The organism is Streptomyces sp. NPDC058464 (assembly GCF_042721035.1).
Lineage (GTDB): Bacteria > Actinomycetota > Actinomycetes > Streptomycetales > Streptomycetaceae > Streptomyces.
In genome coordinates this window covers 55618-113288 of the sequence record NZ_JBHXMA010000034.1, presented here as the reverse complement: position 1 = coordinate 113288, position 57671 = coordinate 55618, and the positions used below count along the sequence as shown (strand labels likewise).

Below are 57671 nucleotides of genomic sequence, written 5' to 3'. Positions count from 1 at the left end.
GGACGAAGGGGCTGTAGTTGCCGCTGTGGATGAAGAAGGCGCCGGCGATGATGACGACCAGGACGACGGCGACCTTGATGGCGACGACGACCGAGGTGACCCGGGCGGAGAGCTTCATGCCGACGACGAGGATCGCGGTGAGGACGAGGACCAGGGCGGCGGCGAGGATGTCGAAGCCGAAGCCGTGGGCGCCGTCGCGGCCGCTGAGGTACGCGGGGAGGTGCCAGCCGGCATTGTCGAGCAGTGAGTGGATGTACCCCGACCAGCCGACGGCGACCACCGCGGTGCCCAGCGCCAGCTCCAGCACCAGGTCCCAGCCGATGATCCAGGCGGGGAACTCGCCCAACGAGGCGTACGAGAAGGTGTACGCCGAACCGGCGACCGGGACGGTGGAGGCGAACTCGGCGTAGCAGAGCGCGGCGAGGCCGCAGACGACGCCGGCGACCACGAAGGAGAGGGCGACGGCGGGTCCCGCGGTGTTCTTGGCGGCCGTGCCGGTCAGGACGAAGATGCCGGTGCCGATGATGACGCCGACGCCGAAGACCGTGAGGTCCAGGGCCGACAGCGACTTCCTGAGCGCGTGTTCCGGTTCCTCGGTGTCCTTGATGGACTGCTCGACGTTCTTGGTCCTGAAGAGCGTACTGCTCACGTGCCTACCTCCCACGTTTGTCGTCCTCGACATGATCGAGAGGGCCGGGGGTGCGTATGCCCCGGCAAAGGCAGGTTCACGCAAATGGGTCGGTCTCGCCACTTGGAGGAGTGGGGGACCGACCCATTGAGGTGGCTTGGGTTTCGGCGGGGAGTGCGGGCCGGTGGGGGCTGGTCGCGCCCACGCGGCGGAGCCGCATATCGATACAGCCCCGCGCCCCTGACGGGGCGCTTCAGCCAGGGAGCTTTAATCCCTCGCCGGTTCCACCGAGCTGACGTCCGTCGGCTGGCCGTCCAGCTTTGCGACCAAACCGGTGACCTGGCGGGCGATGTCGGGGGCCGTCAGGCCGATCTCCGCCATGACCTCGGCCCTGGACGCGTGGTCCAGGAAGCGCGGCGGGATCCCGAAGTCGCGCAGCGGTACGTCCACGCCCGCGTCGCGCAGGGCCTGGGCGACCGCGGAGCCCACGCCGCCGACGCGGATGTTGTCCTCCACCGTGACGACGACCCGGTGGCGCTCGGCCAGCGGGGCCATGGCCTCGTCCACCGGCTTGACCCAGCGCGGGTCGACCACGGTCGTCGAGATGCCCTGCTTGTCGAGGAGTCCGGCGATCTCCAGGCACATGGGGGCGAGGGCGCCCACGGAGACCAGGAGCACGTCCGGGGTGTCGGTGCCGGGCTCGCGCAGCACGTCCATGCCGCCGACCTTGCCGACGGCGGCCACGGCGGGGCCGACCGCGCCCTTGGAGAAGCGGACGACCGTCGGGGCGTCGTCGACCTCGACGGCCTCGCGGAGCTGGGCGCGGACCTGGTCGGCGTCGCGCGGGGCGGCGAGCCTGAGGCCGGGGACGACCTGGAGGATCGACATGTCCCACATGCCGTTGTGGGAGGCGCCGTCGGTGCCGGTGACGCCGGCCCGGTCCAGGACGAAGGTCACCCCGCACCTGTGCAGGGCCACGTCCATCAGCACCTGGTCGAAGGCGCGGTTGAGGAAGGTGGCGTACACGGCGAACACGGGGTGCAGGCCGGCCGTGGCGAGGCCCGCCGCGGAGACGGCGCCGTGCTGCTCGGCGATGCCGACGTCGTAGATGCGGTCCGGGAAGGTGTCCGCGAACTTCTTCAGGCCGACCGGCTGGAGCATGGCCGCCGTGATGGCGACGATGTCCTCGCGCTCCCTGCCGAGCTTCACCATCTCGTCGCCGAAGACGGAGGTCCAGTCGGCGCCGGAGGCCTTGACCGGCAGGCCGGTGTCGGGGTGGATGGGGCCGATGCCGTGGAAGCGGTCGGCCTCGTCCTGGAGGGCGGGCTGGTAGCCGCGGCCCTTCTCGGTGAGGCAGTGCACGATCACCGGCCCGCCGAACCGTTTGGCCCGGGCGAGGGCCGACTCCAGAGCCTCCATGTCGTGGCCGTCGATCGGGCCGACGTACTTGAGGCCCAGGTCCTCGAACATGCCCTGCGGGGCGATGAAGTCCTTCAGCCCCTTCTTGGCGCCGTGCAGGGTGTCGTAGAGCGGCCTGCCGACGACCGGCGTGCGCTCCAGCAGGTCCTTGCCCCGGGCCAGGAAGCGCTCGTACCCGTCCGTCGTGCGCAGGGTGGCCAGGTGGTTGGCGAGGCCGCCGATGGTCGGGGCGTACGACCGCTCGTTGTCGTTGACGACGATGACCAGCGGGCGGTCCTTGGCGTCGGCGATGTTGTTCAGCGCCTCCCAGGCCATGCCGCCGGTGAGGGCGCCGTCACCGATCACGGCGACGACGTGGCTGTCGCGGTTGCGGAGCTGGTTGCCCTTGGCGATGCCGTCGGCCCAGCCGAGGACCGTGGAGGCGTGGCTGTTCTCGATGACGTCGTGCTCGGACTCGGCCTGCGAGGGGTAGCCGGACAGGCCGCCCTTCTGCTTCAGCCTCGAGAAGTCCTGCCGGCCGGTGAGCAGCTTGTGCACGTAGGACTGGTGGCCGGTGTCCCACAGCACCTTGTCCTTCGGGGAGTCGAAGACGCGGTGCAGGGCGATGGTGAGCTCGACCACGCCCAGGTTGGGACCGAGGTGTCCGCCGGTCTTGGAGACCGCTTCCACGAGGAAGGTCCGGATCTCCTCTGCCAGCTGGACCAGCTCCTCGGGGCTGAGCCGGTCCAGATCGCGCGGTCCCCTGATACGGGTCAGCAGCGGCACCCGTGCCTCCTTGCAGTAGAGCTGATCGAGCTGTTGCCGGGCCTGTCGAGTCTAATGTTCCGCCCGCGCGGCCGACGCGCGGGCTGTGCGTCATACGTCACGCGAACGGCCGTACCCATCGAGAGCCCTTCCTATGACACGACTGTGCCCGGCACTGTTCAGTGCCGGGCACAGTCGGAAACCCAGGGGCGCGGGGAACTGCGCGATCAACCACGACGGCGGGAAGGCCGCCCGCGCACCGCACCCCCAACGGCGATCGGCGTCAGCCGCGCCCCGCCGCCTTCTGGCTCTTACGGGAGACCGAGTCGATGACAACGGCACCCAGCAGAACACCACCGGTGATCATGTACTGGATCGACGTGTTCATGTTCAGCAGGTCGAGGCCGGTCTGGATGGACTGGATGACCAGCATGCCCAGGAGGGCGGACCAGACGGTACCGCGGCCGCCGAACAGCGACGTACCACCGATGACGGCCGCCGCGATGGCGAGCATCAGGGTGTTGCCGCCACCGGCGTTGAGCGTCGCGCTCGCCGTCTGACCGGCGAAGAACATACCGCCGATGGCCGCGAAGCCACCGGAGATCGCGAACACGGTGATGCGGACCATCGGCACGCTGATACCGGCACGGCGCGCGGCCTCGATGCCGCCACCGACCGCGAAGACCTTGCGGCCGTACGTCGTACGACGCAGCACGAAGTCGACGATCACCAGCGACGCGAGGAAGATCACCAGCGCGTTGGAGACGCCGGACGCGTTGTTCAGCACGGCCGCCGCGGCGAAGGACGCGATCGCGAGCAGCGCGACGCGGACCACGATCTCGCTGGTGGGCCGGAACGGCACACCCGCCGTACGGCGCCGGCGCTGCTCGTTGAACTGGCCCACGGCCGACAGCACGACACCGAGACCGGCCAGCAGGTAGGCACCGATGATGGCCTGGTCCATGAAGAAGGAGCTCTGGCCGAGGATGTGCACCGGACCGCTGTCGGCCGGGATGTTGATCGTGCCGCTGTCGCCCAGCAGCCACAGCATCAGACCGTTCCAGCCGAGGAAGCCGGCCAGGGTGACCACGAACGCGGGTACGCCGATCTTGGCGAAGAACCAGCCGTGCAGCGCACCGATGCCGATGCCCGTGATGATCGTGAGGATCAGCGCCAGCCACTGGTTCATCCCGTGGTTGACCACGAAGACGGCGAACACCGTGGAGGCCAGACCGCTCACCGAGCCGACGGAGAGGTCGATCTCACCGAGCAGCAGCACGAACACCAGGCCGATGGCGAGCATGCCGGTGGCCGCGAGGAAGTAGCTGATGTTGGAGAGGTTGTCCGCGCTGAGGAACAGGCTGTTCTTCACCTGGAAGATGGTCCAGATGATGATCAGGCCGACGACGACCGGCAGCGAGCCCAGCTCGCCGCCGCGCACCCGGCGCTTGAACTCCGTGAGGTAGCCCTTGAAGCCCTCTTCACGGACGAGCAGGCGCGGGTCGACGACCGTCACCGGCGCAGCCGTGGGGTCGGCGGGAGCCGCCGCGGCCGGGGCCTCGGTGGGCTCGGTCTTGTCGACCTTGTCGACCTTGTCGATCTCGGGCGACTCGTCGCCCTGCACGGTCTTGGACGTCTCGCTCACTTTGCCGCCTCCGGGGTGCGACGCTCCGAACGACGGGTCACGGCGTTGTCCGTGGCACCCGTGATCGCCGCGATGATCTCTTCCTGGCTGGTGCTCTTCACGGGGAAGAAACCATTGTTCTTGCCCAGACGCAGCACGGCGACGGTGTCCGCGACCGCCTTCACGTCAGCCATGTTGTGGCTGATGAGAATGACGGCGAGGTTGCGCTCGCGCAGCCGCTCGACCAGGTCGAGGACCTGCGCGGTCTGCTCGACACCGAGAGCGGCGGTGGGCTCGTCGAGGATGACGACCTTGGGGTCGCCGATCAGGGCGCGGGCGATGGCCACGACCTGGCGCTGGCCGCCGGAGAGGCTGGCGATCGGGATGCGCACGCTCGGGATGCGGATGGAGAGCGTGCTCAGCAGCTCGCGGGCCTGCTTCTCCATCGTCACCTCGTCGATGACGCCGCGGTGCAGCAGCTCACGGCCGAGGAAGAGGTTGCCGACCACGTCGAGGTTGTCGCAGAGGGCGAGGTCCTGGTAGACCGTCGCGACGCCGAGACCCTGGGCGTCGTGCGGCTTGTTGATGCTGACCGGGTTGCCGTCCCACTCGATGACGCCCTCATCGATGGGGTGCACACCGGCGATCGTCTTGACCAGGGTCGACTTTCCTGCGCCGTTGTCGCCCACAAGGGCGACCACTTCTCCGGCGTGGACCTCCAGTTCGACATCGGTGAGGGCCTGGACCGCACCGAATCGCTTGGAGACTCCGCGCAACGCCAGCACGGGCGTAGCGGACACGTGAACCATCTCCTTCGCCGCCTGACCGGCGGGGATGCCGCGCTTGGTGATCAGGCGCGGAGGGTCGTGCGGTACCTCGGGTTGTCTTCGGTGTACGCACGCGGTTTACAAGATGAACATGCGCGAATCCGCTGCGCTTGGCAACGGGTCCGTCCGACGCCCGCTCCGGCAGCGGGGTATGAAGGCCGGAGCGGGCGTCGGAGGGGTTTCGCGAGGCCGTCGGACGGACCGGGCACCTTGCGGAGGGGCCGGGGGCTCGTCGGGCGGCCGGGGCCCGGGTGTCGTACTGCGATCACCCGGGCGCTGACGGCCGGAGCCTTGCGGCTCCGGGGCCGGACTACTGCAGGCCGGCAGCCTTGCAGGCCTTGGCGAACTCGCTGGTGCAGATGTCGGAGACGGTGTACAGACCGTCCTTGATCACCGTGTCCTTGATGTTGGCCTTGGTGACCGACACCGGGGTCAGCAGCTGCGAGGGCACCTTGTTGCCGGAGCCGCTGGTCTGCGTGGTGGTGGCGAGCGAGGAGATGCTCTTGCCCTCCAGCAGGTCCACCGCGATCGTGGCGGCGGCGTCGGCCTCCGGCTTGAACGCCTTGTAGACGGTGGAGGACTGGGTGCCGGCGACGATGCGCTGGATGCCCGCGAGCTCCGCGTCCTGACCGGTCAGCGGGATGCCGCTGATGCCGGCGCCCTTGAGGGTGGTGGCGATACCACCGGCCATGCCGTCGTTGGCGGAGTAGACGCCCGCGATGTTCTTGGCACCGAGCTGCGTGATGGCAGCCTTCACCTTCTGCGCGGCGACCGTGTCCTTCCACAGACCGGACTGCTCGTAGGCGATGTCGACCTTGCCGTCGAGGGCCTCGTGCGCGCCCTTCTTGAACATGGCGGCGTTCGGGTCGGCGTCGTCACCGTTGATCATGACGACCTTGGACTTGGTGGTCGCCTTGGAGCCGAGGGCGTCGAGCAGGGCCTGGCCCTGGAGCTCGCCGACCTTGACGTTGTCGAACGAGACGTAGGCAGAGACGTTGCCCTGGGCGAGGCGGTCGTACGCGACGACCTTGATGCCCTTGGCCACGGCCGCGTCGATGGAGGACTTGATGGCCGCGGAGTCCTGGGCGGAGATCACGATGACCTTCACGCCCTTGGTGACCATGCTGCTGACCTGCTGGGCCTGCTTGGCGGCGTCACCGGCAGCGTTCGCGTACTCGACCTTGCAGTCGGCACACAGCGAGCTGACCTGCTGCTCGAAGTACGGCTTGTCGAACTTCTCGTAGCGAGCGGTCACGCTGTCGGGGAGCAGCAGGCCGATGGTCTTGCTACCGGAGGAGCTGCTGCTCGACGAGTCGCTCTTCTTGTCATCGCCGGCCTTGCCACAGGCGGCGAGCGACAGCGCCATGGAAACCGCGGCGGTGCCGATCACGACTCTACGCATCGTTGCGTTCATTGGGGGTGCCTCCCTGACAGGGCCGCAACGCTGCGGCCGAGGTGGCTCGAAGTCAACTCGGCCGAAAGTTCGACGTCAAGAAGTAAATACTTAACGAGATGGCAACGGCGCCATTCGTTCTCTAAGTGAAGGCAGGTGCAACAGCGGGCAACGACCCATCCAAAAGGGTCGAATCGCCCATCTCGCTGAGCGCGAGGGCGAGCGCGCCGAGCACCTCCGCACGGCCGCCGAGGGCCCCCGGAAGCACCGAGAGCTGGCGCGCCGCACTGGGGATCGCGTAGCGGCTCACGGACTCCCTGATGGGCCCCAGGACCAGCTCTCCGGCCTCGGCGAGATCACCGCCGAGGACCACCCGGCTCGGGTTCAGCAGGTTGCAGAGATTGGCCACACCGCTGCCGATGTGACGTCCGACATCCCCGATCACCCGCCGGCAGCCGGGGTCGCCCTCCCGGGCCAGCCGGACGACGCCTTCCATGGTCAGGTCGGCGCCGTGGCCGGGCTGGAGCAGCGGCAGCACGTAGCGGGCCGACGCGAAGGTCTCCAGGCAGCCGCGGTTGCCGCAGCGGCAGACCGGGCCGGATTCGTCGAGCGTGATGTGCCCTATTTCGCCCGCCGTGCCGCCGGGGCCCCGGTAGATCTTCCCGTTGATCACCAGACCGGCGCCGACACCGCTGGCGACCTTGATGTAAGCAAGATCACGCACGCCCTTGCCGCTGCCCCAGACCAGCTCGCCGAGGGCGCCGAGGTTGGCGTCGTTGTCGACGTGCACGGGGACGCCGAGGCGGAGCCGCAGCTCCTCCGCGGGTCTCGCGCCGATCCAGCCGGGCAGGATGGCGCTGGAGCCCAGGGTGCCGGACTCGACGTCGATCGGGCCGGGGACGCCGACGCCCACGCCGGCGATCTTCGAGCGGTCCACGCCGGTCGCCGCGATCAGGCGGTTGACCAGCTCTTCCGCCCGGTCGAAGCCCTGGCTGGACGACGCGTCGACGTCGAGGGGCTCGGACTCCTCGGCCAGCACCTGGTGGGCGAGGTTGCCGATCGCCACGCGCAGGTGGGTGTGGCCGAAGTCGATCCCGATGACGATGCCGGCGTCACCGCTCAGACTCACGCTGCGGGCCCTGCGGCCGCCCGCCGACGTGGGCGTGACCTCGACGGTTCCGCCGTCCTTGAGTTCGCGCACGATGTTGGAGACCGTTGCGGCCGACAGGCCGGTCGTACGCGCGATCTCCGCCTGCGTGAGCGACCCGGCCAGACGTACGGCCCGTACGACACGTTCCAGGTTGGCTCGGTGCAGCGACGACTGCGACCCCGGAGTCTCCATCGACCCATCCACTCCCGCCATCGGAGGCGGCCACGGCGCCGCCAACGTGACCCAGATCACCTCACTGAGACCGGGTCACTTACAAGTTATGAACTCCAAGCTCTGCTGAACGGGTTACCGCCGTCAAGTCCTTGACAGAAATCGTTGGCGGTTCGGGGGTTGCCTGAGGGACATGCGATGGACATGTCTAGGCCACTGGTGAGCAGGTGGGAGGGGGGTGGTGGGTGACCGTGATGGAGCGGGTGCGGCGCCGTCGTGGCTGGTCGCGCAGTTCCCCGCGCCCCTTTACGGCGTTGCGGTGGCCGCCTGGATCAAGGCACCGCACTTTCGGGTTGCGAACGTTCGGTTACTTCAAAGCTCCCGCGGTCAATCCCGCCACCACCTGGCGCTGGAAGATGATGTACGCCGCCAGGACCGGGAGCATCGCCATCACCAGGCCGGCGAAGAGGCCGGACCAGTCGCCCTTGTAGCCCTGGCTGACCGCCAGCTGGACCAGGCCCTGGGTGAGGACGTGCTTGTCGGGGTCCGTGTTGAGGACCGTCGGGAGCATGTACTGGTTCCACTGGCCGAGGAAGTTGAAGATCCCCACGCTGATCAGGCCGGGCTTCGCCATCGGCAGCATGATCTGGAAGAACGTACGCGTGTGCGAGGCACCGTCGACGAAGGCCGCCTCGGCCACGGACGTGGGCAGCGTGCGGAAGAACGCCGTGAGGAAGAAGACCGTGAACGGCAGCGAGTAGGCGATGTAGACGAGGATCAGGCCGTGGATCGTGTTCAGCAGGCCCATGTTGTTCACGACGTAGAACAGCGGGACCAGCGCGAGCATGATCGGGAAGCTCATGCCGCCGATGAAGAGGTAGTAGATGAAGCGGTTGCCCGGGAAGTCGAAGCGGGCCAGGACGTAGGCCGCCATCGAGCCGAGGACCAGGGTGCCGATGAGCGAGCCGCCGACCACCAGGACGGTGTTCAGGAAGTAGTCGCTCATGTTGGCGTCGGTCCAGGCGCGCGCCCAGTTCTCGAAGTGGAGCCTGTCCGGGAGCGCCCAGGGCGAGGTGAAGATCGACCGGTCGTCCTTGAAGGACGTCATCACCGCCCAGAGCAGCGGCGTGACCACCATGAACGCCCAGATGACCAGGACGCCGTGGGAGAAGACGTTGAGGACCCCGCCCTCGCGCCGGCGCCGGGGCGGCCTCGGCGCGGCGGGCTCGGCCTTGGTGACAGTGACGTCGGTCTCGGTCGTCGTCATCGCTTCAGTACTCCAGCCGCTCGCGACGGCCCAGCCGCATCACGACCGCCGCGAAGGCGAGCGTGACGATCAGCAGGGCGACGCCGATGGTGGTGGCGTAGGCGGCCTGACCGTCCCGGAACGCCTTCTGGTACACGTACAGGACCATCACGGTCGTCGAGTAGTCGGGTCCGCCCGGTCCGGTCGTCATGATCTGTACGACTGCGAACGACTCGGCGCCGAGCGCGAGGATGCCCATGTAGACCCAGCCGGACTGCACGGTGTCCCACAGCAGCGGCAGGGTGAGGCGGAAGAAGGTGGTGGCGCGGCCGGCGCCGTCGAGGAGCGCGGCCTCGTAGAGGTCCGTGGGGATGGACGCCATGCCCGCCGAGAAGAGGACCACGAAGAAACCGACCGTGGACCAGACCAGTACGGCCATCACGCACCACAGGGCGAGACTCGGGTCGCCCAGCCAGAGCGGCTGGATATTGTCCAGACCAATTCCGCGGAGCAGTGAATTGATCGCGCCGCTGTCCGGGTTGTAGGCGAAGGCGAACAGCAGCGAGACGATCGCGATGGACAGCACCTGCGGGAAGAAATAGACGATCTTGTAGAAGGAGGAGCCCCGGACCCCGGTGACGACCGGGCCGCCCCTCCTTCTCCGGCCGCCCACATTGATCATGAAGGCGAAGAACAGCGCCAGGCTGATCGTCACCAGCGGCAGCACGACCGCGAACATCAAGCTGTGCTGCAAGGACTTCCAGAAGATGTCGTCGTGCAGCATCCGCCGGTAATTGTCCAGGCCGACCATCTTGAATTCGGGGCTCAGGCCGGTCCAGTCCGTGAACGAGTAGTAGATGGACTGGATGAACGGCCACACCACGAAGAGCGCGTACAGTCCGAGGGGCAACGCCAGAAACCCCACGATGAACCGGTACTTGCCGTGCTGCATCGCCACTCCGGTGCCGAGAGGGTTGCTGGTTACTGGTGCTTGTAGTGCTTGATCGAGGTGTCCTTGGCGGCCTCGTCGGCGAAGCCCTGGATCTTGTTGATGGCCTCCGCCGGGGTCAGCCGGCCGGCCATCAGCTCGCCGAGACCGGCGACTCCGATCTTCTCCTTCTGAAGCTGCACGTACCAGTCCTGCATCCGCGGATTGACCACATTCGACCCGGCCAGCTTCAGGGCGGCGACCCCGGAGGTGAGGCCCGGGGTGAGGGTGATGCCGTCGGTGCCGCCGTTGTAGGCGGTCAGCGACTTCACCTTGGTCGTGAAGTTCTTGGAGGAGGCCTCGCTGAGCATGATGCGCAGCTGCTCCATGCCGCCCTCGGCGTTCGCCGCCTTGGCCGGGACGATGAACGGCTCGCCGCCGGAGGCCCAGATGGTGCCGAACGGCATCTTGTCGTTCTTGTCGATGCCGGTGGGCGCGGAGACGGCCAGGTTGAAGTCGGAGGGGATGACGTTCGCCGACTCGTTCTCCACCCAGGAGCCGTTCGGGATGAACAGGGCCTTGCCCTGCGCCCAGGCGGTCTGCGACTGGATGTGGTCGAGGCCGGGGGTGCCCTTGAGGATGTAGCCCTTCTTGTAGAGCTCGTAGTAGGCCTCGAAACACGCCTTGACGGCCGGGTGCTTCCAGGCGCCCGGCTCCAGGTTGTCGATCGCGTTCAGGACCTCGACGCCGCCGACCTTGCCGATCATCGGGTAGAGCGAGAAGGGGATGTAGTACGGGTACTTGCCCGCGTAGGTCCAGCCGGCCATGCCCTTCTTCTTGGCCTTCTCGCAGACGGCGATCATCTGGTCCCAGGTCTGCGGGTACTCGGCGTCCAGCGAGTCCAGGGCCTTCTGCGAGTACCAGACGCCGTAGACCGTGTAGGCGTAGTACATGATCCAGACCGGGTCGCCGTCGAACTGGCCCATCTCGACGATGCCGGGGCGCAGCGTGTCGCGGACCTTCTTGTCCGGGTCGTCGTACGACGGGGCGTCGAGGAGCGGGGTGAGGTCGGTGAGCTGCTTCTTGCCGACGAGCACGCCCATGTCCATCTGCTCGGCACCGGAGTTGTCGATGAGGTCCGGCGGGGTGCCCTGGTTGAAGCGCGGCTGGAGGGTGGACTGGATCTTCTGGGTGGCGGAGAACTTGACCTTGGCCTTCGGGAAGTCCTTCTCGTAGATCTTCACCGCGTCCTCGGCGTACTCCTTGCCGAAACCGCCGTCGAAGAGGACGAATTCCATCTGTGCGGTGTCGTTGACGCCCAGCGGGTTCTTGGCCGTCTTCTTGCCGGCCTTGTCCTTGGACTGACCGCCGCCGCCACTGCTGGCACAGGCGGAGAGGAATCCGGCGGTGGGGAGTGAAATCAGGCCGAGTGCGGCCGAACGCTTGATCAGATCGCGGCGGCCGACACCCTCGGAACCGTGGTTCGCTGCGGAAGTGGATCCCATGCTCAAGTCCTCGCCTTCTCCAGGACTCAGGCGGTGAACCGGATCCTCCCCGGCACCGCGGTGGGGTAGCGCTGGGTCGTGCAGGAAGTCATGCAGGAAGTCGTGCGGGAAACGCCGACAGGTATAGTCCACTTCCCGTCGGCGGGGCAAGATCGAATGCAAGGTTGGCCACGGGTCTTTTCCTAGTTGAGACCTGTCGGAAATATGAGCGATCTCTGTACGCCTTGCCGGAAAAAGAGCCGACATACACCCCTGAATGCCGCACCCAACACCCTTGACATCACGGGTCACTTGACCACCTACTGGTTCCTGCGCCACGCAGCTGACAACGTTGTCTCATGTGGCAGGGAGGGAACCCGTTGTGATGCAGCGGAGAACGCAGCGAAGAACAGGACACCGATCTGGTACGGCGGTCGTGATCGCGGCCGCCGTAGTCATGACCCTGGGCTCCCAGGGAGCCGCGGTGGCGCTGCCGGCGAAGGCACCGGCCGCCGCGACGCAGTTCGCATCCTCGTTCGAGTCTGGCGATCCGTCACCGGACTGGACCGACACCGTGGACACGGACGCCGGTGGCGCACCACGCGCCGCCGGGGTGGACGGCGGCTACAGCACCGGCATCCCCGGCAACGTCACCGACCACGTGACCGACGTGCGGGCGAGCGGCGAGAACACCGGCGCGGGCGAGGTCAAGGAGAACCTCGTCGACGGCGAGTCCGGCACCAAGTGGCTCACCTTCGAGCCCACCGGCTGGGTCGAGTTCGACTTCGACAAGCCCATCAAGCTGGTGACGTACGCCCTCACCTCGGCGAACGACTACGACGAGCGCGACCCCAAGGACTGGACCCTCCAGGGCTCGACGGACGGCAAGGACTGGAAGACCGTCGACACCCGGACCGGCGAGTCCTTCTCGGAGCGGTTCCAGACCAAGTCGTACGACCTCGCCGCGCCCGCCGAGTACCAGCACTTCCGGCTCGACGTCTCGAAGAACAACGGCGCCTCGGACATCCTGCAGATCGCCGACGTGCAGTTCTCCACGGGCGGCAGCGGCGGTCCGGTGCCCCAGGACATGCTCTCGCTGGTCGACAAGGGCCCGAACGGCTCGCCGACCGCGAAGGCACGGGCCGGGTTCACGGGAACGCACGCACTGCGCTACGCCGGACGGCACACGGCGAGCGGCCGCGCGTACTCGTACAACAAGGTCTTCGACGTGAACGTGAAGGTCGGCCGCGACACGCAGCTGGGCTACCGGATCTTCCCGTCCATGGCCGACGGCGACCTCGACTACGACGCCACCAACGTGGCGGTGGACCTGGCCTTCACGGACGGCACCTATCTGAGCGACCTCGGGGCCGTCGACCAGCACGGGTTCGGGCTGTCCCCGCGCGCGCAGGGCGCGTCGAAGGCGCTGTACGCCAACCAGTGGAACAACGTCTCGTCGGTGATCGGTTCGGTCGCGGCCGGAAAGACGGTGGACCGGATCCTGGTGGGCTACGACTCCCCCGCCGGGCCGGCGAAGTTCCGCGGCTGGATCGACGACGTGTCGCTGAAGACGGTGGCTCCCGAGAAGCCGAAGGCGCATCTGTCGGACTACGCGCTGACCACCCGCGGCACCAACTCCAGCGGCAGCTTCTCGCGCGGCAACAACTTCCCGGCCACGGCCCTGCCGCACGGCTTCAACTTCTGGACGCCGGTGACCAACGCGTCCTCGGAGAGCTGGCTGTACGAGTACGCCCGGGCGAACAACGACGCCAACCTGCCGACGATCCAGGCGTTCAGCGCGAGCCATGAGCCGAGCCCCTGGATGGGCGACCGGCAGACCTTCCAGATGATGCCGTCCGTCGCCTCCGGCACCCCGGACACCGGCCGGGAGGCGCGCGAACTGGCCTTCCGGCACGAGAACGAGACCGCGCGGCCGTACTACTACGGGGTCACGTTCGAGAACGGCCTCAAGGCCGAGATAACGCCGACCGACCACGCGGCCGCGCTGCGCTTCACCTACCCGGGCGACGACGCGAGCGTGATCTTCGACAACGTGACCGAGCAGGCGGGCCTGACCCTCGACAAGGAGCACGGGATCGTCACCGGCTACTCCGACGTCAAGTCGGGCCTGTCGACGGGCGCGACCCGCCTCTTCGTCTACGGCGTCTTCGACAAACCGGTGACGGGCGGGGACTCCAGCGGGGTCAAGGGCTACCTGCGCTTCGACGCGGGCTCCGACCACACCGTCACGCTCCGCCTGGCCACCTCCCTCATCAGCGTCGACCAGGCCAAGGACAACCTGCGCCAGGAGATCCCGGACGGCACCTCCTTCGACACGGTGAAGGCGCAGGCCCGGAAGGTCTGGGACAGGCTGCTCGGCAAGGTCGAGGTGGAGGGCGCCACGGCCGACCAGCTGACCTCCCTCTACTCCAGCATGTACCGGCTGTACCTGTACCCCAACTCCGGCTTCGAGAAGGTCGGTTCGACGTACCAGTACGCCTCCCCGTTCTCGCCGATGACGAGCCAGGACACCCCGACGCACACCGGCGCGAAGATCGTGGACGGCAAGGTGTACGTCAACAACGGCTTCTGGGACACCTATCGCACGACCTGGCCCGCGTACTCCCTTCTGACGCCGTCGCAGGCCGGTGAGATGGTCGACGGGTTCGTGCAGCAGTACAAGGACGGCGGCTGGACCTCGCGCTGGTCCTCCCCCGGGTACGCCGACCTGATGACCGGCACCTCCTCGGACGTGGCGTTCGCCGACGCGTACGTCAAGGGCGTGAAGTTCGACGCGAAGGCGGCGTACGACGCGGCCCTGAAGAACGCGACGGTGGTCCCGCCCTCCTCGGGCGTCGGCCGCAAGGGCATGTCCACCTCCCCCTTCCTCGGCTACACCAGCGACGACACCCGCGAGGGCCTGTCCTGGGCGATGGAGGGCTACGTCAACGACTACGGCATCGCCGAGATGGGCAAGGCGCTGTACAAGAAGACGGGTGAGAAGCGCTACAAGGAGGAGTCGGACTACTTCCTCAACCGCGCCCAGGACTACGTCGACCTCTTCGACTCCAAGGCCGGCTTCTTCCAGGGCAAGGACGCCCAGGGCGACTGGCGGGTGGACTCGGCGTCGTACGACCCGCGGGTGTGGGGCTACGACTACACCGAGACCAACGGCTGGGGTTACGCCTTCACCGCCCCGCAGGACAGCCGGGGCCTCGCCAACCTGTACGGCGGCCGGTCCGGCCTCGCGGACAAGCTGGACGAGTACTTCGCGACGCCCGAGACGGCCTCCCCCGACTTCGTCGGCTCCTACGGCGGGGTCATCCACGAGATGACCGAGGCCCGGGACGTCCGGATGGGCATGTACGGCCACTCCAACCAGGTCGCCCACCACGTCATCTACATGTACGACGCGGCCGGCGAGCCCTGGAAGGCACAGGCCACCGTCCGTGAGGCGCTCTCCCGGCTCTACCTCGGCAGCGAGATCGGCCAGGGCTACCACGGCGACGAGGACAACGGCGAGCAGTCGGCCTGGTACCTCTTCTCGGCCCTCGGCTTCTACCCGTTGGTGATGGGCAGCGGCGACTACACGATCGGCTCCCCGCTGTTCAAGAAGGCGACGGTCCACCTGGAGAACGGCCACGACCTGGTGATCCGGGCGCCGCGGAACAGCGCGCAGAACGTCTACGTGCAGGGCGTCCGCGTCAACGGCCGCAGCTGGACGTCGACCTCACTCCCCCACTCGCTCATCTCCAAGGGCGGTGTCATCGACTTCACGATGGGCCCGAAGCCGTCGACCTGGGGCACGGGCAAGAACGCCGCCCCGGTCTCGATCACCAAGGACGACAAGGTGCCGACCCCGCGCACGGACGTCCTGAAGGCCAACGGCGCCCTGTTCGACAACACGTCGGCGACCCAGGAGACGGTGACGTCGGTGGACCTACCGGTGACCGGGTCGGCCAAGGGCATCCAGTACACCCTCACCTCCCCGTCGGACCACACGAAGGCCCCGACGGGCTGGACCCTGCAGGCCTCCACGGACGGCACCGACTGGCGGACGGTGGACCACCGTTCGGGCGAGACCTTCGCCTGGGACCTCCAGACACGGGCGTTCACGATCCAGAAACCCGGGACGTACGCGCACTACCGGCTCGTCCTGGACGGCGAATCGACCCTGGCGGAGGTGGAACTGCTGGCCTGAGCCGGCGGCACGAAAAAGGGGGCGGGCCCGTTCGGGTCCGCCCCCTCTCTCTTGGCCGGTTCAGCCGGTGGCGAGAGTGAACACGTGCAGATCGCTGTTCTCGGGAAGCCGGACGCTCTTGACGGTCCTGCCGTCCGGGGCCGTGAACGGCCTGGTCGCGAAGACGTAGGTGGCCACCGGGTCCTTGTCCGCGCCCGCCACGTTGCGGTACGGGGTCCTCGCCACGATCTCGTTGCCGTACTGGACGGTGCCGCCGCCACCGCCGATGGTCCAGTCGGTGAAGGAGAGGTCGATCGTGTCGGTGGTGCCGTCGGTGTAGGTGACGGTCGCCCGGGTGGCCTGGTTGCCGTTGGTGGCGCTGCCGATGAAGGACAACGTGGCCGCGGGGGTGGGGAGTTCGATGGTCCGGGCGATGCCGGTGGCGTTGTCCGGGCGGCCTGCGGGGGCGTTCGGCCAGGTGTAGGTGAGGCCGTCGATCGTGCCCTGGCCGCCCGCGGTGAGGCCGGCCGCCGCGAGGGCCTGGCGGGAGTAGCTCCAGCCGCCGCCGTCGAAGTCGGCCTCGTCGTGCTCGCCCGAGTCGTCCGAGACGCCGGTATTGTCGTAGGCGGCGAGCAGGGTACCGGGCGCGGCCACGGTGAGGGCGACCGGCTGCGAGTAGGAGGTGTTGGCGGAGGTCACCGTGACCTGTACGTCGTAGTAGCCCTGCGGGGTGTCGGGGGTGGTGGAGAGGGTGAGCTGCTGGGAGCCGTCGGTCACCGTGCCCTCGGCGGGGGTGGCCTCGACGCCGTCCGGGGTCTGGACGCGGAAGTGGACCTCCGGGCCGGTGCCGCCCGTCAGGGAGAGCGCGCGGATGTCCACCTTCGCGCTGTCACCGGGGGCGATCGTCGCCGCCGTGGGGCCGACGCCGATCTGGTACGGCTGCTCGCCCTGGCGGAAGGACGGGGGTGCGAAGGAGGTGCCCCAGGTGCGGTTCGGGGTGGCGGCGAGGGTGTAGTCGAGCCGGCCGCCGTCGCGGACGAAGGAGCTGTCGAGCCAAGGGCGGTCACTGGTACGGCCGTTGACCTTCAGGGACTGGACGTACGGGGCGCCGGCGGCCGCTCCCGGCGCGTGGATCGAGATGTCGTTGCCGTCCGGGCGGTCGATCTCCACCCGCTCGAACAGGGGCGAGGCGAGGACGAGTTCGGCGCGGGAGGGGACCTGCGGGTACATGCCGAGCGCGGAGAAGACGTACCAGGCGGACATCGCGCCGAGGTCGTCGTTGCCGGGGATGCCGCCGGGCTGCGTCGACCAGAGCTGTGTCATCGCCGCGCGGACGGTCTCCTGCGTCTTGTAGGGGGCACCGGCGTAGTCGTACAGGTAGGGCACGTTGAGCGAGGGCTCGTTGTCCAGCTCGGACTTGTCGCCGCCGCTGCCGGTGAAGGCCCAGCTGCCGTCGCTGTCGTGGAAGAAGGCGTCGAGGCGGGCGAGGGCCTGGTCGGTGCCGCCCATCGCGGCGAAGAGCCCGGCCGGGTTGTGCTGGACCATCCAGGTGTACTGGGCGGCCGTGCCCTCCACGAACCCGTTGCCGGTGCCCGGGGTGAAGCCGGTGACCCAGCTGCCGTCCGCCTTGCGGTTGGCGATGTAGCCGCCGGTGGGGTCGGCGGCGATGTCGAAGTTGTTCTGCCACCACTGGGACCGGTCGGCGAAGGCCGCGGCCGTGCTCTTCTCCCCTGCCGCCGCGGCGAGCTGGGAGAGGGAGAAGTCGGCGGTGGACATCTCCAGGGTCTCGGCGGCGCCGCCCCAGGCGTTGGACACGGACGGCATGTAGTGGTTGGCCAGGTACTTGTCCAGGGACGGGCGTTGGCCGACCGACAGGACCGGTTTGCCGGCCGCCGACAGGTCCTGGGCCGTCGGGACCGTCGCCGCCTTCACCAGGGAGTCCAGGGCCCCCTTCAGGTCGAAGTCGGTGCCGCCGAAGGCCCGGATGCCGGCGAGGGCGGTCGGTGACGGGTCGCCGTTCATGACGTGGGTGCCGCTCGCGCCGTGCAGCCAGCGGTCCCAGACCCCGCCGTTCTGCCGGGCGAGTTCGTAGAGCGACTGGGCGATGTCCGAGCCGGTGCGCGGGTCGAGGAGGGTGAGCAGCTGGACCTGGTCGCGGTAGACGTCCCAGCCGGAGAAGGTGCCGTACTGCGCCCGGTGGCCGTGGGCGACCCGGTGGACCTTGTCGTCGCTGCCCCGGTAGCGGCCGTCGGCGTCGCTGATGACGTTGGGGTGGAACAGGGAGTGGTAGAGCGCCGTGTAGAAGGTGGTGCGGTCGGCGTCGGTGCCGCCGCCGACCCGGATGGCGTCGAGGCGGTCGCGCCAGGCGCGGTGGGCCGCGTCGCGGACGGCGTCGAAGGAGCGGTGCGGCGGGTTCTCCGCCCGCAGGTTCGCCTCGGCGGCGGCCTGGCTGACGTACGAGATACCGACCTTGACGTTCACCGGGTCCGAGCCGGGCGCGAACTGCACGTACCCGCCGACTCCCTTGCCGGCGACGGGCCGGCCGCCGTTCGCCGAGAAGCCGCCGGTGCCGCCGGAGGCGGTCGTCGAGCCCGGGCTGAGCCGGTCGTCCTGCCAGGTGCCGGTGGCGGTGAAGGCGCGGTCGAAGTGGGCGGTGAAGTAGAGGGTGTAGTAGGAGCGTTGGCCCTCGGGGTCGAGATAGCCGCAGAAGTCGCCGGAGGTGACCGAGCCGGAGACCGTGCGGGTCGCCGGGTCGATGGAGACCGTCGAATCGGCCGAGCCCACCTCGGAGTTGGCGGTGCGGATCAGCAGGGAGGCGGGCTTGTCGGCCGGGTAGGCGAAGCGGCCCGAGCCGGTACGGGTGGTCGCGGTGAGGTCGGCGGTGACACCGGAGGCGAGGCCCACCTTGTAGTGCCCGGGCTCGGCGGTCTCGTCGGTGTGGCTGAAGTCCGAGGCGTAGACGGCGTCCTTGGTGTCCCCCGCCGGGGACGAGGTGACCTCGCCGGCGTACGGGAAGAACGGGATGTCGCCGCTGCCGCCCGCGCAGCCGGTGCCGGACATGTGGGTCAGGCTGAAGCCGCGGATGCGGGTGGCGTCGTACTGGTAGCCGCCCGGTGCGGCCGTTCTCGTGGCGTCGCCTCTGGTGTTCTCCGGGCTCCAGGAGAGCATGCCGAACGGCACGACGGCGCCCGGGAAGGTGTCACCGCCGTTCTTGCTGCCGATCAGCGGATCGACGTACGCCGTGGGGTCCTTGACCAGTTCTGGGGGTGCGCTGGTGGTCGCCGCGAGGGCGGGGGTGGCACCGCCGGCCGCGAGTACCGCGGCCAGCAGCAGGGGCATGGGTCGGAAACGCATGACGCGGCCCTTCCTCCTCCGGACGGGTCGCGCACCACGGGTCGCACAAGCCGCAGGGACAGTAACGTGCGCCACCGGTACCACGGAAGACCGCGAATTCCTCGCAGGCCACCGGACCGGTTCACCCGGTCGGGCGATCCGAAATGCCTTGACATCGTTGTCGGTTGAGAGGGTAAAGTCATGTACAAAACATGAGACAACGTTGTCGCCCGTCACGGCGTCGACACAAGCCGCACGGCAAGACGCACGGCAAGGCGTTCAAGAGGCATTTCGACCAACTCCCACCCGGACAGGCCTACCCCCCCTCGCCTGCCCGGCTCGCGGACCCGGTGCGCACCGACACCGGGTCCGCCCAGAGCGGATCGCGCGCGTCAACCGACCTGACACGGCAGGCCGGTCGCGCTGTCCCCGCCGCCGCCCTGGACGACGTAGCCGAACGTCGTGCTCTGTCCGGGACTGAGCGAGCCGTTCCAGTCGGCGTTGTGGACCATCACGTCCTGTCCGCTGTAGGTGGCGTTGCCGTTCCAGAGGCTGGCCACCGACTGTCCGCCGGGGAGCGTCCAGTCGACCATCCAGCCGAGCATCGGGACGTCGCCGCTGTTGGTGACGGTGACCTCGGACTGGTAGCCGCCGGGCCAGCTGTTGGTCGTGGTCCGGGTGGCGGTGCAGGTGCCGGGCGGGGGTTCGGTGGGGTTGCCCGGGTCGTGGATGCCGGTGACCTCGCCGTTGCCGCCGTCGAAGACGACGTCCGAGCAGGAGTAGAAGGTCTCCGTGCTGTCCGAGCGCTGCCACACCATGTAGATGATGTGCCGCCCCGTCTTGCCGGCCGGAAGCCGCCCGGTCCAGGAGTAGTTGGCCTCGACCGTGCCCGGGGTGCCGTTGAGCGGCGGGTGGTCGACGGTCAGGAAGGGCGCGTCCTCCATGTCGTCCCAGGTGAGCGGCTGGGTCGGGTCGTAGCCGTCCTTGGTGACGTAGACGTAGAACCAACCCGGGTGCGCCGCCCAGGCGTTGTAGGAGAAGTCGACGGTGGCGCCGGAGGTGAGATGCGTGACCGGCCAGTCGTCGCGGGGCAGGTCGAAGCCGGTGAAGTTGGGGTTGCCGCCGCTGCACAGCTGCCCGTCGGGCACGAACCCGCGGGTGCGGCCGGCGCCGTCAGAGCGGAGCACGGAGAACCAGTTGTAGAACGGCGTGGTCCCGCTGACCTGTTGGGCCGCCTTGCAGGCGGGGTTGACGGGCTTGATCTCCCCGGTGTCGGTGAGCGCGTCCTGCCAGCACAGGAAGGTACGGCTGCCGGGTTTCATCGGGGTGCCGTGCGCCTGGGCCGGGGCGCCGGCGGCCAGGATCAGGGCCAGGGCGGGGACCGTGGTGAGGACGGCGAGGAGGGTGAGGAACAGGGCCCGGCCCCTGGTGGGGAGGGGTAATCGGGGGCGGCGGGAGAGGAGTTGCCTGTTTGTCATAGGCATGACAGATCTACCTCTGTGTGGGGTGAGTGGCCGTGCGCGGGTCACGGGGACGAACGCGGGGTGGAAGCGAGCCCGGCGCGTCGACGGGTTCCGGTCCGCCGAAGTCTATGGGAGCGCTCCCACCCCACTCCCCTGTGAAGCTAGCGCGGTCGGGGGCGGCTGTAAACGGTGGACGGCCGACGAAATCGGACAGCAGGGTCACCACAGTGGGCGCACAGGCTTGACCCATTTTTGGCCAACCGCGCTATGTGGTGACTGGAGTTCGGTCATGTTCACTTGACGCGGCCATGAGGTTGGTTCTTGACGGTTTCTGAGCCATTGGCCTTCCGATACCGACCGTCGCGCTGTCAGGGCGCTGCGATGGAGGAAGAACTCATGAGAAGACAGATCCGCGGCCTGCTGGCCGCGTTCACCGGAGCGCTGCTGCTCGCCACGGGGATCACCGGCGCGGGAGCGGGGTCCGCGCTGGCCGATGACAACGGTGTCGGGCTCAAACCCGTGCTCGGATGGAGCAGTTGGAGCTTCGTCCGCCGCAATCCGACCGCACAGACCATAGAAGCGCAGGCGAAGGCGCTCAAGGACAGCGGGCTCGCGAAGAACGGGTTCGTCTACGCCAACGTCGACGACTTCTGGTACCAGTGCCCGGGCAGCCAGGGGCCGGACGTCGACCAGTACGGCCGCTGGGTCACCGACCCCGCCAAGTTCCCGCCCCGGGGCGGTGAGAACGGCGTCCAGGTGGTAGCCGACCATGTCCACTCCCTCGGGCTGAAGTTCGGCCTGTACGTCACTCCCGGCATCTCCCAGCAGGCGGTCGCGCAGAACACCGCGATCCAGGGAACCCCGTACCACGCCCGGGACATCGCCACGACGACCTCGGAGAACAACTACAACTGCGGTGGCATGGTGGGCATCGACTACACCAAGCCCGGCGCGCAGGCGTTCATCGACTCCTGGGCCGGGCAGTTCGCCGGCTGGGGCATCGACTATCTCAAGATCGACGGAGTCGGCACCTGGGACCAACAGGACGTCCAGGCCTGGTCGGACGCGCTGAAGCACACCAGCCGGCCCATCCATCTGGAGCTGTCCAACAACCTCGACATCAACAACGCGGCCACCTGGGCCAGGCTGTCCAACGGCTGGCGCACCGGCGGCGACATCGAGTGCTACTGCGGGCCGGACGACAGCAGCTATCCGCTGACCACCTGGGCCTCGGTCGCCTCCCGGTTCGACCAGGTCGCCGCGTGGGCCCCGTACGGCGGTCCCGGCGGGTACAACGACTACGACTCCCTGGAGATCGGCAACGGCGACCACAACGGCCTGACCCCCGACGAGCGCAGGACGCAGATGAGCCTGTGGTCGCTGGCCGCCTCCCCGCTGATCCTCGGCACCGACCTCACCCACCTCGACTCCGCCGACCTCGCCCTGCTGAAGAACACCGACGTGCTCGCGGTCGACCAGGACGGCATCGACGCCCGGCGGATCTCCTCGGACGCGAACTCCCAGGTGTTCGCCAAGACCGAGCGCGACGGTGACGTGGTCGTCGGTCTGTTCAACACCGGTTCGGCTCCCCGGGAGGTCGCCACGACCGCGGCCGCGCTGGGTCTGCCCGCGGCGCGCGACTACGCCCTGCGGGACCTGTGGAACCAGCGGCTGACCGAGTCCGCCGGCCGGATCGCGGCGAACGTGCCGCCGCACGGTGTGGTCCTGTACCGGGTGCATCCCAGCCGCCACCCGGTGGCCGGTGCGGCTCCGGACGTCTCGCTGGCGCTGAACTGGGCCCCCGCGTCGAGCGACAGCACCACACGCACCGTGACCGCGGTCCTGTCCGACAACGGGTCGCGGCCGATCACCGACACCGCTCTGACCCTCACCGGGCCGTCCGGCACGAAGATCACCACCAAGTCTCCGACGTCGGCCCGGACGATCCGGGGCGGCCACGCGCTGAAGGCCACCTACTCCGTCGCCATCCCGCCCTCGGCGGAACTCTTCGCCTCCAGCGACTTCCGGGGGACGGCCGCCTACCGCTTCCGGTCGGGTGCGAGGACCAGGCTCACCGCCGGTGACACGATCACCGTCAACCACCAGGTGACGGCCCCGTACCGGACGTTCGCCTCCACCACGGCGAGCTTCAGCGAGTCCGGCAGCCGGCTCGGGATCCGGGCCCAGGGCGCCGACCTGTACAACGGCACCAACGAATACGGCACGGTCTATCTGCCGGGGGCCGAGCACGACGGTTCCGTGACCACCGTGAAGCTCGACTCCCAGTCGAACACGAGCGTCTGGGCGAAGGCCGGGATCATGGTCCGCAACGACATCACCCAGCCCGACACCTCCCCCGGCTATCTGGCCCTGGTCGCGACCCCCTCCAACGGCTACCTCCTCGACTGGGACAGCGACGGCGACGGAAAGCTGGACTCCCAGGACTCCACCGGCACCGCCACCTACCCCTCGTGGCTGAAGCTGGTCCGCAACGGCACCACGTACAGCGGCTACTACTCCACCGACGACACCACCTGGAACCTGGTCGGCACCATCACCGTCCCGACCGCCGCGGCCACCCAGGACGTCGGCCTCACCCAGACCTCGCACGCCTCGGGCACCACCGGCGAGGCCGACTTCGACACGTTCACGACCACTCCCTAGCGATCCGATCCTCAGCGATCCGATCCCCAGCGATCCGATCCCCAGCGGTCCGATCCCCAGCGGTCCGAGCGATCTCGGTGTCCGCCCGCGCGGTGCCCGGCTACACGGGTGCCGTGCGGGCGCCGATCGCCGTTCCGGTCGGCGGGAGTTCGGTGACCGGGAGTTCCAGGGTGAATTCCGTGCGGCCCGGGACGCTGTCCACGCCGAGGCGGCCGCCGTGGGCCGTGGTGATGGCCGAGGCGATCGCGAGGCCCAGGCCCGAGCCGCCCTCCAGGACGCCGGCGCGGGTGCGGGAGGTGTCGGCCCGGGTGAAGCGTTCGAAGACGGTCGGGAGAAGGGCGGGCGGGATGCCGGGGCCGTCGTCGCGGACCCGGATCACACAGGTGGTCGGGGTGACTTCGACCGTGGCGGTCACGGTGGTCCCGACGGGGGTGTGGACCCGCGCGTTGGCCAGCAGGTTGGCCACCACCTGGTGCAGGCGGGCCTCGTCGCCGAGCACCAGCGACGGGCTGTCGAGTCCGAGTTCGAGCTGCCAGACGTGCCCGGCGCCGGCCGCCCGCGCGTCCCACACGGCCTCCGCGACCAGTGCGGCCATGTCCACCTCGGCGGACTGCAGCGGACGGCCCTCGTCGAGGCGGGCCAGCAGCAGCAGGTCCTCCACCAGGCTGCGCATCCGGGCCGACTCGGCGTTGACCCGGCGCCAGGCCAGGCCGGGTTCGATACGGTCCGTGCCGCGGTTCATCAGCTCGGCGTAGCCGGCGATCGAGGCGAGCGGGGTGCGCAGTTCGTGGCTGGCGTCGGCGAGGAAGCGGCGCATGCGCTCCTCGCTGCGGCGCACCTGTTCCTCGCTGCGCTGGCGTTCCGCCAGCGACGCCTCGACATGGTCGATCATGCGGTTGAGGGCGGCGCCGACCTGCCCGGCCTCGCTGCCGGGGTCGGTGTCCCGCTCGGGCACCCGGGTCAGGCCGGTCACCTGGCCCCGGCCAAGCGGTGCGTGGGAGACCTCGACGGCGGTGGCGGCGACCCGGCCGAGGGGGCGCAGCTGTCGTCGTATCACCACCGCGCAGACGCAGCCCGCGATCGTGAGGCCGACGCCGGCGACCACGGTCTCGACCTCCACCAGGCCGCTGATGGTGTCCAGGACGTTGTCCATGGGGAGCCCGGCCAGGACGCGGACACCGCTCGCGTTCAGGGCGGTGACCCGGTAGGTGCCCAGGCCGGGGACCTGGCGGGTGTGGGTGGAACCGTCCTGTGCGAGGCCTTCGAGGGCGTTGGTCTGGGCTGTGCTGAGGGAGCGCGGGGGTGCGTCCTGGCTGACGACGGCCGCGTTGATGATGTCGCCCTTGGCGTCCAGGCGGGCGGCGAGCATGCCGGCCGGGTGGCCGCTCTCGTTGAGGAAGGTCAGGTCGCGGGTGAGATCCGGGTGCAGGGCGGCGCCGCCGACGCCGCGCTCGGCCGCGTCGCTCACCTGGTTGTCCAGGTTGCCCATGAGATAGGCGCGTTGGGCGAACACCGTGGTCAGGGCCATCGCGGCGCACACGCAGACGAGGACGGCGGTGATGAAGACGAGCAGTCGCGTGCGCAGCGAGCGGCTCTGCAGCCGGGCGGTCATCTGCTCTCCTCCACGGGCCGGACGACGTAGCCCATGCCGCGCACGGTGTGGATCATCGGGGCCCGCCCACGGTCGATCTTGCGCCGCAGGCTGGAGATGTAGACCTCGACGAGGTTGCCGCCCCCGTCGAAGGAGGTGCTCCAGACGTGGTCGAGGATCTGGGCCTTGCTGAGCACCTGGCGCGGATGGTCCAGGAGCAGGCTGAGCAGGTCGAACTCCTTGGCGGTGAGCTTGATCGGGGTGCCGGCCCGCTGCACCTCGCGGGACTCGCCGGTGAGCACCAGGTCGCCGAGGACCCGTACCGAGTCGTCGGCGGGCGGCTGTTCGGTGCCGGCCCGGCGCAGGAGTCCGCGCAGCCGCAGCACGACCTCCTCCAGGGAGAAGGGCTTGGTGACGTAGTCGTCGGCCCCGGCCTCCAGGCCGTCGATACGGTGTTCGATGGCATCGCGGGCGGTGAGCATCAGGACGGGGAGCCTCGGCATCTCGTAGCGGAGTCTGCGCAGCACCTGCAGGCCGTCGAGGTCGGGCAGCATCCCGTCGAGCACCACCGCGTGCGGGGCGCAGCCGCGGGCCAGCCGCAGTGCCGTCTGCCCGTCGAGCGCGGGGTAGGGCCGCCAGCCCGCGTCGGCGACGGCGGCGGCGAGCAACTCGGTGAGACCGGGCTCGTCGTCGACGATCAGGACGCGGACCCGGCCGGTTCGGACCCCTGCGGTGGCAGACATGTAGCAAGTCTGTGCCGGTTCGCTGAGGGAATGCTGTGTTCCCACTGAGCCGAAGCCGTGGGACGGGACGGGTGCGGGGCCGGAACGCGGACGCCAGGACCGGGGGCGGCCGGTCGCGGACGCCAGGACCGGGGGCGCCGGACGCGGACGCCAGGACCGGGGGCGCCGGACGCGGTGTGTGTGCCAACTCCCTTGGCCGAAGCGGGCATTGGCACGCTCCGGCCACCGTGATCCCTTGAGCCACCGCCGACCCGGCGCCCACTCTGATCTCTGGCTTCCGCTTACCGGGCGGAAGCGTCTCCACGTTCAGGGGAGGACGTCCACCCATGCGAAGACTCCACGCCCTGTGGGCCGTGGCAGGAGCGGCCGGACTGCTCGCGGGGGCGATCACGCCCGCGACAGCCGCTCCGGGGTCCCCGGTCACCACACCCGTCACAGCCCTCGCCGGTCCGAGCACCACCGCCGCGCCGCAGACCGTCACTCTCATCACCGGCGACACCGTGACCCTCACCGTCGGACCGGACGGCAAGAACGCCGTCGACGTCCGGCGTGGCAAGGGCCGCGAGGCCGCCACCTTCCTGTCGAGCGAGAAGGACGGCGAGATCAGCGTCCTGCCGGCGGACGCCATCCCGCTGATCAAGGCGGGCCGCCTCGACCCGGCCCTGTTCAACGTCTCCCAGCTGGTCGCACAGGGGTACACGGACGCGAAGACCGGCAGCACCCCGGTCATCGCGACGTACGGCAAGGGCGCCGAGACCCCCGAGGGTGCGCGCCGGACGCTGGCACTGCCCGGGATCGACGGCGCGGCGCTCAGTGCGAGGAAGTCGAGCGCGTTCTGGTCGGACATCGCACCGCCGCTCGGCACCGCGCCCACCGCGAAGGCCGCGAAGCAGCTCGGTGACGGCATCGACAAGATCTGGCTGGACGCCAAGGTGAAGGCGTCCCTCGACGTGAGCGTGCCGCAGATCGGCGCGCCCGAGGTGTGGAAGGCCGGATACGACGGCGCGGGCGTCGAGGTCGCGGTCCTGGACACGGGCGTGGACCTCGGGCACCCGGACCTGGCCGGGAAGATCGCGGACTCGGAGAGCTTCGTACCGGACGAGACCGTGCAGGACGGCTTCGGCCACGGCACCCACGTGGCGTCCACGATCGTCGGCTCGGGCGCTGCCTCGGGCGGCCGGTACAAGGGAGTGGCCCCGGGCGCCCGGCTGCTGGTCGGCAAGGTGCTGGACAACACGGGCAGCGGTCAGTCCTCCTGGATCATCGCGGGCATGGAGTGGGCGGCGCACTCCGGCGCGAAGATCGTCTCGATGTCCCTGGGCGGTACGGCGTCCGGCCCCTCGGACGTGCTCAGCGAGACCGTCGACGACCTGTCCGCGGCCACCGGCACGCTGTTCGTGATCGCGGCGGGCAACGCGGGTCCCGGCGAGCAGACCGTGGGCACGCCGGGCATCGCCGACTCGGCGCTGACGGTGGGCGCGGTCGACAAGTCGGACAACTTGGCCTCGTTCTCCAGCCGGGGTCCGCGCATCGGCGACTACGCGGTCAAGCCGGAGATCACCGCGCCGGGCGTGAACATCACGGCGGCCCGCTCCGCCGGCACCAACATGCCCGGCAGTACGCCGGTCGACGACTACTACACGACGGCGAGCGGTACGTCGATGGCGACCCCGCATGTCGCGGGCACGGCGGCGCTGGTCGCCGAGGCGCATCCGGACTGGACGGGCGAGCAGATCAAGGAGGCCCTGGCCAGTACGGCGAAGACGAACACCGTCAACTCCGTGTTCGAGCAGGGCGACGGGCGGGTCGACGCGGTGCGGGCGGTCGAGCAGGGTGTCTTCGCGACCTCGGCGCTGAGCTTCGGCAAGTTCGAGGACGGCGACAACGGTGTCGTCACCAAGGGCATCACGTACACCAACACCACTGACAGTCCGGTGGAGTTGAAGCTCTCGTCGTCACTGGCAGACCTCGCTCTGAGCGCGGACACCCTGACCGTGCCCGCGCGGGGCACCGCCGGCGTCTCCGTCGGCGTCGACCCGGCGCAGGAGGCCGTGGGCCGGTACACAGGCCATGTCACGGCGACCGCCGACGGCGGCGTCCAGGTCACCACGGGCGTCGGTTTCGAGAAGTCGCCGAAGACGTACAACCTCAAGGTGTCGCTCGTGGACCGCGAGGGCAACCCGTCCGCCGGGGCGTCGCTCTACACGCTCCAGGAGCTGAACGGCGCCTACCCCAACGAGTACGGCTTCCTCGGCACCGGCTGGACCTGGCAGGTACCGGCTGGCACCTACTCGATCGCGACCTGGATCCCGGACCGGGACGCGGGCGGGCTGGCCGTGGGCACGTCGATCGTCGGCAACCCGGAGATCAAGGTCGACGGGGACACCGCGGTGGTGCTCGACGCCCGCAAGGCGGTGGAGATCAAACCGAAGACCAAGGAGGACTCCGAGTTCCAGGGCTTCAGCACCAACTGGTACCGCACCGGGCCGGCCGGTTCCTGGGGTCTCACCTACAGCCAGGGCTTCTGGACCGACCACGTCTACGTGGCGCCGACCCAGCAGGTCACCGAAGGCACCCTGGACTTCTACGCCAAGTTCCGCCTGTACGCGAAGGACTTGACGGCGAGCGTCACCGGTCCGCAGAAGACGGATCTGTCCTCGCTCTACTACTGCCAGACGTACGAGGACTTCCCGTTGAAGATCAGCGGTGAGCACACGGTCCAGGCGGTGGACGCGGGCGGCGGTACCGAGGCCGACTTCGCGGGGCTCGACGTCAAGGGCAAGGTGGCGGTGGTCGCGCTCGGCGCCACCGAGCGGGCGCAGTCCGCGCTCGACAACGCGACCAAGGCCGGGGCGGGTTACCTGATCGCCTACCGCAAGACCCCCGGCTTCTGGATCGAGGCGGTGGACCGGGCGACCACCGTCCCGCTGATGATCGCCACCGGCGAGCAGGGCGCCGCGCTCGGCAGCCTGCTGAAGACCGGCAAGAAGGTCACCCTGAAGCTGAACGGCACACCGACCAGCCCCTACGTCTACAACCTGCTCGCCGCGCAGAGCGGCGCCATCACCGCGAACCAGACCTACCGCCTGGACAAGTCCAACACCGTGAAGCGGAAGGTCCGTTACTACGGTGCCACGGCCGGCGACATGGCCGCGGACACCCTGTACACCTTCCGGCCCTGGCAGCGCTTCGGCATCGAGACCAGTGTGCCGACGCAGTTGGGCACGGAGCGCGACGAGTACTACTACGTCGACCCGGACACCCGTACCTGGCACGTCGTCTATCCGAAGTGGGACACGCTCAAGGGCGAGTGGAGCCCGCTGCGCACCTTCACCGAGCCGGGAACCGACCCCGCCGAGGACTGGCTGCGCCAGGTCGTCCGGCCGGGCAGCAGCACGGAGTACGGGCTCTCCGCGCGCGACGGAGACAAACTCACCTTCAGGATCCCGGAGTTGGCCGACCCGACGCCGGGCCACTACGGAGCGATCGACGGCATCGACAACACCGCGCAGGGCGCGCTCTACGCGGACGGGCAACTGGTCGGCGACTCCACCCTCGGCGGGTACGGCACCTTCGATGTGGCGGCGGACAAGACCGCGTACCGCTTCGAACTGGACGTACAGCGCAGGGCGGAGTGGGCCAGGTACTCGACGAGCACGCACACCGAGTGGACCTTCTCCTCGGCGCACACCGACGCCAAGACGGCGCTGCCGCTGCTCACCGTCGGCATCAGCCCGAAGGGCCTCGACCTGCTCAACCGGGCCGACCGCGGGCACACGGTGAAGATCGCGCTGCCGGTCGCGAACCAGCTGGGGAGCGTGCGGGCGAGCAGTCTGCAGGCCTGGGTCTCCTACGACGACGGTACGTCCTGGAAGGAAGTGAAGGTCAGGAACGGCACGGCGCGGTTCAGGCCGGAGAAGGGTGCCGAGACGGTGTCGCTGCGGGTGCGGGCCGCGGACCGGGACGGCAACGGGATCGACCAGACCGTGCTGCGGGCGTTCGGCCTGAAGTGAAGCAACGCCCCGACGAGCCACAGTAAGGATTCTTAACAAAGACCCTCTACCGTGGCGGGCCATGGTGAACAGGGCACAAGATCCTGCAAGACAGACCCCTGCTGCGAGCCCCTGGGCCGCGGTGGGGGTCTCCGCCTTCGACGAGGTGGTGTACCAGTCGATTCTGCATCAGCCGGACGCCGGCGCGGCCGGCTGGGCGCTGCTGACCAGGGCGACCCCGGCCCAGCTGCGCGAGGCCTGCAACCGGCTGCTCGCCCTTGGGCTGCTGCAACCGCCGGACTCCATGGGCGGGTTACGCGCGGTCGACCCGCGGGTGGCGATCCGTGCGCTGATCCGGCGGCGCGAGACGGAGTCCGAACTGCTGGCCGCCACCGCCGAGGAGATGGCCACGGCGTACGAGGCCGGGCTGCTGCGCGAGGAGCCGTCCCGGCTGATCGAGGTCGCCTCCGGCGAGGGCGCCATCGCGGCCCGCCTGGAGGAGATGTACGCCCGCGCCGAGCACGAGGTGTGCCTCTTCGACACTCCGCCGTACCTCGCCCCGCCCGCACCGCAGGCGGACCTCCAGGCCGATCTGCTGAAGCGCGGGATCGTCTCCCGCGGCCTCTACGCGGCGAGCGACCTGGAGGATCCGAACGCTCTGTCCCGCGCCTGGCGGATGGTGGAACTCGGCGAGCAGGCCCGGGTGTTGCCGTCCGTGCCGCTCAAGCTGCTGGTGGTCGACGGACGCCGGGCGATGCTCCCGCTGACCTCGTCCGCGGCGGGCGGCTACTGCGCCGTCGTCGTCTGGCACTCGGCGGTCACCGAGGCTCTGCAGAAGCTCTTCGAACTGGCCTGGCAGCAGGCGACCCCGCTCGGCCGGCCCGAAGTGGGCGGCGAACTCTCCGAGGACGAGCAGACGTTGACGCGGCTGCTGGCGGCCGGGATGAAGGACGAGGCGGTGGCCCGTCACCTGGGGGTGAGTCTGCGAACACTGCGGCGACGGGTGAGCGACCTGCAGGAACGGCTCGGGGCGACGAGCCGGTTCCAGCTCGGCCTGCGGGCCGCTCAGCGCGGCTGGCTGTAGCGGAACGGGGCGGGCCGCACCCCCGTCACCGGGGATGCGGCCCGCAACCGCCGTACCGGGTCCGCTACTTGCGGATCAGGCTGCGCAGCACGTACTGCATGATGCCGCCGTTGCGGTAGTAGTCGGCCTCACCGGGGGTGTCGATGCGGACGACCGCGTCGAACTCGACGCCCGTGTCGGTGGTGACCTTGACCGTGCGCGGGGTGGTGCCGTTGTTGAGCTCCTCGACGCCGGTGAAGGAGAAGGTCTCCTCGCCGGTCAGGCCGAGGGACTCGGCGGTGGCGCCCTCCGGGAACTGCAGCGGCAGCACGCCCATGCCGATCAGGTTCGAGCGGTGGATGCGCTCGTACGACTCGGCGATGACGGCCTTGACGCCGAGCAGCGCGGTGCCCTTGGCGGCCCAGTCACGGGACGAGCCGGAGCCGTACTCCTTGCCGGCCAGGACGACCAGCGGGATGCCCTGCTCGATGTAGTTGCGGGAGGCGTCGTAGATGAACGCCACCGGCGCCCCTCCTTCACCTTCGGCGGACCGGGTGAAGTCGCGGGTGTAACCGCCCTCGGTGCCCGGCGCGATCTGGTTGCGCAGGCGGATGTTGGCGAACGTGCCGCGGATCATGACCTCGTGGTTGCCTCGGCGCGAGCCGTAGCTGTTGAAGTCACGACGCTCCACACCGTGCTCGGTGAGGTACTTGCCGGCCGGGGTGTCGGCCTTGATGGCACCGGCCGGGGAGATGTGGTCCGTCGTCACCGAGTCGCCGAGCTTGGCGAGGACGCGGGCGCCGGCGATGTCGGTGACCGGCGACGGCTCGTGCTGCATGCCCTCGAAGTACGGGGGCTTGCGGACGTAGGTCGACTGCGGGTCCCAGTCGAAGGTGTTGCCGGTCGGGATCGGCAGCGACTGCCACTGGGCGTCACCGGCGAAGACGTCGGCGTAGGACTTGTTGAACATGTCCTCGCCGATCGCGTTGGCGACGACCTCGTTGACCTCGGCCTCGGTCGGCCAGATGTCGGCCAGGTAGACCGGCTTGCCGTCCTGGTCGGTGCCGAGCGCGTCCTTGGTGATGTCCACCTTCATGGAGCCCGCGAGCGCGTAGGCGACCACCAGCGGCGGGGATGCCAGGTAGTTCATCTTGACGTCGGGGTTGATCCGGCCCTCGAAGTTCCGGTTGCCGGAGAGGACCGAGGTCACGGCCAGGTCGTGGTCGTTGACGGCCTTGGAGACCTCCTCCGGCAGCGGGCCGGAGTTGCCGATGCAGGTGGTGCAGCCGTAGCCGACCAGGTTGAAGCCGACCTTGTCGAGGTAGGGGGTCAGGCCCGCCTTCTCGAAGTAGTCGGTGACGACCTTGGAACCCGGGGCGAGGGTGGTCTTGACCCAGGGCTTGCGGGTCAGGCCCTTCTCGACCGCCTTCTTGGCCACCAGGGCGGCGGCGACCATGACGTACGGGTTCGAGGTGTTGGTGCAGGAGGTGATGGCCGCGACGGTGACCGCGCCGTGGTCGATCTCGTACGTCGAGCCGTCGGCGGCGGTGACGGTGACCGGGTTGGCCGGGACGCCGTTGATGGACGCCGGGGCGTCGGAGGCCGGGAAGGACTCCTTGCCCGCCTCGTCGGCGGTGTCCACGTAGTTGCGGACGTCCGTCTTGAACTGCTCGGCGGCGTTGGCGAGGACGATACGGTCCTGCGGGCGCTTCGGGCCGGCGATGGAGGGGACGACGGTGGCGAGGTCCAGCTCCAGCTTCTCGGAGAAGTCGGGCTCGGCCTTCGGGTCCAGCCAGAGGCCCTGCTCCTTGGCGTACGCCTCGACGAGCGCGACCTGCTGGGCGTCGCGGCCGGTCAGACGCAGGTAGTTCAGGGTCTCGTCGTCGATCGGGAAGATCGCGGCGGTGGAGCCGAACTCCGGCGACATGTTGCCGATGGTGGCGCGGTTGGCGAGGCTCGTGGCCGCCACACCCTCGCCGTAGAACTCGACGAACTTGCCGACGACGCCGTGCTTGCGCAGCATCTCGGTGATGGTGAGGACGAGGTCCGTGGCGGTCGTGCCCGGCTTGAGCTCACCGGTCAGCTTGAAGCCGACGACGCGCGGGATGAGCATGGAGACCGGCTGGCCGAGCATCGCGGCCTCGGCCTCGATGCCGCCGACGCCCCAGCCGAGCACGCCGAGGCCGTTGACCATGGTGGTGTGCGAGTCGGTGCCGACCAGGGTGTCGGGGTAGGCCTGCCCGCCCCGCACCATGACCGTGCGGGCCAGGTGCTCGATGTTCACCTGGTGGACGATGCCGGTGCCCGGGGGGACGACCTTGAACTCGTCGAAGGCGGTCTGGCCCCAGCGCAGGAACTGGTAGCGCTCCTTGTTGCGGCCGTACTCCAGCTCGACGTTCTGCTTGAAGGCGTCGTTGGTGCCGAACTTGTCGGCGATGACGGAGTGGTCGATGACCAGCTCGGCCGGGGCCAGCGGGTTGATCTTGGCGGGGTCGCCGCCCAGCTCCTTCACGGCCTCACGCATGGTCGCGAGGTCCACGACACACGGGACGCCGGTGAAGTCCTGCATGATCACGCGGGCCGGCGTGAACTGGATCTCCTGGCTGGGCTGGGCCTGCGAGTCCCAGCCGCCGAGGGCTCGGATGTGGTCGGCGGTGATGTTCGCGCCGTCCTCCGTGCGGAGCAGGTTCTCCAGCAGCACCTTCAGGCTGTACGGAAGGCGAGCCGAGCCTTCCACCTTGTCCAGCCGGAAGATCTCGTACGACTCGTCGCCCACCTGCAGCGTGCTGCGGGCGTCGAAGCTGTTCGCCGACACGACAGTCTCCTTCATTGATGTGCGCGTACCACCGTCAATCGTGCCGCCACGCCGACTTGGCCGATCCAGTAAGGTCAGGCTAAGTTAGGCATGCCTTACCAGGGTGGCGGCTACGGTGCGCCTGGGCAGATATCTCGATGTCGAGATAACTCTAGTACACGGGCGCCGGTTGGTCATGCCCGGACCCGATGTGGCGTCTCGGCGAACCTGGGGCAGTCCCGGTCTTTCTGCGGCATCGGTGGCCGCGTCTCAGTCCTTCTCGGGCCTGCCGGGCGGTGTCTCAAGTCATTCCGAGGTGCCGCTGACGCGCCTTTCCCACGGTTGCTCTACCGCGTCGGTGATTGGTCGCGGGGGCCGGGACGGATGCGGCGGATTTCTGGGTGCGGCCGGTCGGGCCGGATGGTGTCCGGCGTGAGGGGCCGCTGTCCGTGCTGTGGTCGGTGCGGTTCGAGTCAGGGATGCCGACGCGGTCCTTTCCGTCGTATCGCGGGCAGCGGAACTGCACGGGCCGGTACTGGTCGGCGACGGCTGGAGGGCATGTTCCGTACGAGTCCCGGCTGGAACGTGATCACCTCATGCGTGGGATCTCGATCCCGAGGCACTCGGCATGGCTGCCCAGCCGTTCGGGTTGTCCTGGCCGGACGGCGAGCTGGGTCCGCTGACGCATACGCCGGACTTCTTCGCTCGGCGGGCCGATTCCCTCCGGGAAATCCGTGGCCGACGGCCTCGCCCTCGCCGCCGGCCTCCACCCCGAGATCGTCGCGCTCTCCGGCCTGCTCGCCTCCGACCACTGGGAGAGAACCGCCCTGCGGGACGGCGGCCTTGCCCCGTTCGTCGGCGGAGTCAGCTCCCGCGGCATCGGCGGAGTCAGCTCTCGCGGCATCGGCGTCGGACCCGACGACATCGACGCCCCCTCGTCAAGTGGGTCCGCGACCGCCTCACCCACTACGAATTCGCCCTCCACCACACCGGACGGGACACGCTCTCGCTGATCGAAAGCGGTTTGCGCACAGGGGCCGCGGTTGGATAGTCGTTGCGACCGGGCCCCTGCCACGAGGGTGAGGGCACGACAGCGAGAGGAGGGATAAGCCGATGATCCCCATGATCACCGCGCTTGCGTCCTCCCGGGGCGCGGACCGCGTCTGACCCCGGAGCGGACGGGCGCCTTCACCGGAGCGTGCCTGAACCGTGAAACAGAACGACCTGACCATGCGTCCCCTCAACGGACGCGAAGAACTCGACCTCTTCTCCCAACTGCCCTACGTCCTCAACGAGGAACTGGCAGACGACCTTGCCGTCGGCCGCCGCCGCCCGGAATGGATGTGGGTCGCCCTGCGCGGTGACCGCCTACTGGCCAGAGCCGCCTGGTGGAGTCGAGCCGGCAGCGACACACCCCTCATCCTGGATGTCCTCGACATCGACGACAACGCCGCGAATTCCGATCACAGGGACATCGGGGTGCGACTCCTGCGCACCGCGATGGCGGCCACCCTTCCGAACGGATCGCGTCCCCCTGAGTACAGCCGTTTCGTCCCGCCGGACTGGCGCGAGAACACGGTGACCAGACAAGCCGTCGAGGACCGCATGACGGTACTGGAGAGGACCGGTGCCCGGCTCTTCGTCGAACGACTGCGGCTGGAATGGCGCCCGGAATCACCGGTCCCCAAGCCCACCGAGCGCCTTGCGTTCCGCCCGATCCGCGATGCCAGAGAGCTCGTGGCCTTGATGACCTCGGTTCTGGACGGCACGCTGGACGCACATGGCCGTGACGACCTGACCCGGATGTCCGCCCAGGAGGCGGCCGTCAAGCACTACGAGGACGAGCTGGCACGCTACACAAGCCCGCGAGACTGGTGGCGGATCGCAACGCTGCCCGATGGAGAGCCGGTGGGGTTCGTCCTCCCGGCCCACAACGGCTACAACGCGATCATCGCCTACATCGCGGTCCTTCCCACGCACCGCGGCAACGGCTACATCGACGACCTTCTCGCCGAGGGCACCCGCATCCTTGCCGAGCAGGACGTCCCCCACATCCGCGCGTCCACAGACCTGGGCAACGTCCCGATGGCGAACGCCTTCCGACGCGCTGGATACGTCAATTTCGGGCGTGAGATCAATATGACCTGGAACTGATTGAGCACCGGGCGGGGGCGCCGCAGACGGCGCCCCCGCAAACACCCAGGCTGCCTCGGCCTTTCCGCCCCCTGGGACGGTCGGTACGACACCTGACGGCCGGCCCGGTCACGGGCGTACCCCTTCGGTCCCCAGGTCTCGACGATCAAGGCCCAGTGCATGGGGAACGCCCCGGATCCAGGCGGCCCGGCCCGGCTCTTCCGCGGCGACACGCTCCAGCACCTCGGTGAACCGCCGACGCTCACCCGAATCCATTCTGCCCAGTTCGTGGGCGATGTCCTCCAGGGTGCTCAACGCCGCATGCGCGTCATGCCCCACCTCGACGAGATCCTCCAGGGTCGCCACCGCCGTCAGGAGCGCCCTGACCACTTCGTCTCCCTGACCCACGGCTTCGCCCTCTTCGACACGAGTGATCACGACACGATGCTGCCATCCGTGCGGGCGCCCAGGACACCCTCAGCGCCAAAGCCTCACGACCGCTCACGCCGCTCGGTCGAACCCCATTCGACACCGTGGACGCCTCCGGTCGGGGCGCCGGACGCTGTCAATGATCCGCCACTTCGTGGACAAGTAGCCGCCGGTAGCCGTCAAGACCTTGTCACCTTCTTCCAGGCTGCCGTCGGCGGGAGCCCGCCCCTCTACGATCAACCCCACCCGAAATAATGGGGAGAACGAATGCACCGGATGTCGCAGAGCCCGTTCGGCCCTGCCGCAGAGCAGCGCTGCAACATGAAAGTCCATGCCGACTTATTGCCGCTCGGCGAACAGCCCACGGAACTGTCCAAGACGTTGACGATGCCGGAATCCGAGATTGCCGAGCCGAAGGCCCGGTTGGCAGCCGCAGAGGGAAAGCGAGACGGGATCACCGAGTTTCCGAGGGCCGCGGAGGAGGAGCGTGACGCAGCTCTGCGCGCTCATGACTCGGCGGCAGCCCGCCTGCAACCCCGCCGGAGCGACGGAGTCCCCCTGGGTGAAGCCGAGGCTCTCCGAGGGCAGTTGGATGCCCCCACGCTCCGCGGCGTCCTGGAACAGGCGAAGCAGTACTTCTCTCTGCTCGCGGTCACCGCCGATCCCGACGAGGCCAAGCGACTCGAGCACCATCAGAAGGCGCCGCACTGGAGGAAGCGTCTCGCAGCCGCCCTCGCAACCATCCAGGCGTACGCGGAGACCAAGAATCTGGCCAGGGCTCATGGCCGTGGGGCGGGCCCTGGCCTCGCCAACCTGAAGACGTACTGCGACAGCCATCCATTCCCTTTGCTCTCCCCGGCCAAGGTGATCCTGAGCGAGGGCAATTTCGCCAGCCGCAGCCCTCGCGGCAAAGCGGACAGGAAACTCCGAATCCCCGAAGTCATCCACCCGTCGGGACGCGTGGTGATGCTGGAACACATCCGCATCGGAGACGGCGCCCCGCCGGCACCCCGCCTGCATTACCTCGACGACACGGATCAAAGCGGCCTGGTCGTTGTCGGGTTCTTCGGTGAACACCTGACCAACGCGAGCACCAACTGACCGAAGGAAGCCGATCGAGGCCGGCAAGTGGACTCGGAGGGTGGTGCCGGCGCTCGACCCCACCGGCAATGGGCACCCGGGCGCCGGGGCGGTTGCAGACGGGCGCCGGTCGAACGCGCCGGTCTCGCGGTTTCCCTGATCGGTTCCGTACCGGCCACCGTGGCTGTCGCCACGTCCGACGCCGTCTCGCACAGGACGCCCCGCCGAGGTCGGGCTCGCCGTCGGCGGCAACCCCGGTCAACTCGACATCGCACGTTTCCCGGACGAGCCGCCCCCTGTCGCCGGGATCACGAAGAAGGCCAGTGGCGCCAGGATCGCCACACTCACGGCGAGGGCCAGAGCCCGTAGGCGGTGAGGTCGGCCAGGAGGCGGGCGACCGGGGCGGCGGCCCGTGCCGGGGAGCAGTCGGCGGCGATGGCGAGGACCGTGACCAGGTCCTGCTCGGTGTGCGGTTCGCGCAGCGCCTCCAGGAGCATGCGGGCCGCCTGGTGGACGTGGGCGGCGGTGAAGGCGGTGGCGTCGATCACCCGGGCGCCGCCGTCCGGCTCCGAATGGAGGTGCAGGGAACCCACAAGGCGGATCGTCGGCGTGTCGGAAATCATGCCAGAGCGTGTCAAGTCGGGCATCCGTCGAGACGAAGTCGAAGTGCACACCGGTCAGGCCGTTGCCCACCCCCAGATGGACGCCCGCGGCACCGTCGTTGAGCAGGCAGTTCAGACTCCAGTCCACCCGGTCGGCGGACAGCACGCCGGTGCCGATGGCGACCTCGGTGACCGCGCCCCGGTACCCGGGGCCGCTCGTCGCGTGGATGCCGTCGGCGAAAGGGCCGAAACCGTCGACGAACCGGTCGTCCTGGATCCTCACATGGAGCGGACAGGATTTCCGCATCTCCTCCGCCATTTCGGCGGCGGCCCTGAATCGGCCGACGCGGACGCCCGTCGATTCGCGGTGTCTGGCGACGAGTACGGAATCGATCCGCAACATTCCGGAAACCCTGAGGTCGGTGTCGACCCGGCCGGCCAGATCGGTCGGCGACATGGCCACCTCGAAGTAGTTTCCGATGGTGTAGTGCTCGTCCGGAAGAAGTCCGGGACGGGTACGGCTGGAAAGCTGGAGTTCTTCCGGAAGGCGGATGACGAGATCAGTTCCTGGTCCGGTCATGCACACTTCTCCGCGGGCCAGCAGAAGTTGGGAGACGATCCGGCGGTTCGCCGCGGCACAGCCCGGGATGTCGATCTCGGAGAACCTTTCCAGGCCGTATCTGGCGACCCGCGGATCGGCGGAGAAGGAGGCCAGTGGAATCCACAGCACACTGGATCCGGAAAAGATGTCGCGCAGGGCCCGGCGGGACGGCAGCCGGCCGTAGTCCAGCGGTACCGCGACCACTCACCGCGGTGCCGGCTCACGGCCGCCCAGCACGCCGTCGAACGTCGACGCCGGCGCCCCGTGCGCCGTCAGCCAGTCCGCGAGACCCGGCTCGCAGGTCAGGAAAACTCCTTCCTGACCTGCGAACACCACATCCAGGGCGGCCAGCGGCCCGTCACGCATCGGGCACCAGCGCGGCCAGGCAGGGACAGGTCGGGATGTCACCCAGTTGGCTCTTGCGGACCGAGGGCGCCTGTCGGCGTACGCCCCTTCCGGCAGCCGCGCCGGGCTCCGGCTTCCCGTCCGGAATCTTCAGGGCGCGGCCGTATGTGCCACCGTCCGCCGCCACGCCTTCCGCCACACAGATCCCTCGAGACATGTGCGATCCCCACTGTGTGCGGTGAAAGTGCGGGAATTCCCGGTGGCCGCTGCGGGCGCCCTTTCGACAGGGCACCGGCGGCGGGCTCCTACGCAATGGACCGCGAATCAGATTCCGTTGCAGATGATCGCGAGGAACGGCTTTTGGTTCTCACCTTCGGGCGTCAGGGCGGTCGTTCCCTGATCGACGTCGAGGGACCCGAGCGGGGTGATCTTCGGGACTCCCATATTTCCGACGGACTGGGTGGTCTCCATGGCCGTCTGGGGCATTTCTCGCACCTCCGACTTGAGCCGTGTGACACGTGCCGACGGGTGGCGCCGGGCATCACTCCAGCGTACGGAGGAAAGACCTCCGGACAACGGCCCGCGGAATTCCTGACCAAACGGTGGGAGCCGTCTTGACGTGCTCTCACCCCGCCCTCGCGCGAATCGGAACGACGGTCGACGGACCGAACAGCCGCGCCCGTTGACAGAGCATCACCCGAACGGACCCCCCAACGGGCGCCATCTCATATCTGAGATAACCTCGGCCTCATGGCAGACGACTACCTCGTACGCATCGGCAAGCTCATCCGTGACGCCCGGCAACACCGCGGCTGGACACAGACACAGCTCGCGGAGGCGCTCGGCACCAGTCAGAGCGCTGTCAACCGCATCGAGCGCGGCAACCAAAACATCAGCCTTGAGATGATCGCTCGAATCGGTGAAGCCCTGGACAGCGAGATCGTCTCACTGGGCTACGCGGGCCCGATGCATCTGCGGGTGGTGGGCGGCCGTCGGCTGTCCGGCGCGATCGACGTGAAGACCAGCAAGAACGCGTGCGTGGCCCTGCTGTGCGCCTCGCTGCTCAACAAGGGGCGCACGGTGCTGCGCCGGGTGGCCCGGATCGAGGAGGTGTACCGCCTGCTGGAGGTGCTCAACTCCATCGGCGTGCGCACCCGCTGGATCAACGACGGCGTCGACCTGGAGCTGGTCCCCCCGGCCGACCTCGACATGGCGTCGATCGACGCCGAGGCCGCCGTACGCACCCGCTCGATCATCATGTTCTTCGGTCCGCTGCTGCACCGCATGGACCACTTCAAGTTGCCGTACGCCGGTGGCTGCGACCTCGGGACGCGGACCATCGAGCCGCACATGATCGCGCTGCGCCGGTTCGGTCTGGACATCGCGGCGACCGAGGGGCAGTACCACGCGCAGGTCGACCGCGCGATCCGCCCCGACCGGCCGATCGTCCTGACCGAGCGCGGCGACACGGTGACCGAGAACGCGCTGCTGGCCGCGGCCCGCCACGACGGCGTGACGGTCATCCGCAACGCGTCCTCCAACTACATGGTCCAGGACCTCTGCTTCTTCCTGGAGGCGCTCGGCGTCAAGGTCGAGGGCATCGGCACCACGACCCTGACCGTGCACGGCGTCCCGAACATCGACGTGGACGTGGACTACTCGCCCTCCGAGGACCCGGTCGAGGCGATGAGCCTGCTGGCCGCGGCCGTCGTCACCGAGTCCGAGCTGACGGTCCGCCGTGTCCCCATCGAGTTCCTGGAGATCGAACTCGCCGTCCTGGAGGAGATGGGCCTCGACCACGACCGCAGCCCCGAGTACTTCGCGGACAACGGCCGTACCCGCCTGATCGACCTCACGGTCCGCCCCTCCAAGCTGGAGGCGCCGATCGACAAGATCCACCCGATGCCCTTCCCCGGCCTGAACATCGACAACGTCCCGTTCTTCGCCGCCATCGCGGCGGTCGCCCAGGGCAAGACCCTCATCCACGACTGGGTCTACGACAACCGCGCGATCTACCTCACCGACCTGAACCGCCTCGGCGGCCGCCTCCAGCTCCTCGACCCGCACCGCGTCCTGGTGGAGGGCCCGACCCGCTGGCGCGCCGCCGAGATGATGTGCCCGCCGGCCCTGCGCCCCGCCGTGGTCGTCCTGCTCGCCATGATGGCGGCCGAGGGCACGTCCGTGCTGCGCAACGTGTACGTCATCAACCGCGGCTACGAGGACCTCGCCGAACGCCTCAACACGATCGGGGCGCAGATCGAGATCTTCCGCGACATTTGATGTGCGGATGCCGCCGCACCCCGCCTGAACTGCGGCTTAGCCGGTCAAGGAGGGGTGCGGCGGCATCTGTGGGACTTCTCTGGGACTTTGGGCCCGCATGGGTGACCGTTCCACGAACGGGAATCTGTGAGCGGTGCGTGCCAGGCCGGTCAGAGGCCGTTGGTGAACAGCAGCTTGTTCGGGCCGTGGCCGCTGAGGTTCTCGATGACGTCCTTCGTGGACTTGTCGGAGAGGAAGCCGGCGACCTCGGCCGGGAGCGCGTTGGGGTGCTCGGCCTTGTAGAGGGCGGCAACCCCGGCGACGTGCGGCGCGGCCATCGAGGTGCCGTCGAGCGCGACGCTGCCGCCGCCCGGCTTCGCGGAGACGATGTCCTTGCCGGGGGCGTAGATGTCGAGGCACTCGCCCCAGTTGGAGAAGTCCGTCTCCTCGTCGAAGCGGTTGGTCGCGCCGACCGTCACCACCCGGGTGGCGGAGGCGGGCGAGATCCGGCATGCGTCGATGTTGGCGTTGCCCGCCGCGATGACGGGCAGGACGCCCTGGTCGGACACGGCCGTGGCGGCGTCGTTGACCGCGGCCACCCGGTCGCCGCCCAGGGAGGCGTTCAGGACGGCCGGCTGGTGCGCGTTGCGCGCCACCCACTCGAAGCCCGCGATGATCCCCGACCAGGCCCCCCGCGACTCACAGTTGAGGACCCGGACGCTGACCAGGTTCACCTTCCGCGCCACTCCGAAGGTGCTGCCGCCGATCGTGCCCGCGACGTGTGTGCCGTGGCCGTTGCAGTCCGCGGCGCCCCGGCCGTCGCCGATCGCGTCAAAGCCGGCCCGGGCGCGGCCCCCGAAGTCGGGGTGGGCGAAGTCGATGCCGGAGTCGATGACGTAGACGGTCACTCCCTCCCCGCTGCCGTGGGCGCTGAAGTTGTTGTCGAGTGGCAGGGCACGCTGGTCGATCCGGTCCAGCCCCCAGGAGTTGGCCGGCGACTTCGGCTGGCCCCCCTTGGAGCGCACCGGCGGGGCGCCGGCCCAGCCGTCCTCCTGCACGGACCGCACTCCGCGGGACGTGCGGACGGCCCTGAGCTGCCTCGGTGTGAGGGCCGTTGCGAACCCGTTGATCGCGTGGGTGTAGGTGAACTTCGGCTTCAGCCCGGCGGAGTGGGCGAAGTGCGTCGGGTCGAGGGACTTGCCGAGGGTGACGATGTAGTGGCCCGCAATGGCGTGTGTGGTCTTGAGCAGCGGGGCCGGGGACGGCTCCGGGGCCGAGGCGGAGGCCGTGCCGGCCGCCATGGGGCTCAGGGCGAGGACGGCCGCGGTGGTCAAGCGCGCAGCCGTGACGAGCAGACGCAAGAAGGGCTCCCTGGGGTACGGGGGGATCGACGGGGCGAACCGCGCCCGGCACCGGTGACGGCTCCCAGGCCACGGCCCTCCGTCTGCATCGGATCGCCCACGGACACCACTTGAGCCACTCGCCGCCGCTTGGCGGATGACACACGCCCCACGCGCCCGCCCCGCCGCACCCACTGCGGAAACGATCACTCCTGCTTGACGTACGGTGCCCCACTCCAGGGCACGGCGGCCCGGTGAAACCACCCGCACGGTTGATACAGGGTTTGGGAACAGGTACTCAGCTGGTGATTCAACGTCCTTACATGAGCGGGGCGCACCCTTCCCGGTGGCCGTTCCGGTCAGGATTCGTTGTGTCAGTTCGTGTTGTCGATGACGCTGCGGGCTGCGAGGCGGAAGTTCTTGACTGCTTGGTAGAGGATTCGCTCTCGCTTCGGCAGCAAGGGCGGTGTCCTCGGCTTTGCGGGTGCTGTCTCCCGCGTGAGCGTTCTCGGTCATCCGCCGCATGATGTGGGAGAGGTCGCTGGAGGCGTGGGTGACTCGTGGGGTGGCTTCCGCGAGGGAAGCCGGTCCTTTCTGTCGCTTCGGTTGCGGTCAGCCCGCAAGCCTTCAAGGACCCGAAGGACTGCCCGAGCACTTCTCGTGCCGCAGGAAGCATGAGGCGTGATCCATCGGTCACCGCTGACCGCCCCTCGCTGCGTCACCTGGTGCCACAGAGCCCCCTGCCCGGTTCGGGTGGGGGATTTCATGTTTACGCCCGACATGTCAGCCCCCGATGCCACAGTGGGCGCAGCACACCCAGCATCCCTTTTCCGAGGAGCCGACCGTGGCCCAGAGCACCACCTTCCGCACGAGCACCAAGCAGGACACCCCCGCCGATCACTTTGTGGAGTTCCTCAGCCGAGTCTCCCGCGTACTCAGGAACTTGGCCGACTCGGCTGACCACGCGGCGAAGATGGTGCGGAAAGCGGACGCGGCACGGCGAAGCTGAACCGGCACACCCCGGCAGGCCGGCAGACGTGCTCTCCGCGCGAGCGGAGCTGAGCCGCCCATTGCCGCGGAGGAACAAGGCCGACCTCCAGCGCGCAACCCCGGCCCCGCCGCCCTGCCCTACGTCGAGTAGCACCGGAAGGGTGTCCGTCAGTCGTGGGAGTCCTCTGGGACTCTTCTGGGACTTCCGGCTTCATCAACCGGCACGAGCATGAAACAACTGAAAGACCATTCGCGCAGGTCAGCGTCCAGATCACTCTCATCGGGGCAGGTCACCGCGCTGGCTGGTCTCTTCCGCGACATCTGACGGCCGAATGCCGCCGCGCCCCGGTCCGACCTGCTGGTTCGCGGGTCGGGGAGGGGCGCGGCGGCATCTCCGGGACTTCTGGGGGACTTCTCCGGGACTTCTCGGGGACTTGGCCGGCGCCGTGGTGATTGCCTGTGCGGAAGTGCCGGGAACTCGGCCTGCCCGGACCGTCGGTGCCCTGGGGGACCGGCGGAGGGACCGGCGGAATGTGCCGATCAGGGCCGGAGGAGCTCGGTCAGCCTCGGTTGGCGCCGCCGTACGGCGTTCAGCGGCGCGTCAGGGCCTGGCGCAGCACGTCGTACACGTGGGTGTTGGCGTGCTTGCCGGTGAAGCGGTCGGACAGCGGGCCGACCGCGGTCACGGGAACGTCCACACCGGTGTGCCCGGACGTGGTCCAGTCGATGTAGAAGCTCTTCTCGCTGCCGCGGATGCTGAACGGACCGTCCTCGGCGGAGATGCCGGTGCCGGACTCGTCGGCGGCGTCCGAGTCCTCGACGGCCAGGCCGCCGGTCTCGTGGTCGCCGGTGACGACCAGCAGGGTGTCGGGGTGGGTGGCGACGTAGGCACGGGCCACGGCCACCGCCTTCTCCAGTTCCTGCATGGACTGCAGGACACGGGTGCCGTTGTTCGCGTGGGCGAACTCGTCCACACCCTCCTCCTCGACCATGAGGAAGAAGCCCTTCTTGTTCTTGTCCAGCGTGCTCAGGGCCTTGCTGGTCATGGTGGAGAGACCGACCACCGGGCTGTACACGTCGCCCTGGCCCTCGGCGCGCTGCTGGAACATCTCCTCGTTGGCGAAGAGGCCGAGGAGCTTGCCGCCCTTGGCGCTGCTGAGCTGCTCCGCGCTGGAGACGTAGGAGTAACCGGCCTTCCTGGCCTTGGCGATGAGGTCGCCCTTGGTGCCCTTGCTCGCCTCGGACGGGTCCTCGGCGGGCTGGTCCTTGAACGCACCGGCGCTGCCCGCGGGCAGCCACCAGTCCTCGCCACCGCCCAGGACGACGTCGGGCTTGCTGACCTCGATGTACTGGCGGGCGATCTCGTCCTGCGCCGAACGGTTGGCGGTGTTCGCGAAGAACGCCGCCGGCGACGCGTCGGTGACCTGCGCGGTGGTGACCAGGCCGGTGGCCTTGCCGGCCGCCTTGGCCTGCTGGCCGAGGGTGGCCAGCGGGTTGCCGTCCACGTCGACGCTGATCGCGCCGTTGTAGGTCTTCTCGCCCGTGGCCCACGCGGTCGCCGCGGCGGCCGAGTCGGTGACGACGGCCTTCGGGTCGTCCGGCTCGGTGGTCAGCTGGCCCGAGACGGGGAGCTTGTCCATCGCGAGCTGGCCGCCCAGGCCGCTCAGGTGCAGGCGGGCGGCCTGGCGCGTGGCGGCGCCCATGCCGTCGCCGTTGATGAAGATGACGTTCTTGGCGGTCGGGGTCTTGGCCGAGGCCTGCGGAGCCGAGGCCGACGCGCCCAGCGTCGGGTTGACCACCATCGTCACGACCGCAGCGGCGACCGCGGCGGCTGCGGGAGCGGCGAACCGCCGGGCCCTACGGACATCCAGGGACACAGAGTCCTCCGTTACTGTTCTTGCCCATTACTTGACCGCGAACATAAGGTCCCTTTGGATGATGCTGACCAAGAACAGATGACCAGTACGCGACGAGATCTTGAGTGGCAGGTAAAGACGCGCGGCCCCGTACTTGTTCGGACAGGTCACGCGAGGGCAGGTTGCGGCGGCAGTCGGTCGGCGTGGTGTCAGCGGCCCCAACCGGTGCAGGCCGAGGAGCCGTCGGGCAGGTCGATGCAGGCCCGTGCCTCGGACGGGCGCCCGAGGCCGATCATCAGGGTGTAGAGGTACCGGCCCGGCACGAGCACCAGCCGCGACTGGTGCCGTCCGTCGGTGGTGTCGACCTCCAGCCGGTCCCCGCTGCGCGGTGCGGTGATCCGGCCCCAGGCCGCCCGGCACGTCGGACTGAAGCGCAGTTCCACGATGCGTCCGGCGATCTCCCGGCGCGCCCGGGTGCCCGCGTCCGTCCAGCAGTCCGTGTCGTGCTGTTCGGCGTCGCGGTCCGTGCAACTCTCCCCCCGGCAGGTGCCGCTGCTGGGTCTCGACGCCGGTTCCCGGTGCCAGCCGCCGTACGTCCATGCCACGGCACCCACGCCGAGGACGGTGGCCAGCACGGTCCCCGCCGCCACGAGCAGGACGGTGCCGCGGCCCGGTCTCCGGCCCCGGGGGGCCGGCCCGTCGGACCGGCCCGGGGGCGGGTCCACGGCCACGGCCTGCGCTCCCGCCTCTCGCGGCGCGTCCGTGGCGGGCGCGACTTCCGCGGGCGCGACTTCCGCGGGGCCGGCGGTCGGCGGGGCGGTGGCGCGTGCGTCGCGGCCGCTCCACGCGCCGTCGGCGAGCTGCCACAGCGCCAGCAGCCGTACGGGATCCGCACCGCTCAGCTTCGCCAGCGTCTCCACCGCGTCCCGGGGCGGGAGCGTCTTGCCGTTGAGGTACCGCTCCCAGGACGACTTGCTGTACGTGGTCCTGGCCGCGAGCGCGGCGAAGCTCAGCCCGGTCTCCTCCCTCGCCTCCCGCAAGCGCTCCACGAGGTGACGGACCTCGGGTGCAGTGGCTGCCCGCGGCTCACGGCCCGGGCCCGGCCGGGGACCCTCAGTCACCCGGCTTCCTGAGCTCGCGCCAGGTCATGGGGCCCACGATGCCGTCGGCGGTGAGTCCGCGAGACCGCTGGAACCCCTGGACCGCGGCCCTGGTGTTGGGCCCGAACGAGCCGTCGATCCCCTGCGGGTCGAAGCCGTGCCGTCTGACCAGGCACTGCACCTCCGCCACCGCCTCGACGGTGATGCCGACGTGGTACTCGTCGGTGAGGGTCGTGCTGTGCCCGGCGTACAGCAGGCCGTCGTGCAGGGTGAAGTAGCACGGGAACGTCTTCGCGGAGTAGGTGGAGGTCGGCACCTTCGTCGTCGCGGTGGCCGCACGAGGCTCCGGCGTCGCCGACGGCGACCCGGGCCAGGCGATGGCCACGGCCACCGCCGCCAGCACGGCGAGGCCTGCCGCCACCACGGCCACACCGGCGACCGTCGCGACCGGCCGTGCCCGACGCGGGGTCCGGCCGTCGTCCGGTCCGCCGTCGTGCGGTCCCCCGCCGTCCGGGCCGGCGTCTTGAGGTCGGTCGTCTTCCGGTCGGCCGTCATCCGGTCGGCCGTCATCCGGTCGGCCGACGGGGACCGTTGACTCGCCGCGCTCCTCAGGCACCGCCTTGGAGAGCGCCGACCGTTCCGGCTCCCGCGGAGCCGGTGCCGGTGCCCCTGCCGGTGCCGTGGGACCCTGCGAGGCGTGGGTGGTGGCCACCTCCCACAGCGCCGCCAGGCCGATCCGGTCCCCGCCGCACACGTCGGCCATGGTCTCGACGGCCTGCCGGGGCGGGGTCACCTTGCCGTTGAGATAGCGCTCCCAGGACGACTTGCTGAACCCCGTCCTGGACTCCAACGCGACCATGCTCAGCCCGCTGTGGTCCTTCAACCGGCGCAGCTCGACCACGAGTCGGCGGATCCGGGGATCCAACGACTCGGGCAGCGCCTTCCATCGCGACATGCCCCAACCCTTCGCGTACGCCGTCGCGCACCCGTCCAGCCCCCGTCCCACGCCCTTCGCGCCTTCACGATATCTGCACATCCCGCCGTCCCACCGTCCCGCACGACATCCCTGCAGCTCGGCACCGGGATCATCCCCGGATGTCCCAACTCGCTTTGATCTATGGCCGGTTGGGCGGAGAGCCGACCACGATGGGCCGCGCACCGACCACGACGGGTTCCGGGGGATTCCATGACAGTCACCACGGCGGCAGGCACATCGGCAGGCCCGACGGCAGGCCCGACGACGCGCAGGCGTGCGTCACTCGCGCTCGCCGCAGCCGTCCTCCTGGGCGGCACGCTCGCCGGCCAGTTCGCCGTCGGGACCGAGGCCACCGCGGCCGTCCCGGCCACGGTCTACGCCTGCAACGTGACCGGCGGATTCGGCCCGCTCACCGCCGGCTACTACTCGGGCAGCACCGCGATTCCGTCCACCTCGCAGGTGACCGCCGCCGGCAAGGAGGCCCAGTGCCTCCTCAAGTACCGGGGATACGACCCGGGGACCGTCGACGGGATCTTCGGCTCCAAGTCCCAGGCCGCGGCGAGGGCTTTCCAGCACGACATCAACGACCTCTGCGAGGCCGCTCTCAAAGAGGACGGCAGCGTCGGCCCCAAGACCTGGCCGTGGCTGCGCTATCCGGGGTGCTGACCACCGCTCACGCACAGATCCGTAGTCCCCGAAGAAAGGAACGAGGCATGCGAGCAGCATTCCGCGCGAGGCTGGCGGCACTGACGATCGGGGTGCTCGCCGTCCCCGCGGGCCTGGTCGTCACCGCCGCGGGTCCGGCGTCGGCGAGCGCCTACTGCGGCCGGACCGGTCCGCTGAACGACGGCACCGAAGTCACGATGACGAAGGGCGTCTCCGCCAACATGCGCAGCGGCTCCAGCACCAGCTGTGCCGTGAAGGGCTGGGCCGACAACCAGGACACGCTCATGTACTACTGCTACACCTCCGGCGACGGCGGCACCTGGACCTGGCTCTGGAACATCGACGACGGCACGGTCGGCTGGGTGAAGGACTCCCTGCTTCCCGGGAACGGCTCCAACTACTCCTGCGGCTTCTGACCGAGGCGCCCCACTGACAAGCTCGCGCGGGGGCGACGGGGGTGTCCCCGCGCGAGCTTTCCCGGCACCGGCCGATCCCCCCCCTGGGCCACCCCTCCCCCGCGACCCCGGCACCCCCGTCGCCACGCCGCCCCCGTCGCCACGCCGTCCCGGCCGAGAAGGCCGTCTCCCGCACTTCGCACCGCCCGCCACCCTCACCGGCGCGGCGGGCATCGGCATGCCCGCCGACCGGCTGCGCGCCCCCTCGGTGGCCGCCGCGCGGGCCCCATCCCCCTTTGTTGGAACGTCATGACAAAGTCATTGACAACCCCTGAGGGCGCGCCCATAGTACGTGTCACTAGAGCGCGCTAATAAAGCGCTCTAGTGCAGACACAACCCGAAAGCCGCAAGCCGCCGTCGGTCGTACCCCTGACCGTCGGCACGGAGCTCCACCCCCGCCCGCGCGAGGCACCCGGTCGGCCACCGGTGCCGCATGCCCCCACCGCCGGCGGTCCACCCGCGCGCTTCACGACTCCCCGATCCGCCACACTCCGGCACCGGGCCACCGGGCCGGCGAAGACATCCCCTCCCCGTCATTACCGCTCGTTCCGCTCCGCAGAGCCGACCCAGACCGCACAGCGAGGTGCTAGGGACATGCACAGAAACCACCGAGCCGCCGCCATGGCCGCCACCGTTCTCGCGGGCGTCCTGCTCGCCGCAGGCTGCTCCAGCAGCTCCGGCGGCAAGAACTCCGAGAACAGCGGCGCCGCCGCGTCCGCCGGCAAGGCGTCCACGCCCCGCATGACGGTGGCCATGATCACGCACGCCCAGCCCGGCGACACCTTCTGGGACCTGATCCGCAAGGGCGCGGCCGCGGCCGCCGCCAAGGACAACATCAAGCTGGTCTACTCCGCCGACCCCAGCGCCGCCAACCAGGCCAACCTGGTGCAGAACGCGATCGACCAGAAGGTCGACGGCATCGCCCTGACCGCGGCCACGCCCGACGCCCTGAAGGCGGTGGTGGCCAAGGCCAAGGCCGCGGACATCCCGGTCGTCGGCTTCAACTCCGGTCTGGACGCCTGGAAGAAGCTCGGCATGCTCGAGTACTTCGGCCAGGACGAGAACATCGCGGGTGAGGCCTTCGGGCAGCGCCTCAACCAGCTGGGCGCCAAGCACGCCCTGTGTGTCGTGCAGGCCCAGGGCCAGGTCGCCCTCGAAGCCCGCTGCGCGGGCCTGGCCAAGGGCTTCAAGGGCAAGACCGACAAGATCTACGTCAACGGCACCGACATGCCCTCGGTCAAGTCCACCATCACGGCCAAGCTCCAGCAGGACTCCTCGATCGACCAGGTCGTCACCCTCGGCGCCCCGATCGCCCTGACCGCCATCCAGTCCGTCAAGGACGCCGGCAGCAAGGCCAAGGTGGCCACCTTCGACCTCAACAAGGACCTGGTGTCCGCCGTCCAGGACGGCTCCGTCGAGTTCGCGGTCGACCAGCAGCCGTACCTCCAGGGCTACCTCGCCGTCGACTCCCTGTGGCTCTACAAGAACAACGGCAACTACAGCGGCGGCGGCACCGCCCCCGTCCTCACCGGCCCCGCGTTCGTCACCAAGGAGAACGCCGGCACCATCGCCAAGTTCGCCGCCAACGGCACCCGCTGACGTTCAGTCGGCGATCACCTGGCGAGCGGGCCGTCTCCTGCGGGGGGCGGCCCGCTCGTGCCGCGTACCACCAGTTTCGGGTCCAGCACCGCCTCGCGCGGCTCCAGTTCGGGCTCCTCCAGCCGCTCCACGGCGAACCGCACCGCGTACTCGGCCATCAGCCGGGCGTCCTGACGGACCGTGGTGAGGCCGACCGGCATGAGGTGGGAGAGATGGCTGTCGTCGAAGCCGACCACGGAGATGTCTGCCGGGACCTCGACACCGCCCCGCGTCATCGCCATCAACACGCCCATCGCGCAACGGTCGTTGCCCGCCAGCACCGCCGTCGGCAGCGGCAGCCCGCGGTCGCGTTCCGTGAGCAGCAGCCGTCCGGTCTCGATGCCGGACTGCTCGGTGTGCGCACCGGGTATCACCCGGGTCTCCGGCTCCAGTCCGTGCCTGCGCATCGCGGCCCGGTAGGAGCGCCGCCGCTCGGCCGAACCGGGACCCCGGCCGCCGTCGATGTGCACGATCCTGCGGTGGCCGAGCTCGACCAGGTAGTCCATGGCCTGCCGGACGCCCTTGCTCTCCGCGCTGTGCACGAAGTCCACCCGGGCCCTCGGCACCCGGCTGCTGACCGACACGGTCACGACTCGCCGGCCGAGTTCCTCCAGGTAGGCGGGGTCCGCGTCCGGGCCGAGCAGGATCAGCGCCTCGCAGCGGTGGGCGAGCAGCGCCTCCACCGCCTTCTCCTCGCTGCGGCCCTCGGCGGCGGCGGAGAGCAGCACGTCGTAGCCGAGCCGTTCGGCCTCCGGGTAGATGCCCTCGATGAGGTCGGTCTGGAAGATCTGGTGGACGGTGAACATCACACCGAGGGTGCGGCTGCGGCCCCGGGCCAGCAGCCGGGCCGCGCTGTCGGGGCGGTAGCCGATCTCGTCGGCGACCCGCAGCACCCGCTCGCGCGTCTCCTGGCTCGCACCGGGCTGGTTGCGGAACACGATCGACACCAGCGCCCGGGAGACACCCGCCCTGTCGGCGACGTCGGCCATCGTCGGCCGCCGCCTGCCCGCTGCATCCACCTGCGCACCCACCCTTCGACGGAGCCCACCCTAGGCCCTGCCGTCGGAAGCTCCCGGAAATCCCCCGGCAACAAGGTATTGACATGACATTCGGACAGGGGTCATCGTACTCGCACTAGAGCGCGCTAGTAGAGCGCGACAAAGGCCCGCCTCCCGCGACCGAGTCCCCCTCTCCCGGAGGACCCCCTCCCCCGAAGGACACTCCATGGCAACGGCGCCATCCGCCCTCCGCACCACCGCAGGCAACCTGTGCCTGGGCTCGGCACCCGACTCCTGGGGCATCTGGTTCCCCGAGGACGAGCACCAGGTCCCGTACACCCGCTTCCTCGACGAGCTGCAGCAGGCCGGCTACGAGTGGTTCGAGCTCGGCCCCTACGGCTACCTCCCCACCGACCCGCAGCGGCTCAAGGACGAACTCGACGCCCGCGGGCTCAAGGTCTCCGGCGGCACCGCGTTCGGCGCGCTGCACCGCCCCGAGGCCTGGGACGAGATGCTCGCCCACGTCCGGCAGGTCGCCACGCTGACCCAGGCCGCGGGCGCCCACCACCTGGTCCTCATCCCGCCCATGTACCGGGACGAGAAGACCGGCGCGTTCACCGAGTCGCCCGAGCTGACCGCCGACCAGTGGGCGGGCTTCGGCAAGTCCGCCGACCGGCTGGGCCGGCTGCTCCTCGACGAGTACGGCGTACGGCTGGTGATCCACCCGCACGCCGACAGCCACATCCAGACCCAGCCGGAGATCGAACGGCTGCTCGACGAGTCCGACGGCCGGTACACGAACCTGTGCCTGGACACCGGGCACGTGGCCTACGGCGGTGGTGACAACGTCGACCTGATCCGCCGCTTCGGCGAGCGCGTCGGCTACGTCCACATCAAACAGATGGACCCGGAGGTCCTCGCCCAGGTCGCGGCCGAGGACCTCGGCTTCGGCGAGGCCGTGAAGCGGGGCGTGTGCGTCTCGCCGCCGGCCGGGGTGCCGAACCCCGCCGACGTGATCGCCGAGCTGGCCGGCCTCGACGCCGAGCTGTTCGTCATCGTCGAGCAGGACCTGTACCCGTGCGCCCCCGAGGTGCCGCTGCCCATCGCCACCAGCACGCGGGCGTACCTGAACGGCTGCGGCCTGTCCGGTACCCGGCGCCCGCACCTCGACCGGTGAGGGGGCGGCCCATGAACGTCAGGGACGACGCGATCCAGGCCATCGCCCCCGAGGCCACCGTCCCCGGCACCGACCGGCCCTCCGCGGCGGTCTCCCGGCGACTGCGGGTCATCACGGTCATCGCCACCTTCGGCGGACTGCTCTTCGGCTACGACACCGGCGTGATCAACGGTGCCCTGCCCTACATGAGCAGGGATCTCGGGCTGAACTCGTTCACCGAGGGCATGGTCACCAGCTCGCTGCTGCTGGGCGCCGCGCTCGGTGCGGTGGCCGGCGGCCGGCTGTCGGACGCGCGCGGCCGCCGCCGTACGATCCTCGCCCTCGCGGTGCTGTTCTTCGTGGGCGCGCTGGGCGCCACCCTCGCGCCGACCACCGCGGTGATGATCGCGGCACGGTTCGTGCTCGGCCTGGCGGTCGGCGGCGCGTCGGTGACCGTGCCGGTGTACCTGGCGGAGATCTCACCCGCGGAGCGGCGCGGCGCGCTGGTCACCCGCAACGAACTGATGATCGTCAGCGGGCAGTTGCTGGCCTTCACCTCCAACGCCGTGATCGCGCACGTCGGCAGCGAGAACGGTGGCGTCTGGCGCTGGATGCTGGTGATCGCCACCGTCCCGGCCGTGGTGCTGTGGTTCGGGATGCTGGTGATGCCGGAGAGCCCGCGCTGGCTGGCGTCCAGGACCCGGTTCGGCGAGGCGCTGGAGGTGCTGCGGCAGGTGCGGTCCGCGCAGCGCGCCGAGGCCGAACTGGCCGAGGTGGCCGCGCTCGCGGTGCGGGAGGAACAGGAGAGGCTCGGCGGCTGGCAGGACATGAAGGCCACGCCGTGGCTGCGCAGGCTGATGTTCGTCGGCTTCGGCATCGCGATCGTGCAGCAGATCACCGGCGTCAACACGATCATGTACTACGGCACCCAGATTCTCTCGGACGCCGGTTTCGCCGCGGACACCGCGCTGACCGCGAACATCGCCAACGGTGTGATCTCGGTCCTCGCCACCTTCGTCGGCATCTGGCTCCTCGGGCGCGTCAACCGCCGTCCGATGCTGATGACCGGTCAGGTCGGCACCACGCTGGCCCTGTTGTTCATCGGCGTCTTCTCCCTGGTGCTGCCCGCCGGGGACGGCCGGGCCTATGCCGTGCTCGCCATGACGGTCACCTTCCTCGCCTTCCAGCAGGGTGCGATCTCCCCGGTGACCTGGCTGATGCTCTCCGAGATCTTCCCGATGCGGATGCGCGGCTTCGGGATGGGCGTCGCGGCCGTGGTGCTGTGGCTGACCAACTTCGTGATCGGCCTGGTCTTCCCGTCGCTGGTCTCCGCCATCGGCATTTCCAACACCTTCTTCCTCTTCGTCGTGGCCGGGATCCTCTCGCTCACCTTCGTGAAGCTCTACGTCCCCGAGACCAGGGGCCGCACCCTCGAAACCCTCGAAGCCGAACTCCGGGCGCGCTTCTCCTGACCCCCCTGCCTGACCCCCTGCCTGACCCCCTGAAGGGACGACCATGACCGTACGTGTAGGAGTCATCGGCGCCGGCTGGATCGGCAACGAGCACATCCAGCGCCTCACCCACACCGTCACCGGAGCCCGCGTCACCGCGGTCACCGACATCGACCCGGCCCGTGCCGCCGAGGCCGCCGAGCCGGTCGGCGCCCGGGTGCTGCCCGACGGGGCGGCCGTGGTCGCGGCCGACGACGTGGACGCCGTACTCGTCACCTCCTGGGGCCCCACCCACGCCGAGCACGTGCTGACCGCGATCGCCGCCGGGAAGCCCGTCTTCTGCGAGAAGCCCCTCGCCACCACCGCCGAGGACTGCCTGCGGATCGTCGAGGCGGAGCAGGCGCACGGGCGGCGGCTGGTGCAGGTCGGCTTCATGCGCCGCTACGACGCCGGCTACCGGCAACTGAAGGAGGTCATCGACTCCGGCCGGATCGGCGCACCGCTGATCGTGCACTGCGCCCACCGCAACCCGACCGTCCCCGAGTCGTACACCTCCGCGATGGCCGCGCTGGACACGGCGGTGCACGAGGTCGACGTACTGCGCTGGCTCCTCGACGACGAGATCGTCTCCGCCCAGGTGGTCCTGCCGCGCTCCACGAGCAAGCGGTCCGAGCACCTGAAGGACCCGCAGATCATGCTCTTCGAGACCGCCAAGGGCGTCCGCGTCGACCTGGAGGTCTTCGTCAACTGCCGGTACGGCTACGACATCCAGTGCGAGGCGGTGGGCGAGGAGGGCCTGGTCCGGCTGCCCGACCCGGCCGCCGTCGGCGTCCGTACCGCCGGTCAGCACAGCACCGCCGTGCTCACCGACTGGGTGGGCCGCTTCCGGGACGCCTTCGACACCGAGTTCCGCGAGTGGATCGCCGACCTGGCGGCGGGCGAGGAGCCCACCGGTCCCTCCGCCTGGGACGGCTACGCCGCCACCGTCATCACCGCCGCGACCGTCGAGGCCCTGGAGTCGGGCACCGTCGTCGCCACCGACCTCAAGCCCCGCCCGGCCTTCTACGGAGGCACCGCATGAAGATCGCCCTCGACCCGTACATGTTCCGTGCCCTGCCGATCGACGACATGGTCCGCACGGTGGCCGAACTCGGCTACGAATACATCGAGTTGTCGCCGCGCGACGACTTCATGCCGTTCTTCCTGCATCCGCGCGCGGACGACGGGCGGATCGCGGAGCTGAAGAACTCGCTGCGCACGCACGGCGTGCAGCTCTCCTCGGTGCTGCCGCTGTACAAGTGGTCGTCGCCGGACGAGGCCGAGCGGCAGGCGGCCGTCCGCTACTGGAAGCGGATGATCGAGATCACGGCCGACCTCGAATGCCCGCTGATGAACAGCGAGTTCAACGGCCGCCCGGAGCGCGCCGCCGAGAGCGAGGCCGCGTTCTGGCGCTCGCTGGAGGAACTGCTCCCGCTCTTCGAGCGCGAGGGCATCGCCCTCAACCTGGAGGCGCACCCGGACGACTTCTGCGAGGAGAACACCCCCGCGGTGGACCTGGTCCGCGCGATCAACAAGCCGTGGGTGAACTACCTCTACTGCGCCCCGCACTCCTTCCACCTCTCCGGTGCCGACCCCACGGCCGACATCGCGGCGATGATGCGCTACGCCGGTGACAAGCTGCGGCACGTGCACATCGCGGACTCCTTCAACCACAAGGGCTCCAGCGGGCTGCGCTACATCCTCAACCCGCCCGGCACCACGGCCCGGATCCACCAGCACCTGGACATCGGCCAGGGCGAGGTGAACTGGGACGCCTTCTTCGGCACCCTGCGCGAGCTGGACTTCGACGGTGTCGCCACCGCCTGCGTCTTCGCCTGGGAGGAACGGGCGCGCGAGTCCTCGGCGTTCATGCTGGACCGCATCAAGAAGGAGCTGGCGGCGTAGGCCCTGCGCTGGAAGTGCCGGGGTATGCCGTCTGTCGACTGCGGCGCCGTCGTGGCTGGTCGCGCCCACGCGGCGGAGCCGCATATGGATCCAGCCCTGCGCCCCTTACGGGGCGCTGCCGAACCGCAGCGGACTTCGCGGGACCCGCTTAGCCGAGGACCACTTCCACCGCCCTCAGCCACCCGTCGACCGGCCCGGCCGTCAGCAACCCGCTGCCCGCGCCGGCGAGTTGGCCGGCGGCCGGGCGGAGCGCCGCCCGGGAGCGGCGCAGGGCGGGATGGTCACCGAGTTCCAGGGCGACGGCGGCCACGACACACCACAGTGCCTCCTGCACGAGGTCGGCAGGAGGCTCGGGCAGCCCGTGCAGCGCGTCGCGGGCTGCCCCTTCGTCGGCGGCGGCGAGGGCGAGCGCGGGCCGGATCCAGGGGAGGTACGGCCCCCAGTCGGCGCCCGGGTCGACGGCGTCCCGGATTCCGCGGGGCCGCTCCGCCAGGCGGAGGCAGAGCAGCGCGAGGGGAAGCAGCCCGTCGCGCACCCCGGGCATCCCGGGCCCGTCGAGAAGCCGGCCGACCTCACGATAGGCGGCCTCGACGGCACCGGCTCCTCCCCCGCCGTGGCCGGTCCCGCCCGTCGCCGCCAGGCGCAGCGCCCGGTATCCCGCCGTGAACACCCTTGCCAGCGGCAGTTCATGACGGTCCGCCAGCCGGTCGACGGCTGCCGCGTGTTCGTCGGCGGTCGTGAAGTCCGCGAGCGCGGCGCGTGCCTGTACCCGGATCAGGTGGCCGAGCACCTCGTAGGTGGCCAGGCCGTGCCGGGCCGCCAGAGCGACCAGTTCGGTGCCTACGGCGTCGCGGCGCGGGGCGAGGCCGGGCCGGGTGCAGGACTGCATGAAGACGCCGTTGAGGGCGAAGGCGAGCAGCGCCGGGTCGTCCAGGCGGCGGGCGAGCCGCTCGGCCTCGGCGGCGGCCTGCGCGGCGCGGCCGGACCTGGTGCCGCGTGACTCCAGGGCGACGGTGGCGAGCAGCCGGCAGCGGACGGCGTCCTGGGCCGGGGTGGCGGGGAGCCGGGCCAGTGCCCGTTCGGCGGCCCGGACGATCCGGCGGGCGCCCGTCTCGTCGTCGGACCGGGTCCAGATCGCGGGAACGTCGTAGGCGCCGATGACCCGGGCGGTGAGTTCCGGGTCGCCGAACTCCTCGGCCGCGGTGATCGCCGCGAGCCGGTGTTCGCGGGCGGCGGCCAGCCCGCCGGAGCCGGTCACCGCGAGGATGCGGAGCAGTCCGACGGTCGATTCGAGACGGGCCCGGGATCCGGCGGCGACGGTACGGTCGTACGCCTCGGCGGCCCGGGACCAGACCCGGGCCGGTGCCGACTCGCGTTCCGCGTCCAGCCCCGGGTCCTGCGCGAGGATGCCGGCCTCCAGCCGGCGCAGCGCCCGGCCCGGGTCGACGCCCAGCTGTCCGGCGAGGGTCGCGCGGGCCCGGCGCAGCACCGCGAGGGCGTCGCCCTGGCGGCCGGTCCGGTAGAGGGCGAGCGCCAGCAGCCGCCAGGCCTCCTCGCGCCACGGGTGCCCGGCGAGGTGGGCGTCCAGATCGGGCACCGCCTCGGCCGCCCGGCCCGCCGCCAGGAGCGCCTCGGCCCGCTGCTCCACGGCCCGCAGCCGCAGTTCGGCGAGCCGGGCCCGCTCGCCCCGGCACCACTCCTCGTCCGCGAACTCGGCGTAGGCGGGCCCCCGCCACAGCTCCAGCGCCTCCCGCAGCAGCTCCGCGGCCGTCCCGGGTTCCTCCTGCCCGGCGGCCGTCACGGCCCGCTCGAACCGCCAGGCGTCGACCGTTTCCGCGCGCAGGGCGTAGCCGGGGCCGTCGGTGACCAGCAGCCGGGCCGGAGTTCGGCGCGGCCGGTCGGGTTCGAGGGCCCGCCGCAGGTCCCCGACGAAGGTGCGGACGGCGCCGACGGCGGTGGGCGGCGGCTCCTCCCAGAGGTCGGCGACCAGCCGGGCGACGGGCACCACGCGTCTGCGGGCGACGAGCAGCCGGGCCAGTACGGCGCGGTGCCGGGGGCCCTTCAGGGCGAGCGGGAGACCGGCCCGCTCGGCCGTCACGGGTCCGAGCACCCCGAAGGCGACCTGGTCGTTCCTCACCCGCCCACCGTACGTTCCGCCGGCCCGCTGCTGATTCGCTGCTGATCGGGGAACGGGAGCCTCGGCGCATGAACATCC

General features: G+C 69.8%; 42 protein-coding genes (2 of these 42 only partly in view). 18 read left to right on the top strand and 24 right to left on the bottom strand.

Translation table 11 applies throughout. The features are described 5' to 3' along the window. From ACFWPQ_RS36740 to ngcE, 9 genes are all read right to left on the bottom strand, one after another. Nucleotides 1-649, bottom strand: the start of a protein-coding gene (locus ACFWPQ_RS36740) for an amino acid permease (RefSeq protein WP_384044726.1). Its footprint begins 848 nt before the window's first position; the window shows 649 of its 1497 coding nt (coding positions 1-649); it begins with the start codon at nucleotides 647-649; its stop codon lies off the left edge, out of view. A 246-nt stretch (nucleotides 650-895) separates the two neighbouring features. Beyond that, nucleotides 896-2812 (bottom strand): 1-deoxy-D-xylulose-5-phosphate synthase, encoded by a 1917-nt coding sequence (dxs, locus tag ACFWPQ_RS36735; RefSeq protein WP_384044723.1) that lies wholly within the window; start codon nucleotides 2810-2812, stop codon nucleotides 896-898. Nucleotides 2813-3074: 262 nt separating this feature from the next. Next, on the bottom strand, nucleotides 3075-4436 hold the full coding sequence (locus ACFWPQ_RS36730) for a sugar ABC transporter permease (protein ID WP_384044720.1): 1362 nt from the start codon (nucleotides 4434-4436) through the stop codon (nucleotides 3075-3077). Next, nucleotides 4433-5224 (bottom strand): ATP-binding cassette domain-containing protein, encoded by a 792-nt coding sequence (locus tag ACFWPQ_RS36725; protein WP_181803054.1) that lies wholly within the window; start codon nucleotides 5222-5224, stop codon nucleotides 4433-4435. The genes ACFWPQ_RS36730 and ACFWPQ_RS36725 overlap by 4 nt, the downstream gene beginning before the upstream one ends. A gap of 328 nt (nucleotides 5225-5552) precedes the next feature. Beyond that, nucleotides 5553-6644 carry a sugar ABC transporter substrate-binding protein gene (locus tag ACFWPQ_RS36720; protein WP_384044717.1) on the bottom strand — a complete coding sequence of 364 codons (1092 nt, stop codon included), beginning with the start codon at nucleotides 6642-6644 and terminating at the stop codon, nucleotides 5553-5555. Between the two features lie 133 nt (nucleotides 6645-6777). Further along, nucleotides 6778-7977, bottom strand: a complete 1200-nt coding sequence (locus ACFWPQ_RS36715; protein ID WP_217547187.1) for an ROK family transcriptional regulator — start codon at nucleotides 7975-7977, stop codon at nucleotides 6778-6780. A gap of 346 nt (nucleotides 7978-8323) precedes the next feature. Next, on the bottom strand, nucleotides 8324-9223 hold the full coding sequence (locus ACFWPQ_RS36710; protein ID WP_384044714.1) for a carbohydrate ABC transporter permease: 900 nt from the start codon (nucleotides 9221-9223) through the stop codon (nucleotides 8324-8326). Nucleotides 9224-9227: 4 nt separating this feature from the next. Then, nucleotides 9228-10154 (bottom strand): carbohydrate ABC transporter permease, encoded by a 927-nt coding sequence (locus ACFWPQ_RS36705; RefSeq protein ID WP_384044711.1) that lies wholly within the window; start codon nucleotides 10152-10154, stop codon nucleotides 9228-9230. 29 nt (nucleotides 10155-10183) lie between these two features. Continuing rightward, nucleotides 10184-11635: an N-acetylglucosamine/diacetylchitobiose ABC transporter substrate-binding protein gene (gene ngcE / locus ACFWPQ_RS36700; protein ID WP_384044707.1), complete on the bottom strand. Its 1452-nt coding sequence runs from the start codon at nucleotides 11633-11635 to the stop codon at nucleotides 10184-10186. Between the two features lie 436 nt (nucleotides 11636-12071). On the opposite strand from ngcE, the gene ACFWPQ_RS36695 reads away from it, so the two are divergent. Beyond that, complete coding sequence (locus ACFWPQ_RS36695; RefSeq protein WP_384044770.1) at nucleotides 12072-15815, top strand: GH92 family glycosyl hydrolase; 3744 nt, start codon at nucleotides 12072-12074, stop codon at nucleotides 15813-15815. Nucleotides 15816-15875: 60 nt separating this feature from the next. Here the strand turns inward: ACFWPQ_RS36695 and ACFWPQ_RS36690 are convergent, their stop codons facing one another. Beyond that, entirely contained in the window at nucleotides 15876-19148 is a 3273-nt protein-coding gene (locus tag ACFWPQ_RS36690; protein ID WP_384044704.1) for a GH92 family glycosyl hydrolase, read from the bottom strand. A gap of 371 nt (nucleotides 19149-19519) precedes the next feature. After that, the gene (locus ACFWPQ_RS36685) at nucleotides 19520-20605 is read right to left on the bottom strand and encodes a lytic polysaccharide monooxygenase (protein WP_384044768.1); all 1086 of its coding nucleotides are present in this window, start codon (nucleotides 20603-20605) and stop codon (nucleotides 19520-19522) included. Between the two features lie 381 nt (nucleotides 20606-20986). On the opposite strand from ACFWPQ_RS36685, the gene ACFWPQ_RS36680 reads away from it, so the two are divergent. After that, a complete protein-coding gene (locus tag ACFWPQ_RS36680; RefSeq protein WP_384044701.1) occupies nucleotides 20987-23254 on the top strand; it encodes an NEW3 domain-containing protein in 2268 nt (755 codons plus the stop codon). 100 nt (nucleotides 23255-23354) lie between these two features. On the opposite strand, the gene ACFWPQ_RS36675 is transcribed toward ACFWPQ_RS36680, so the two are convergent. Both ACFWPQ_RS36675 and ACFWPQ_RS36670 read right to left on the bottom strand, forming a co-directional pair. Beyond that, the gene (locus ACFWPQ_RS36675) at nucleotides 23355-24866 is read right to left on the bottom strand and encodes an ATP-binding protein (protein WP_384044699.1); all 1512 of its coding nucleotides are present in this window, start codon (nucleotides 24864-24866) and stop codon (nucleotides 23355-23357) included. Continuing rightward, the gene (locus ACFWPQ_RS36670; RefSeq protein WP_384044696.1) at nucleotides 24863-25588 is read right to left on the bottom strand and encodes a response regulator transcription factor; all 726 of its coding nucleotides are present in this window, start codon (nucleotides 25586-25588) and stop codon (nucleotides 24863-24865) included. The genes ACFWPQ_RS36675 and ACFWPQ_RS36670 overlap by 4 nt, the downstream gene beginning before the upstream one ends. Before the next feature lie 326 nt (nucleotides 25589-25914). On the opposite strand from ACFWPQ_RS36670, the gene ACFWPQ_RS36665 reads away from it, so the two are divergent. Further along, nucleotides 25915-29601 (top strand): S8 family serine peptidase, encoded by a 3687-nt coding sequence (locus ACFWPQ_RS36665; protein ID WP_384044693.1) that lies wholly within the window; start codon nucleotides 25915-25917, stop codon nucleotides 29599-29601. Between the two features lie 121 nt (nucleotides 29602-29722). Further along, entirely contained in the window at nucleotides 29723-30664 is a 942-nt protein-coding gene (locus tag ACFWPQ_RS36660; protein ID WP_384044690.1) for a LuxR family transcriptional regulator, read from the top strand. Nucleotides 30665-30728: 64 nt separating this feature from the next. On the opposite strand, the gene acnA is transcribed toward ACFWPQ_RS36660, so the two are convergent. Beyond that, on the bottom strand, nucleotides 30729-33458 hold the full coding sequence (gene acnA, locus ACFWPQ_RS36655) for an aconitate hydratase AcnA (protein WP_384044687.1): 2730 nt from the start codon (nucleotides 33456-33458) through the stop codon (nucleotides 30729-30731). Nucleotides 33459-34171: 713 nt separating this feature from the next. Between acnA and ACFWPQ_RS36650 the strand changes: the two genes are divergently transcribed. Together ACFWPQ_RS36650 and ACFWPQ_RS36645 are read left to right on the top strand one after the other, a co-directional pair. Then, nucleotides 34172-34450, top strand: coding sequence for a hypothetical protein (locus ACFWPQ_RS36650; RefSeq protein WP_384044684.1), 279 nt, complete (start codon nucleotides 34172-34174; stop codon nucleotides 34448-34450). 217 nt (nucleotides 34451-34667) lie between these two features. Beyond that, on the top strand, nucleotides 34668-35591 hold the full coding sequence (locus ACFWPQ_RS36645; protein WP_384044765.1) for a GNAT family N-acetyltransferase: 924 nt from the start codon (nucleotides 34668-34670) through the stop codon (nucleotides 35589-35591). A gap of 108 nt (nucleotides 35592-35699) precedes the next feature. Here ACFWPQ_RS36645 and ACFWPQ_RS36640 read toward each other — a convergent pair whose 3' ends face one another. Continuing rightward, nucleotides 35700-36008, bottom strand: coding sequence for a hypothetical protein (locus tag ACFWPQ_RS36640; protein WP_384044681.1), 309 nt, complete (start codon nucleotides 36006-36008; stop codon nucleotides 35700-35702). Between the two features lie 258 nt (nucleotides 36009-36266). Between ACFWPQ_RS36640 and ACFWPQ_RS36635 the strand changes: the two genes are divergently transcribed. Further along, a complete protein-coding gene (locus tag ACFWPQ_RS36635) occupies nucleotides 36267-37100 on the top strand; it encodes a hypothetical protein (RefSeq protein WP_384044678.1) in 834 nt (277 codons plus the stop codon). A gap of 323 nt (nucleotides 37101-37423) precedes the next feature. Here the strand turns inward: ACFWPQ_RS36635 and ACFWPQ_RS36630 are convergent, their stop codons facing one another. Then, a complete protein-coding gene (locus ACFWPQ_RS36630; RefSeq protein WP_384044675.1) occupies nucleotides 37424-37702 on the bottom strand; it encodes a hypothetical protein in 279 nt (92 codons plus the stop codon). A 155-nt stretch (nucleotides 37703-37857) separates the two neighbouring features. Here ACFWPQ_RS36630 and ACFWPQ_RS36625 point away from each other — a divergent pair, with 155 nt between their 5' ends. Beyond that, entirely contained in the window at nucleotides 37858-38154 is a 297-nt protein-coding gene (locus ACFWPQ_RS36625; RefSeq protein WP_384044672.1) for a hypothetical protein, read from the top strand. Between the two features lie 332 nt (nucleotides 38155-38486). Here the strand turns inward: ACFWPQ_RS36625 and ACFWPQ_RS36620 are convergent, their stop codons facing one another. Next, nucleotides 38487-38648: a hypothetical protein gene (locus ACFWPQ_RS36620; RefSeq protein ID WP_384044669.1), complete on the bottom strand. Its 162-nt coding sequence runs from the start codon at nucleotides 38646-38648 to the stop codon at nucleotides 38487-38489. A 303-nt stretch (nucleotides 38649-38951) separates the two neighbouring features. Then, nucleotides 38952-39113, bottom strand: coding sequence for a hypothetical protein (locus ACFWPQ_RS36615; RefSeq protein ID WP_384044666.1), 162 nt, complete (start codon nucleotides 39111-39113; stop codon nucleotides 38952-38954). 264 nt (nucleotides 39114-39377) lie between these two features. Here ACFWPQ_RS36615 and ACFWPQ_RS36610 point away from each other — a divergent pair, with 264 nt between their 5' ends. Then, nucleotides 39378-40907, top strand: a complete 1530-nt coding sequence (locus ACFWPQ_RS36610) for a UDP-N-acetylglucosamine 1-carboxyvinyltransferase (RefSeq protein WP_217547216.1) — start codon at nucleotides 39378-39380, stop codon at nucleotides 40905-40907. Nucleotides 40908-41056: 149 nt separating this feature from the next. Here ACFWPQ_RS36610 and ACFWPQ_RS36605 read toward each other — a convergent pair whose 3' ends face one another. Further along, nucleotides 41057-42187, bottom strand: coding sequence for a S8 family peptidase (locus ACFWPQ_RS36605; protein ID WP_384044762.1), 1131 nt, complete (start codon nucleotides 42185-42187; stop codon nucleotides 41057-41059). 883 nt (nucleotides 42188-43070) lie between these two features. On the opposite strand from ACFWPQ_RS36605, the gene ACFWPQ_RS36600 reads away from it, so the two are divergent. Then, nucleotides 43071-43235, top strand: coding sequence for a hypothetical protein (locus ACFWPQ_RS36600; protein WP_384044664.1), 165 nt, complete (start codon nucleotides 43071-43073; stop codon nucleotides 43233-43235). A gap of 571 nt (nucleotides 43236-43806) precedes the next feature. On the opposite strand, the gene ACFWPQ_RS36595 is transcribed toward ACFWPQ_RS36600, so the two are convergent. The 3 genes from ACFWPQ_RS36595 to ACFWPQ_RS36585 all read right to left on the bottom strand — a co-directional run bounded on the left by ACFWPQ_RS36595 (nucleotide 43807) and on the right by ACFWPQ_RS36585 (nucleotide 47127). Next, a complete protein-coding gene (locus ACFWPQ_RS36595; protein ID WP_384044759.1) occupies nucleotides 43807-45018 on the bottom strand; it encodes an alkaline phosphatase in 1212 nt (403 codons plus the stop codon). A gap of 263 nt (nucleotides 45019-45281) precedes the next feature. Then, entirely contained in the window at nucleotides 45282-46121 is an 840-nt protein-coding gene (locus ACFWPQ_RS36590; protein WP_384044661.1) for a helix-turn-helix domain-containing protein, read from the bottom strand. A 64-nt stretch (nucleotides 46122-46185) separates the two neighbouring features. Continuing rightward, entirely contained in the window at nucleotides 46186-47127 is a 942-nt protein-coding gene (locus ACFWPQ_RS36585) for a peptidoglycan-binding protein (RefSeq protein WP_384044658.1), read from the bottom strand. Nucleotides 47128-47358: 231 nt separating this feature from the next. On the opposite strand from ACFWPQ_RS36585, the gene ACFWPQ_RS36580 reads away from it, so the two are divergent. The 3 genes from ACFWPQ_RS36580 to ACFWPQ_RS36570 all read left to right on the top strand — a co-directional run bounded on the left by ACFWPQ_RS36580 (nucleotide 47359) and on the right by ACFWPQ_RS36570 (nucleotide 49868). Beyond that, entirely contained in the window at nucleotides 47359-47814 is a 456-nt protein-coding gene (locus tag ACFWPQ_RS36580; protein WP_384044655.1) for a peptidoglycan-binding protein, read from the top strand. Between the two features lie 47 nt (nucleotides 47815-47861). Next, nucleotides 47862-48230 carry an SH3 domain-containing protein gene (locus ACFWPQ_RS36575; RefSeq protein ID WP_384044653.1) on the top strand — a complete coding sequence of 123 codons (369 nt, stop codon included), beginning with the start codon at nucleotides 47862-47864 and terminating at the stop codon, nucleotides 48228-48230. A 633-nt stretch (nucleotides 48231-48863) separates the two neighbouring features. Next, nucleotides 48864-49868: a substrate-binding domain-containing protein gene (locus ACFWPQ_RS36570; RefSeq protein WP_384044651.1), complete on the top strand. Its 1005-nt coding sequence runs from the start codon at nucleotides 48864-48866 to the stop codon at nucleotides 49866-49868. 14 nt (nucleotides 49869-49882) lie between these two features. Here ACFWPQ_RS36570 and ACFWPQ_RS36565 read toward each other — a convergent pair whose 3' ends face one another. Continuing rightward, nucleotides 49883-50896, bottom strand: a complete 1014-nt coding sequence (locus tag ACFWPQ_RS36565; RefSeq protein WP_384044648.1) for a LacI family DNA-binding transcriptional regulator — start codon at nucleotides 50894-50896, stop codon at nucleotides 49883-49885. Nucleotides 50897-51131: 235 nt separating this feature from the next. Here ACFWPQ_RS36565 and ACFWPQ_RS36560 point away from each other — a divergent pair, with 235 nt between their 5' ends. From ACFWPQ_RS36560 to ACFWPQ_RS36545, 4 genes are read left to right on the top strand one after another with little or no spacing between them, the layout of a single operon-like run. Next, the gene (locus ACFWPQ_RS36560) at nucleotides 51132-52082 is read left to right on the top strand and encodes a TIM barrel protein (RefSeq protein WP_384044645.1); all 951 of its coding nucleotides are present in this window, start codon (nucleotides 51132-51134) and stop codon (nucleotides 52080-52082) included. An 11-nt stretch (nucleotides 52083-52093) separates the two neighbouring features. Continuing rightward, nucleotides 52094-53533 (top strand): sugar porter family MFS transporter, encoded by a 1440-nt coding sequence (locus tag ACFWPQ_RS36555; protein WP_384044643.1) that lies wholly within the window; start codon nucleotides 52094-52096, stop codon nucleotides 53531-53533. A 43-nt stretch (nucleotides 53534-53576) separates the two neighbouring features. Next, nucleotides 53577-54593 (top strand): Gfo/Idh/MocA family oxidoreductase, encoded by a 1017-nt coding sequence (locus ACFWPQ_RS36550; protein WP_384044640.1) that lies wholly within the window; start codon nucleotides 53577-53579, stop codon nucleotides 54591-54593. Further along, complete coding sequence (locus tag ACFWPQ_RS36545; RefSeq protein ID WP_384044637.1) at nucleotides 54590-55456, top strand: sugar phosphate isomerase/epimerase family protein; 867 nt, start codon at nucleotides 54590-54592, stop codon at nucleotides 55454-55456. The genes ACFWPQ_RS36550 and ACFWPQ_RS36545 overlap by 4 nt, the downstream gene beginning before the upstream one ends. A 148-nt stretch (nucleotides 55457-55604) precedes the next feature. Here the strand turns inward: ACFWPQ_RS36545 and ACFWPQ_RS36540 are convergent, their stop codons facing one another. Beyond that, nucleotides 55605-57593, bottom strand: coding sequence for a BTAD domain-containing putative transcriptional regulator (locus tag ACFWPQ_RS36540; protein WP_384044634.1), 1989 nt, complete (start codon nucleotides 57591-57593; stop codon nucleotides 55605-55607). Nucleotides 57594-57661: 68 nt separating this feature from the next. Between ACFWPQ_RS36540 and ACFWPQ_RS36535 the strand changes: the two genes are divergently transcribed. Beyond that, a protein-coding gene (locus ACFWPQ_RS36535) for an alpha/beta fold hydrolase (protein WP_384044631.1) crosses the window boundary here: on the top strand, nucleotides 57662-57671 show its start. 863 nt of this gene lie beyond the right edge of the window; 10 of the gene's 873 nt are visible here — the first part of the coding sequence; the start codon lies at nucleotides 57662-57664; its stop codon lies beyond the right edge, outside the window.

What these genes read in the sequence shown, in the direction of transcription:
- ACFWPQ_RS36725 (WP_181803054.1), bottom strand. Translation starts at nt 5,224, where the DNA reads ATGGTTCACGTGTCCGCTACGCCCGTGCTGGCGTTGCGCGGAGTCTCC.
- ACFWPQ_RS36720 (WP_384044717.1), bottom strand. Translation starts at nt 6,644, where the DNA reads ATGCGTAGAGTCGTGATCGGCACCGCCGCGGTTTCCATGGCGCTGTCG.
- ACFWPQ_RS36715 (WP_217547187.1), bottom strand. Translation starts at nt 7,977, where the DNA reads ATGGAGACTCCGGGGTCGCAGTCGTCGCTGCACCGAGCCAACCTGGAA.
- ACFWPQ_RS36710 (WP_384044714.1), bottom strand. Translation starts at nt 9,223, where the DNA reads ATGACGACGACCGAGACCGACGTCACTGTCACCAAGGCCGAGCCCGCC.
- ACFWPQ_RS36705 (WP_384044711.1), bottom strand. Translation starts at nt 10,154, where the DNA reads ATGCAGCACGGCAAGTACCGGTTCATCGTGGGGTTTCTGGCGTTGCCC.
- ngcE (WP_384044707.1), bottom strand. Translation starts at nt 11,635, where the DNA reads ATGGGATCCACTTCCGCAGCGAACCACGGTTCCGAGGGTGTCGGCCGC.
- ACFWPQ_RS36695 (WP_384044770.1), top strand. Translation starts at nt 12,072, where the DNA reads ATGACCCTGGGCTCCCAGGGAGCCGCGGTGGCGCTGCCGGCGAAGGCA.
- ACFWPQ_RS36690 (WP_384044704.1), bottom strand. Translation starts at nt 19,148, where the DNA reads ATGCGTTTCCGACCCATGCCCCTGCTGCTGGCCGCGGTACTCGCGGCC.
- ACFWPQ_RS36685 (WP_384044768.1), bottom strand. Translation starts at nt 20,605, where the DNA reads ATGACAAACAGGCAACTCCTCTCCCGCCGCCCCCGATTACCCCTCCCC.
- ACFWPQ_RS36680 (WP_384044701.1), top strand. Translation starts at nt 20,987, where the DNA reads ATGAGAAGACAGATCCGCGGCCTGCTGGCCGCGTTCACCGGAGCGCTG.
- ACFWPQ_RS36675 (WP_384044699.1), bottom strand. Translation starts at nt 24,866, where the DNA reads ATGACCGCCCGGCTGCAGAGCCGCTCGCTGCGCACGCGACTGCTCGTC.
- ACFWPQ_RS36670 (WP_384044696.1), bottom strand. Translation starts at nt 25,588, where the DNA reads ATGTCTGCCACCGCAGGGGTCCGAACCGGCCGGGTCCGCGTCCTGATC.
- ACFWPQ_RS36665 (WP_384044693.1), top strand. Translation starts at nt 25,915, where the DNA reads ATGCGAAGACTCCACGCCCTGTGGGCCGTGGCAGGAGCGGCCGGACTG.
- ACFWPQ_RS36645 (WP_384044765.1), top strand. Translation starts at nt 34,668, where the DNA reads ATGCGTCCCCTCAACGGACGCGAAGAACTCGACCTCTTCTCCCAACTG.
- ACFWPQ_RS36635 (WP_384044678.1), top strand. Translation starts at nt 36,267, where the DNA reads ATGCACCGGATGTCGCAGAGCCCGTTCGGCCCTGCCGCAGAGCAGCGC.
- ACFWPQ_RS36630 (WP_384044675.1), bottom strand. Translation starts at nt 37,702, where the DNA reads ATGATTTCCGACACGCCGACGATCCGCCTTGTGGGTTCCCTGCACCTC.
- ACFWPQ_RS36625 (WP_384044672.1), top strand. Translation starts at nt 37,858, where the DNA reads ATGGCGACCTCGGTGACCGCGCCCCGGTACCCGGGGCCGCTCGTCGCG.
- ACFWPQ_RS36620 (WP_384044669.1), bottom strand. Translation starts at nt 38,648, where the DNA reads ATGCGTGACGGGCCGCTGGCCGCCCTGGATGTGGTGTTCGCAGGTCAG.
- ACFWPQ_RS36615 (WP_384044666.1), bottom strand. Translation starts at nt 39,113, where the DNA reads ATGCCCCAGACGGCCATGGAGACCACCCAGTCCGTCGGAAATATGGGA.
- ACFWPQ_RS36610 (WP_217547216.1), top strand. Translation starts at nt 39,378, where the DNA reads ATGGCAGACGACTACCTCGTACGCATCGGCAAGCTCATCCGTGACGCC.
- ACFWPQ_RS36605 (WP_384044762.1), bottom strand. Translation starts at nt 42,187, where the DNA reads ATGGCGGCCGGCACGGCCTCCGCCTCGGCCCCGGAGCCGTCCCCGGCC.
- ACFWPQ_RS36595 (WP_384044759.1), bottom strand. Translation starts at nt 45,018, where the DNA reads ATGGTGGTCAACCCGACGCTGGGCGCGTCGGCCTCGGCTCCGCAGGCC.
- ACFWPQ_RS36585 (WP_384044658.1), bottom strand. Translation starts at nt 47,127, where the DNA reads ATGTCGCGATGGAAGGCGCTGCCCGAGTCGTTGGATCCCCGGATCCGC.
- ACFWPQ_RS36580 (WP_384044655.1), top strand. Translation starts at nt 47,359, where the DNA reads ATGACAGTCACCACGGCGGCAGGCACATCGGCAGGCCCGACGGCAGGC.
- ACFWPQ_RS36575 (WP_384044653.1), top strand. Translation starts at nt 47,862, where the DNA reads ATGCGAGCAGCATTCCGCGCGAGGCTGGCGGCACTGACGATCGGGGTG.
- ACFWPQ_RS36570 (WP_384044651.1), top strand. Translation starts at nt 48,864, where the DNA reads ATGCACAGAAACCACCGAGCCGCCGCCATGGCCGCCACCGTTCTCGCG.
- ACFWPQ_RS36565 (WP_384044648.1), bottom strand. Translation starts at nt 50,896, where the DNA reads ATGGCCGACGTCGCCGACAGGGCGGGTGTCTCCCGGGCGCTGGTGTCG.
- ACFWPQ_RS36560 (WP_384044645.1), top strand. Translation starts at nt 51,132, where the DNA reads ATGGCAACGGCGCCATCCGCCCTCCGCACCACCGCAGGCAACCTGTGC.
- ACFWPQ_RS36555 (WP_384044643.1), top strand. Translation starts at nt 52,094, where the DNA reads ATGAACGTCAGGGACGACGCGATCCAGGCCATCGCCCCCGAGGCCACC.
- ACFWPQ_RS36550 (WP_384044640.1), top strand. Translation starts at nt 53,577, where the DNA reads ATGACCGTACGTGTAGGAGTCATCGGCGCCGGCTGGATCGGCAACGAG.
- ACFWPQ_RS36545 (WP_384044637.1), top strand. Translation starts at nt 54,590, where the DNA reads ATGAAGATCGCCCTCGACCCGTACATGTTCCGTGCCCTGCCGATCGAC.